Here is a 49,816-nt window from a genome sequence, read left to right on the forward strand (position 1 = left end):
CCGCACGGGTCGAGGCAATGGGCCTGCTGTTGATCCCCGAGGATGGGTTGGTCAAGCTTGAAGAGCCGCTGTTCGGCACACCTGTGGCCGACGATCTGGGAATCTTCGATTACTATGGGGATGAGGCCGTGCGCCTGACTTCGGTCAGTCTGCCGTCGAGCCAGCCGCCGAAGCAATTGGTTTATATCCCGGCGATGATCCTTCTCGGCCTTATCGCTTTCCTGCAACGCGGTCGTGCCGCAAGACAAGGAGTGCCCGCATGACACGTTCTGTTCTGTGTGCCGTTGATATCAGCAACGGCGAGATTGATGCGCCGGTCCTGAATAAAGCAGCTGCGCTGGCGGATATGGAAGGGGCGCAACTTGACGTCGTGACCGTGTTGCCTGATTTCGGGGAAAGCTGGGTGTCGGGTTTTTTTGAATCCGGTTTTCACGACAAGGCATTGGAGGAAGCGCAAGCCAAGCTGACTGCGCTGTGCGTATCGACCCTGAGTGCTGAGCGAAACAAAAAAATCCGCCATGTCGTAGCGACGGGAACAGCCTATCAGGAGATCCTGAAAACGGCCGAAAGCGCCGATTCCGACCTGATCGTGATCGGTGCTCACAAACCGGACTTCAAGGATTACCTGCTTGGTCCGAACGCCGCGCGCGTGGTGCGGCATTCCAACGTTTCCGTTTACGTGGTGCGCTGACCGCGAAATCATATCCAGTACGCAACTGTGTTGAAACGCCGACGGCAGTCCGCTGCCGTCGGATAGTTCAGGAAGCATCTGTGCAGCAGCTGTTTCAGTAGCCTGTCATTTCCAGATAACCAACGCCTTCGTGGCTGCCTGTGACTGTAACCGGGCCTTCCCAGTATTCGAAACGCGTACCCATCCACGCGTCTGGCGTCAGGGCAGTTACCGCGACGTCTATGCCTCGACTTGAAAGCAGGACGCGCCACTGCGTCGGGACTTCGCGCCCGGCGACCTGATTGGTCGCAAGCGGCTCAAGCCTGACGGATCCGTTGGGGATCGCCTCGGTACTGCCGTCTGAATTGATCCATGTGGCCGAAGTAAAATCGCCACGACCGCCGCGCAGGCGAAAGGCCATCAGTTTGTCTCCGTCCTCAAAGCTGAGAGAAAACCAATCCCAGCCGGTTTGATCCTCGGCCAAGGGTTGCGAAGACCATTCCCGGTCCAGCCAGCCCTTACCAGTGACGCGCATATCACCGTCCGGCAGATGCAGAACGCCCTCGACTGAGTAGAAGGGCTGCGAATAATAATAGCTGGCCTGCCCGTTGGCTGATTTGACCGAATGGCCGGCGTTGCCGTGAAACACCAACGGGCCTCGTGCCGTCAGCGCAAGATCATACCCGAACTCTGTGCCGTTTGCTGTCAGGGTCAGGGTGTCAAGATCCGGTCCGGCCATGCGCCATTCGTCGATCCAGGCCTCGAACGGTTGCGCCGTAACACCTGCCTGCCCGATCCCCCCACGCGACAGGCGTTCAGCAAAGTAATGGGCTTTGGGCGTGGTGGCCGCCGCATGGCCCATCCAGATTTGCGGGCTTTGCCAGCCATCAGCTTGAAACGGTTTCAGGGCGGACCGAAAAAGGGTCCATTGAATGCCATAGTCGCGCCCGTCTTCGCCTTTGACGTTGGCCGTTAGATACCACCACTCGATCCTATAGGCGGGATGAGGTCCATGATCTTTGGGAAAGTCGAATTCGAACCCCGCCTGTGGTATCTCGAATCCTTCGGCCGATCCTCCAAGACCAGCATAGCCCTGTGCCCAAAGCGGCGATGGGCACAGAAGCGCAAGAATGACCAAAAGGGCTTTAACGTTCATTGGCGAACACTCTCAGCAGATCGGCAGGGGGCAGACGCAACATACGCAGCGCGGGCAGGGTGGCGGCAATCAGGGCGGCCAGCAGGGTCAGCAGGAACAGCCAGAGCCAATCCCACGGGAAGACGAACATCGGTAGCCGCCAGCCAAAGGCCTGTACATTGATCACTGCCAAAAGAACCCAGGCAAGGATCAGACCCAGCGGCAGTGCCAGACAAGCGGTCAGAGCGGCAAGCAACACGCTGCGCAGCAGCTCCAGCTGTGCCAATTGGGTCCGGTTCATCCCCAGTGCCCAAACCGGGGCGATTTGCGGCAAACGTTGTGTCCACAAGGTCAGCAAGCTGGTAAGTATGGCAAAACCTGCAACGCCCAAGGTCAGGATATTCAACGCGGAAGTGACGACAAAGGTTTTCTCGAAGATTGCCAGCGATTGAGCCTTCATGGCGGCCTGCTGAACCACGGCCTGACGCGGCAGGGCGAAACGGTCCCGCAAGGTTTGCGCCATTTCACTCGCCTGCTCGGGGTTCAAACGGATGCCAAACCGTCGGGTCTCTGCCCCCGGCGCGATGCGGTCAAGCTGGGCCATCGAAACAATGGCTTGCCCGGTCGGGTTTCCATAATCCGAATACACCCCGGCTATGGTCAACGCGTGATCCGGGGATAGCGTCAGCGTATCTCCGGGCCAGAGGTTCGCGCGCCGTGCCAGTTGTTCGTTGATCAGAACCGCGTCTCCGGCCATGACGTCTTCCCAAACGGTCGCGGTTGCCGAAATCAAGGGCCAGTGCTGCCGAAAGGTCGGATCATCTACGACCCCGTACAAGAACAATGGTCCTGTCTCGAGCGACAGTTCCACGTTGCGAATTGGCAGGATGGCGTCGACCTGTGGTCGCAGCCACTCGGTGATCTCGCGCCCTTGTTCTTCGTCACGGACGGTCAGGTAGAGCTCCGAAGTCAGGCGTTGGTCGAGCCAGCCGACAAAGGTCAGCCGGAAACTTGAAACCATCGTGCCCACACCGATATTTGCTGCAAGCGCAAGCAACAGGGCCATCAGAGCAAGCGACAGCCCGGGCAATTGTGCACGCATGTCGGCCCAGACCCACTGCGCCACGGCACCGCATGCCCTGTGGGAAAAGACAGAAAGCGCGAAGGTCAGAAGCGATGGTAACAAAAGCGCAGCACCGGTCAGCAACCCGGCCAACAGAATGAAGCCGGCCACCAATCCACCGATGCCGAGATAGGCGATAGTACCTCCGGTGATCAGTGCCACGCCAAGTAATCCTGCCAGATGGCGTGCGCCCGCGTTGTCCTGCCAGGCTTGGACACCAGGCCCTGCCAGCAGAGGCATACGAGATAATCGCCACAGCGCATGGCCACTGGCGATCAGGGTGCCGAAGAGTGCCATGGCGATCCCGGCAAATACCCAATGCGGATGCATCGTCAATTCTCCGGTCACAGGGGCACCGTACAGGCCGCGCAGGGTCGCGGCGACATCGGGCAACAACGCTCCGGCCAGAAAGAAACCAAGCAGCAACCCCATGAATCCACCGATCAGGGCCAGAACCGTCAGCTCAGTCAGGATCAAAAAGACCAGCCGCCGCATGGAAACACCCAGCGCGCGCAATGTGCGGATCATGCCGCGGCGTTGGGCAAAGACCAGCCCGACAGTACCGTTCACGATGAACAGGCCGACGGCAAAGGATAACAGACCAAAGGCAGACAGGTTCAGGTGAAAACTGTCCGTCAATCGTGCGGTATCGACTTGCGAGGAGGGGCCGGAGCGCTCCAGTTCAGGTGCGATCTCGGTCAGGGGGGGGCGATCACGCGGTTGATTGGGCAGGACAATGAGGCGCGAAATCAAACCGGGTTGGTTCAGCAAGGTTTCCGCTACGCCGATATCTGTCAGAATAACATCAGGGGGCAGCGCCGTGGTGAATGAAACGGGAGGAAGGTTGCTTTGGTCGCGGAACAGAGGCGCGAGTTCTTCCGCGATCAGGAGGCGCCCCGGAGCGGTCAGCATGTCAGCGGGCTCGGGCGGCGCGACGCTTTGCTCTGCCTCGGTCATAGCTGGCAAGGCGGGGTAGGCGACCATGTCCACGCCCATCAGACGCAAAGTGCGGCCTGCGATCCGATAGGGGCCTTCCAGAACGGCCGCTACCTGCCAGCCTGAGCGACGCAGATCAACGTAACGAGTGACCGGGATCAAACCAGATGGATCGTGCAGTTCGTCGAACTGTCCAAGGGCGAGTTGCGCGTTGGCCCGGGCATAGCTTACACGTGCTTCGGCATTGATGGCCTGAACCGCGGACCAAAGACCCGTGGCCAACGCGATGCCTGTCAAAAGCGTCGCAAGTTGCAACCAGTGCACCCGCCAATGTGACATCAAAGCCTGAATGATGGCAGTTGTCATTGGATGCGACCACCGCATAGCTGGACGTTTCGATCCAAGCGGGCCGCTATCTGTTGGGAATGGGTGACCAACAGAAGTGCTGCGCCGGTATCGGCCACCAGTGCCAACATCAGATCCAGTACTTTTGCGCTGGCGGTTTCATCCAGATTGCCCGTGGGCTCATCCGCCAGCAGCAGTTTCGGGCGCGCAGCCATCGCACGACCAATCGCCACCCGTTGCTGTTGCCCGCCGGACAGGTTTTCGGGATATCGGTCCAAAAGATCCGACAGGCCCAGACGTTCGATCAGCTGTGCGGTCCACCCAGCATCTTCGGCACCGGCAAGGCGGGCATGAAACGAGAGGTTTTGCGCAACGGTCAGGGATGGGATCAGGTTGAACTGCTGAAACACCAGCGAGACCTGCCTGCGCCTCAACTCGGCCCGACCGGCATCGTCCAAAGGGGACAGAGGCGTACCGTTCAGAGTGATTTCACCGCTGTCGAAACAGTCGAGTGCAGCGGCAAGGTTTAACAGAGTGCTTTTGCCACTGCCGCTTTCTCCGGTCAGGGCCAGAGTTTGCCCGTGATCAAGGGTCAGCGACACGTCACGCAGAACCGGACGCCCGCCGGGATAGGTTTTCTGAACACGGTCGATGGTCAACAGCATGATCTGGCCTTTTTCTTCCAAGGATGTGCAACGGAATTCCAAACTGTCCAGTGCGGACCCGCACCCGGTTCCATTCGCCGCAGGTTGCCATCACGAGCGCCGGGGTTGTGCCCTTCACCTCAAAGGGTCATTCTGCCCGGACGGTCCACTATCGTAAATCAGGATGAAAAACATGACGTTGCTGCATCAGATCGTTTTGGGCAGTACTTTTCTGGCGCTCTGCTTCGTGGTCGAGATTCTTTTGTTAACCTGGTGTACTGTCACGATCATTAAACGAGATGAGAAATGGTCCGCCAAAGGAGTGTTTTTCGCAACGGCAGCACCGATCGCAGTGTCTTTGGCGTTTATCGTTGCCACGCATACGATTCAGGTCTGGATCTGGGCCATCGTATGGGTGTTGCTTGAGGTTCTGCCGGATTGGAACTCGGCCATCTATTTCTCGTTGGTGACGTTTACCACTCTGGGATACGGCGATATCGTTTTGGGCGAAGGTTTGCGTATCTTCGGATCCTTTGCCTCGGTTGCAGGTCTTTTGGCTTTTGGTCTGTCGACCGCTTATCTGGTGGCGATGATGACGCGCGTCTTTCAGGAGAAATTCTTTTCCTAAAGGATTGGCGCAAACAACCGCGCCAAGGGGGCGCCAAACCGGATATACGGTGGTTGCTGGGTCAAACTGCGCGTCAATTCATAGCTTGCCTCGAAATCCGCACGCAGCATGTGATCAACAGCCAGCGCTGCGCGAGAATCGAAAAACAGGGCCATTGCCTCAAAGTTCAGCCGGAAGGACCGGTTGTCCAGATTTGTCGTGCCGACCGCGGCCAGCGTGTCGTCAACCACCAACACCTTCTGATGCATGAAGCCGTCCGTATAACGGAACACACGCACGCCGCAGTCGCGGATTTCGTCGAAATAGGCAAAAGCAGCCAGCCAGGGTAGCCGATGGTCGATCACATCCGGGACAAGGATACGAACGTCCACCCCGCGCATCGCTGCATGTTGCAGGGCGGTCATGACGTCGATGTCTGGCACAAAATAGGGCGATGCGATCCACAATCTTTCTTTCGCCTCGGCGATTGCCGAAAAGAACATCATGGCGCCGGTTTCGGTTTCGTCTCCGGGTCCGGTGGCCACCAATAGGGCATTCATGTCTTGCTCGGCCACGCTACCTGCCCAGTCTAGGTCATCAATCAGGTCTTCATCACGGGCCCAATGCCAGTCTTCGGTGAAGATGAGCTGCAATTGCCGGACGATGTGGCCGGTCATTTTGATATGCGTGTCGCGCCAATGGCCGAAATGCGGGTCTTCTCCCAGGTATTCAACGCCCACGTTGTGACCGCCGATAAAACCTGTTTCACCGTCGATAACGACGGTTTTGCGGTGATTTCGGTAATTCAGCTGAAACCGGAAATTCGGGCCGCGTTGACGGCGAGGGTCGGCCACGTCAATTCCCGCATCGCGCATCGTGTCCAGGTAGGTGCTTGGCAACCCATAGCTGCCGACAGCATCGATCATGAAACGGACATGCACCCCACGTTTCGCGGTCTCGATCAGCTTGGTCTGAAGCTTGCGGCCCAGCGCGTCGTCTCGGACGATGTAGAACTGGATCAGGATATAGTTCTTGGCCTCGTCTATCGCCTCGAAAATGGCGTCAAACGTTGCCTGACCATCGATCAGGAGCTGTGCTCCATTGCCACTGGATACCGGAAGGTGGGCCAGAAACTCGAATGGTCGTGGATTGATCGGCATCGTGGACGGATCAGGTCGGGAATAGTCGGCAAAGGTCTTGATCCCTTCGACCACCCGTTCGCTTTGCTGGCGCGAGATGCGATAGCCGCGAAACCTGTGGTGCCCCAGAAACAGGTACATCGGCACCGCAAAGACTGGCGCCGATACCAAAAAGACCACCCAGCCAACGGCTCCTTGTGGGGTGCGCGCGGTTTGTGCAGCGCGCACCGAAAACACAAATGCAGTTGCATATAGCGAAAAAACAAAGATGGATACAAGCAATGTCCACATGGGCGGTAAGTCTTTCGGGCCGTTCAGTTTCCTCCAGTGTAGACCCGCGACCAGTCTTTCGCCATATCGACAATGACCCAGCCTTTGTCTGGCCCCTGATCCAGACCGTCAACCAACCGCCCAATCGGGCTTTCCCGATCATAGGCCCATTCCCGCTCGGCATCCGTATGGTGGATCAGAACCCCCAGACGTGGTCCGTCGCCTGAGGTTGTCCAGTCCAGCATTGCGAAATCTCCATCTGAATTTCCGCCGGCCAGAATGGGGCGTTTGCCGATTGTGCGTTCGATGTTGATGGGTTTGCCTTCCTTGTCGTCGATGAAGGCAATCCCGGGGGCCTTGACGACAGTCGGGACGCCATCGACATCTTCGAAGGTCGAATTTCCATAGGTGCCCAGAATCTGTTCCGGCGGGATGCCATAGGCCTGTTCCGCAAAGACCCGCATGAAGTGAATGCCGCCGCCCGAGACAATATAGGTCTTGAACCCTTCGTCCCGCAGATAGCGCAACAGCTCGACCATGGGCTGATAGGTCATCTGGTCATAAGGCAATCCGGTGTCCGGGTGACTGGCTTCGGCCAGCCATTGCGCGACTGCTGCCTGAAACGCCTCGACAGTGGTTCCGGAATGCGATGCGTTGACGACTTCGATCAAAGCATCGTGACCGCCTTGAAGAACGGTCGCAAGATCACCTTCGGCAGCGGCTTTCAAAGCAGGTGTGGACAGGATCGAAGGATCCTGTTCCGCCAGCTCAGAAAGCCTGTCCATGGCGAAAATGAACTGGAAATACACCGGCTGTTCAGCCCAGAGTGTTCCGTCATTGTCGAATACTGCGATCCGGGCTGCCGGGGTTACATAGCTTGCGTTTTCAGGGTCCGTCACCGCCTCGACAAATTCAACGATACGGTCCCGCGTTTCCGAGACCGCCCATGAGGGCAGCGGATCTGCGGATGCCGTGACGCTTGCAAATCCATTCAGTACGACTGCAACAGCCAATGCTAGGGGCGCTCTTGTCATGGCTTGTTTCCTTCGACGCATGTTTTGGTAAAAATACCGTTGTCAAAACAAGAAACCCGCAGCGCCGTTCAGGTGCTGCGGGTTCAGGTGTCGCGAATTTACTTGGAGCCGACCTGACTGAAGATCTTGTCCTTGGCGTCGCCAATCGTAAAGCTGCCCGGCTTCTGACGCGGAGGGAACTCTTCGAATGTTTCCAGGAACTTGCCCACATATTCTGCCGCAGGCAGCAGCAAATAAACACGGTCTATATACCAATCCCAATAGGTGTTGGAAGTGATATTGGCCCGCTCGTACGGATCGCGGCGAAGGTTGAAGAGCAACGGAATACGCAGTTCGGTCCAGGGCTCAGCCCAGGCTTGCAAAGTCTGCGGATAGCGGTGCTCAAGAAACACTGCTTTCCAGTCATCATACCGCAACGCAGTCAGGTCACCATCGTCAGAGAAGTAGAAAATCTCGTGACGCGGGCCTTCATCTGTTTCACCGGTCAAGTAAGGCAGGAAGTTGTATCCATCCAAATGCACTTTGTAGTCTCGTCCGCCGCCAACTTCGGCTACGGTGATCCCTTCAAGCAGCTGTTCCTTGATGTCTGGATTTCCCGCAACCGCCAAATAGGTCGGCAACCAGTCCATGTGATGCATGATCTCGTTGCTGACCGAGCCGGCGTCGATTTTGCCGGGCCAGCGTACCATTGACGGAACACGCCAACCGCCTTCGTAGTTGGTGTTCTTTTCACCACGGAACGGTGTCATTGCCGCATCCGGCCAGGTGTTCATGTGCGGGCCGTTGTCGGTGGAATAATGTACGATCGTGTTATCCGCGATCCCAAGTTCATCCAGCAGGGCAAGGAACTGGCCGATATGCATGTCATGCTCGATCATACCTGCTTGGTATTCATCCATATGCTTGCCGGCGATTTCGTCGGCTTTCGTGCGCATTTCGTCTTTGACATGAGTACGGAAGTGCATTCTGGTGCCCGACCACCAAACAAACCACGGAACACCTTCTTCCGTCTTGCGCGTAATGAAGTCGAGCGCGGCCGCAACCGTTTCGTCATCCACCGTTTCCATGCGCTTTTTGGTCAACGGGCCGGTGTCTTCGATCATCCCGTCAGCACTGGATTTTATGACCCCGCGCGGACCGAACCGTTCGCGGAATTCCGGGTTTTGGGGGTAGTCTTCGTTTTCAGGCTCTTCCTCGGCGTTCAGGTGGTAGAGATTTCCGAAAAATTCATCAAACCCATGATTGGTCGGCAACATCTCGTCCCGATCGCCCAAGTGGTTCTTACCAAACTGACCGGTTGCATAGCCTTGAGCTTTTAGTAGGCCGGCAATCGTTGGATCTTCAACCTGCATGCCCTCTTTTGCGCCTGGCAAACCAACTTTGGACAATCCGGTACGGAACACAGACTGGCCCATGATGAACGAGGACCGACCAGCCGTGCAGGATTGTTCACCGTAATAATCGGTAAAGATCATGCCTTCTTTGGCAACCCTGTCGATATTGGGTGTCTGATATCCCATCAGACCCATGGTATAAGCCGAGATGTTGGATTGACCGATATCGTCGCCCCATATCACAAGAATATTGGGCTTTTGATCCTGCGCCCAGGCGGGCACGGCAAGGGCAACAGTTACGGTCGCCACTGCGAACCGGCGCAGTGTTCTGCGCCAATTATCTGCAATCATTCGTGGAGATGACATGAAGTGCTCCTGATTAATCGAGTCTTAACGACCCTGAAACGTGAAGTTTACTTGAAGCCGCTAGCTTATACTTTGCAGCTGCAAGCAAGTTGTTGATTGCCCGAATAAAAAACAGATACTTGTTCGAGCAGCGAACGCAGCTATTTTATGCGATGAAACGTATCGAAAACTTATCATATGATCATTTTGAAAGATACAAATGTTTGATTCTGATGGGGATATGCGGATTCTGACCCAAACCGACTGGTTTGGCGCGCGCGATTCAAAGTTTCAGAATGATCTTATGACCGTCGCAATTCACAGAGCCTTCGATTCCGGAGAAACCCTTTACCACCACGGCGACCGGGCCAATGGTATTTTCGCGGTGCTTTCAGGCGCGCTTCAGATCACCGCACCTGCCGATGACGGACAGGAATTTGTCTTGCATCAGGATGGATCGGGTTTCTGGATCGGGGATCTTGCGCTTTTCGCCGAGGCGAAACGACTGGTGAGCGTCGTGACAACGCAAAAGACCCGCACGTTGTTTTTTCCGAGTTTCCGCGTGGAAAGATTGGTTCAGAAAAATCCGGAATACATTCGTGATTTCTATGCGTTGACCCATGAAAACATGAAGACGGCACTGCGCATCATGGCCAACCTTGCGGTTACGGGGTCTGAAAAGCGTCTGGTGCTGCGTCTGTTGCATCTTGACGAAGGCACTTTGAAATCAGATGGGTGGATTGTCGTGTCTCAGGAAGAACTTGCTGAAATGGTTGCGGTATCTCAGCCGACGTTGCACCGACATCTGCATCACCTGGCGGATCTGGGCCTCGTGGAATTGGGCTATGGCCGACTGAGGTTGATCGACAGGCGCAAACTGATCAGCAGCTGTCAAAGTTGAAACCTAGGGGTTGAGTGGCGGCAAGGATTCGCTCTTTCGTTCTTTTGAGCTGTTCAACGCATTTAGGTTTTGCATGGCAGCGTCCCAGTCTTCCGGGCCGTTTGTGGTGGTCGATGAATACCGCACTGCACCGATCTGCATCAGATTGCGTTCAAGATCCAGGGAACGCTCAGGGTGAGCGCTACGTGACTTCCAGAGATCCAATGCCTGATAAACCGCTGGCAAGTTCCGCGATTGCAAAGCTGCCCGCAGTGAATCGACGGCATACTTTTCCGAGGCAAGGTACTTGCGCTGCCGTTCAATTTTCCAGGTTTCATAGCGAGGGCGCAGAAATCGCCCAAAAGCCCAAAGCGCACATACAACAACGGTTAGATAAAGAGCGGACTTGAGGACGGCCCGCGCGTCAGGCAGCTGTCGTTTGGGGGGAGCCAGTGTAAGCTGGGTCGGGGTAAGTGATGCCGTTTCGATCTGACCGGTGTCCAGATTGAACCAGTCGATCGAAACCGCCGACAATTGTATGTCGCCGCCATCTTGGGCGATGTACACGGTTTCTTCGACACGTTGCCCGGACAGGACGCCTCGGTCTTCTGTTTCTGAAAACCGGGGCTCTTTGGGATAGGCACGAAGCAGTGGGCTTTGATCTTGCGGCGTCAGCGCTGGGATTGTCAGAGCTGTGGTGCCAGAGATCTGCGCGCTTATCACACGCGTGATGGAATCGCCGGCCTGCATATCGGTCGGACCGTCCAGCTTCTGATCAAGAGAGAAACCGGTTGCGATGATAAGCGGGTCAAGCCCTTGAGCGCCATCTGGGATTTCTGCATTGAGCTGTATGGGAGGAAGCGTCACAGAAACCTGGACCGGTTCATTGGACTGCGGATCGGCAAATGTCACGACAACCTCTTGCGCTTCGAACGCGACCGGTCCTGGTGCCAACGGATACAGGCGATAACTGCGCTGCACCCCCGACCACGTCTCTCCGTCCACCGTTTCGCTTACCGGACCCGAAGCCCTTTCAGGCAGGCGAACCAGGATGTTTTGCTGCTCCAGTGATGGAAAGGTGGGCGGTTGCGGCATGAAGGTCGGAACCAGAACCTTGATGCGAACAATTGCGGGTTGGCCTACGATGACGGCTTCGTTCGGGACGTCTACTGACACCCGAGGTTGATAAGCTGAGCTGTCCTGAGCAGACACGGTAAGCGGCAGAAACAGAATGAAGACAGCAAGGTATCTCATTCTGTTTGCTCCTGATTATCCAATAGGAAACGGTTTTTCAGAAAATCCTGCATATCGGTGTCGATCATACTGATCCACTGGTCGGCGGACAGTGACTGCGGCCCGTCTTTGGCGGCTTGAACCGTGGTGTCACTGCCGCGTGCTGCGTCGTTGTCAAACACCGTATCATCTGCACCGATGCCAGCCTCTTCCCCTGTATCGGACTGTTCGCGCGTCGTTTCGACATAGTCCAGGATGGCTTTGGATACATCGAGATTATGCTGGGCTTCAGGCCAGTTGGGACGACGTTCCAAAGCTGCCTCGAACGCCGATATGGCTGGGCGATATTCGCGGTTTCTTATTCGGGCCATACCTTCGGCAAACGCAGCTTCCGGCGTGTCCAGCTTGGAAAAAACGGACGATGCCTCGGCGTATTGACCGTTCCTGAGATAGGCATACCCCCTGTGATATGAGTCTTCGAACACCTCAGCCGCTTCACCAAACCGTTTTTGGTTCATCGCAATCTGGCCTTGTTGGTCGGGGGTGAAAAACCAGTCTCTCCATCCTTCTGCGCGCGCTCCGGATGTGGGCAACACAATCAAAGCCAGAATTGCCCATCGGACCACCCAGCCTTTTCGGAACCACAGCAGAGACAGCAGTGCAGCAGGCCAGGCCAGAATCCAGCCCTTATCCTGCCAGTCCAGGCGATCATCGTCATCCAGGGCGGCAGTATAGGCTGATTGAATACGGCGCGTCAGCTGAGTGACGTCCCGGTCGTCGTTCGAAAACGCCACCACCGATGCATTTTGGATGTTGTCCAACTGAGCAATTCGACCACCGACAGGCAGCATAGTGAGAAAGAAAATTTCAGTATTCGAGGAGCTTAACCCAGATACCTGAGATGGATCGAGGTCGTCGAGCACGAACAACACAGCGCCCGGGCTATCGCTGTCATTCAGAATGGACTGAGCCAACTCAAGCGCATCGGCTGCGGCATCGCCATCCTTCGGCATTACCGCGGGCGTCAACCCCTCAAGCAACGGACGGAGTATATTCGCGTCTTCTGTCAACGGGGCAACTCGGTGCGGCGTTCCTGCATATGCGATCAGGGCGGTTCGAGCACCGGCGCGTTCGTTGATCAGATCGGAAATCTTGAACCGTGCCCGATCCAGCCGGGATGGCGCAAGGTCCGAGCTTTCCATACTATCGGTGACTTTGAGAGCGATCACCAACGGGGCAGTGTCCGCGATCAGCGGGTTGGGTGTGCGTGACCACGTTGGACCTGAGGCCGCAAATATGACAAGCGTTGCAATGATCATCGCAGCATCAATGGGCTGCGTGCGCCGGGTGTCTTCTTTGCCCAGCAACAAGGCTTCTGCAAGATGCGGGGCGATCCCTGTCGGCAGTTTGGTTTCTGCCAGCGGTTTGGATCTGATCCTCCACCACAGCGCAAGGATGGGGATGAGAAGCAGCAGGTAATAGCCTCGGATAAAATGGAAATCAGCCAGATTCATTGTCAGACGACCCCGCGGTGCCGCTGGGTGAAATGGAACCCGGCCATGCTGACCATAATGACGATCGACGCAAATAGTAACGGAATATGAGCAAGGCTACGTTTGGGCCGATAGCTTTGTGTTTCCACAATTCTGGGGTTCAGTTCATCAATGCGTTCATAGGTCTGTTCGAGGGCCGAGGCATCGTCGGCAAAGAAATACTCTCCGCCCGTACGCGCGGCTATGTCCTTCAAAGCCTGCAAATCCACACGATCTTCACCCGTTGCATTCGGGTCTCCGACACCAATCGTATAGACAACTACGTTCTTTTCCGCAGCAATTGCCGAGGCATTGACCGGTGTCATGCGACTGGATGTATCGGCGCCATCGCTGAGTACGATCATCAGGCGTTGCTCAACCTCGCTGGACTCAAAGGTACGAATGCCAAGTCCGATGGCATCGCCCAAAGCTGTGTTCGGACCCGCCATGCCAACTTGAGTTTGGTCCAGGAACCCATTCAAACTGTTTAGATCTTCCGTGAAGGGCGCTTGAATGAACGCGCGTGTTCCGAAGATGATCAACGCCATCCTGTCGCCATCTCTTTCAGAGATGAACTGTTTCAGAACTTCTTTGACCGCCTCCAGCCTTTGCATCGGTTTACCGGACCCGGACTCGAAGTCCCGCTGATCCATCGAGCCAGAGATATCCAGCGCCAAAACCACATCTCGGGCAGATTTCTCTATAACGATGGGGTCGCCCAATCGTTCTGGACGGGCCAGCGCCAGAACCAGCAGAAGCCAAATCAATACCACGTTGGCGGTTTGAAGCCAGGCACGGCTGCGGATCATTGACCCGGATTTCGGCTCGGCGCCTGCTGCTTGTGCAACGCGGCGGAAAAACGGAATGCGAATAGACGCGGTTGTTTCCCGCCGGGGTGGAGCAATGGCGTAGACCAGCACCGGCAGCGGCAGCAGCAAAAACACCCACGGTGCAGAAAAGGAAACCATCACGTTCCCCGATGCAGTTTGTGGGATTTGACCCAATTCCGAGCAAGTTGCGTCAAGGCGCGGTTTGGCGGAAGGTCCTTGTACGGCGCTTCGATCAGTGATTGCCCAATGTCAGATAAAAAGTTTGTATCATCAGATGTTTGCGAAAGGAAATTCAACCAATCATCCCCATGAATTCCTGCGACTTGCCTGCGCGGATATGCGACCAACGCGGTGCGGCGAAGGATTTCGGCAACTTTTGCCGACGTGATATCCGGGTTTGCCAGCTCTGCCAGCGCATGGTGTCGATACGCGTTTGCCCGTCTTCGTCGGACGAAAACAACACTGACTAGTACAACAAAGCCAAGCAGAATAACAGCCAGCGCCAACCACCCCCATGTCTGCGGAAGCATCGAAATAGTCGCAGGTTCTGGTGTCGGCTCGAGCATATTCAGCAGATCAACCAGAGATTTCCCTGTCGTGTCGATGCTCATTTCTGCCCCCCGCGATGCCCGAACAGATACAGCAACTGATCCAGAGCAGGTTCCGCCGTTGTCAAAGGAACAACCGGAAAACCGTATCGCCGGGACCAAGTATGCAGTTGGTTCAACCTTTCTTCCATGGATTTGCGAATTTTCCCGGACAATTCGGGGTCGGCGCTGTCGATTTCGATCTGGTCTTTCCCGTCCGAGACAGTGAGTTTCAGATTGGGCGCCAGTACCTTGGCTGTTCTGTCAGCAATATTGAACACGATCAGATCGTTTGAGAACGCAATACGGCGCAGCAAGGATTCCGATCTTTCGTCAAGCCCGTCACAGTCGGAAAACAGGCAAACCAGCCCGTTGGTTTGGGACATACGCGCGGCTTCGGACAACATGTTATTCAAAGCCACGGTTGGTTGCGGGTCCAAGGCAGCGTGCAAGGCCGAATTGGCAGCCCCGATTGATGACAAAAACCGCATAAGCGCCGCAGCGCGGCGCTGTGGCTTGTGTTCTGCAACGCTCGTGTCGCTGAAGATCAGGCCTCCAACACGATCGCCCTGATCGAGAACGCGATGCGCAGTGATTGCGGCAGCTTCGGCAGCGATGACCGACTTCATGTAAACTTCTGTTCCAAAAAACATCGAAACGCGCTGGTCGACCAGCAGCAGGGCAGGGCGGTCTCGTTCCTCGGTATAGACCCTAACATGGGGCTCCCCGGTTCGCGCCGTGACTTTCCAGTCAATTGTGCGGATATCGTCGCCCGGTTGGTAGTTTCGCAATTCTTCGAAGTTCAGGCCGCGTCCGCGCAGGCGTGATGTGTGTGTTCCATTCAGGATCGACCGGGCGGGCTGACGTGGCAAAAAGCTCAGAGCACGAGAATGCGGTTCCAGACGCAAGAGGTGATCCGCACTGACGTGAATGCGGGGATCACCGGGATATGTTGTGGATTGATGCACCCGGCCAACCCGAACCGTCAGGGCAGCGCGACGAGACGCAGGATTTCCGCGATCACGTCATCTGCCGTTTTGGCGTTCCCCTGCGCCTCGAAGCTCAGCGTGATGCGGTGACGGAACACGTCATGTGCTATGGCTCGAATATCCGCAGGGTCCACATAATCGCGCTGGTTCATCCACGCATGCGCTCGACCGCATTTGTCCAATGCCAATGAGGCACGCGGGCTGGCGCCGATTTCGATCCAGCTGGCCAGTTCTTCGCTGAGCGCCGCAGGCGTCCGGGTCGCCTGAACCAGATCGGCCATATAGCGGTCCATTGCATCCGAAACATGGATCTGCCCAATTTCCGAACGCGCTGCAAAAACGGCGTCCTGCGGAATCGCCGGTGGTGGCTCGCTTGACGCGCCTTTCCCGGCCGCGATCTCCTCGCCCCGTACCAGTCGGATCACTTCAACCTCATCCTCGACCGGCGGATAGGTGATCTGAACATGCATCAGGAAACGGTCCATCTGCGCTTCGGGCAGGGGATAGGTGCCTTCTTGTTCAATGGGGTTCTGGGTTGCCATCACTATGAACAATGGTTCCATTTTGTGGGTGGTTCCAGATACCGTAACCTGCCGTTCTTCCATCGCTTCCAGCAAAGCGGCCTGCACCTTTGCCGGTGCCCTGTTGATCTCGTCAGCAAGGACGATGTTGGCAAAGATCGGACCGGGTTCAAAGCGAAAGGTGCCGCCCTCATCACTCTGTTGAAACACCTCGGTTCCCGTCACGTCTGAAGGCAGCAGATCAGGCGTGAACTGGATCCTGCTGAAATCCGCATCCAGATTGCGTGCCATCGCCTTGACTGCACGTGTTTTGGCCAATCCGGGCAGACCTTCGATCAGAAGGTTTCCGTTGGCCAGCATCCCGATCAGCAGTCGGTCGATGACCTCGGTTTGCCCGATGATGGACTGGCCCATGCGGGCCTTGAGATCAAGTATCTGATTAAGTGCATTCATGGGTGGTGGTCCAATCGGCGCCAAACTGGAAGAATTGAAGTGATAACGGAACAGGGGTTAAGCCGGTCAGGAATATCCCGAAATGTCGGAATGTTAGCAGGCTTTGACGGACCGATCTACTGTGAATGCCTGGCGGTGAGGTGGCGCAAATCGTTCCTCAGTTCCTGTCGTATGGGCCCGATGTTTGGCGCGTCTCGCAAACTGTCCAGCCAGTGGGGTTGAGGCGCCTGTCCTGCGGCCCTGCTCCAGGTCAGATCCCGCAGGATTTTCTGTGCACCGACGTCAAGTGTGTTAGGAACTTCGAAATCATTCAGGGTGGCCCAAACGCCGCTCCACAAGCGTCCCACGGACCAGGGATTGTATCCACCGCCACCCAGAACCAGAAAACGAGGCGAAAGAGACTTCAGCGCCGCGACCGTTCGCCAATGCGCGTTGTTGGACAGGGTCAAACGCGAAAGCGGGTCTTCGGCCACGGCGTCGGCTCCGCATTGCAGGACAATCGCTTGCGGTTTGAACGCTTCGGTCGCTGGCAGGATCAATTGATCCAGAATGGCGGCAAATTCGTCGTCGTTCAGATGTCTTGGAACGGGCAGGTTGAAGGCCGCGCCACCGGCGTCTTCCTCAAGTTGGCCCGTGAACGGCCATCGCCGCGCCTCATGGACCGAGATCATCCGGACTCTGTCCGACCCGTGAAACGCAAGTTCAACCCCGTCGCAATGATGGGCGTCGATGTCGACATAGACCACGCGCTCTATGCCAGTGTTCAAAAGGGACTGTATCGCCAGAACCGGATCATTCAGATAGCAAAACCCGTTCGCCCGGTCCGCAAGGCCGTGGTGTGTACCGCCCGCAGGGTTGAAAACGATCCCGCCGTCCCGGATCAGTTCGGCGGCCAACATGGAACCACCGGCAGCGGTTGCAGGTCGGCGGTACATCTCGGCGAAGACTGGGTTCGACAGAGTCCCCAAACCGTATCTTTTCCGTGTTTCGTCCGTGACATGCTGGTCCGCTTCCGCCTTTTGCAGGGCGGCGATATAGTCCGGCGTATGAAACGTTTCCAATACACCGGGTTTTGCGCAGGGGCTGACGCGGTAGTTCTCGGACGTCAACCAACCCAGTTCGCGACACAGATCGATGACGGTTGAAACCCGCGGGATGGCCAGCGAGTGCTTTGAACCGTAGGTCGAGTTGCGGTAGATATCCGATCCGATGAAAAGGGGGCGCTTCATGACCTAGCTTGTTGTGGCCTGACTGTTATCCTCGCCCAACCTGCCATCCAGAGACATCAGAATGGCGACCGGCCGAAGTGCCGGGATGTGGCTGAAAACGATCAGGATGCATACTGTCAGAGGCACACTCAGAAACGCACCGATCAGGCCCCAGACCGTTGTCCAGAAGGTCAGGGCCAGAATGACAAGAAAGGTCGACATGTTCAGGGATCGACCAAGCATGGCCGGATCAAGGAAATTGCCGATCAGGAATTGGATCGTTCCACATCCCAGCACGATGACCAGGAAGGGGATGATCGTTTCGAATTGAACAAGTGCGATCATGGCCGGAAAAAACACGGCTATGATCGAACCGATCGAGGGGATGAAGTTCAGGGCAAAGGTCAGTACGGCCCAGGTTTCCGCGTATTCCAGACCAAGCGAGCGGAAAACCGTGTAGCTGATGGTTGCCGTTATCAGGCTGATCAGGGTTTTGACGCCGACATAACGCTGCAAGCTGACCGAAATCGCATCGAGCATGGTGGAAAACTCGGCTGCGGCGACGGGATCTCCGGCCGCCAGTTGGATCTTTTTCCGAAACGCCAGTCGTTCGGCCATCAGAAAGGCGACATACAGGCTGATCAGGAAAAACTGGTTCAACAATGAGGTGGCGCTGCCCAGCAATACGCGTGCGACATAGGACATGTCGATACTGACCAGATTGTCACGAATGAAGGTGGTCACGTCGTTGCCGACCAGTCCCGTTACACGCTCGACCGCACCATCAAACTGATTTTCATAGGTGCTGACGGAGCGTGCAAATTGCGTTGCCTGACTGCCCAGCACGTACATGATCATGAACAAACCCGCCAGTACGACGGTCACACCGGCGACATTGGCCAGCCAGACCGGAGCGCGGGTCACGGCTACGACGCGATCGCTCAGCGCTATGATCAGAACATTGACCAGTAGCGCCATGGCAAGCGGGATCAGGAAGTTCGCACCGGCATAGAGGCCCAGCACGATCAGTGTCGCGATGATGCATGTATCCCGGACAACGGACAGTCGAAGCCCAGGTCTAACCGTGATGTCTTCTTGATCCGGGGTCATTCGGTATCCTGTTTCTTGCAAAAGCAGCGCCCATTTTCCATCCTGCGTGACCCAATCCTGCACGCGAGGCCAGGTTTATGCAATGCGTTCAGGCGTTTGTTGGCCCTCAATTGCCAAATAGATATTGATGACGGGTTCTGTGTTCCATTTCGGCAGGTTAGGGTTGCAGCATGACCACTGCCGCGAATCCCCTGTTTAGCCGACCTGTTCGGGCGCTTTGGCTGTCGATCCGCCGGTTCAGCAGAAAGAACGGCTTTGTCATGAGCAGCCATGTCGCCATGTCGCTGATGATGGCGCTGTTTCCTTTTGTGCTGTTCACCGTGGCGCTGGCAGGGGCGTTGTCGCAAGGCTATGTCACGGATGAGTTGATTGACCTGATTTTCGGAGCGTGGCCCAAGGATGTCGCCGATCCCATCGTGGCCGAACTGCGGGCCGTTCTGGCCGGATCCGGCTCGGGTGTTATCACCTTGGGTGGTCTGCTGGCGATTTATTTTGCCTCCAACGGCGTGGCCGCCGTACGGGCAGCCATGAACCAAGCCTACCACGACGAGGACAGTTGGCCATTCTGGAAAACCCGGCTGCTCTGCCTGGTGCTGGTCATTCTGGGCGGGGCGGCCATTTTGATCATCGCCGCGGTCGAGGTGGTTTTGCCAGTCTATACGAAACTGGTGGCCGAACACACAGAAGGTACCGTGGCCAACTGGTTTTCAGTGGATCGCCTGCGCTGGACGTTTACCGTGGCGGTTCCAGCGGGCACGGTCCTTCTGGCACATCTTGTGCTGCCAACCCGCAGGCACAGCCTGATGCAAATTCTGCCCGGCGTCCTGCTGACTTTGGCCTTGTGGGCGGCCGGTGGATGGGCTTTTTCAATTTATATCAGCCAGTTCGCCACCTACAGCGCCACCTATGCTGGATTGGCGGGGGCTATGGCGGCGTTGATTTTCCTGTATCTCTATTCCGCGATCCTGATTTTGGGGGCCGAATACAATGGTGCATTGATTGATCTGCAAAAAGCCTCTGAAGGAGATATGGCATGAGATTTGCCCTGATACTGGCCTGCCTTGCAATCGCTGGCGAAATTCAGGCGCAGACGCCAGAGTATGTAGGCTCAGATCAGTGTACCGATTGTCATCAGCAAGAAGCCGAAGCCTGGGCTGAGTCACACCATGCGCTGGCGTGGACAGATACCACTGACGGCGCTCTTGCGGCCGATTTTGACGGAACCCGGTTCGATCATGACGGTATGGCCGTCCAGTTCAAACGTGAGGCAGGCAAGTTCTCGGCCAGTGTAACGGAAAAGGACGGTGTAACGACGGAGTATGACGTTCATTCCGTCGTTGGAATCGAACCCTTGCAGCAATACCTTTTTGAGACTGAACCGGGCCGGTTGCAAAGTTTTGACGTGGTTTGGGATACCGAGCAAAAGCGCTGGTATCACCTGTATCCTGATCAGGACCTGCCGCCTGATGACGGGTTGCATTGGACGGGCCCCTACAAGAGCTGGAACGCGCGCTGCGCCGAGTGTCACGCCACGGGATTTGAAAAAAACTACGATCCTCAAACCAGAACCTACACCTCTCAACAGGTCGAGATCGGGGTCGGGTGCGAGGCCTGCCATGGGCCGGGGTCTGCACATATCGATTGGGTCCAAGAACAGGGGTCTTCAGATGGCCTGGGCGACGCCGGCTTTCTGATGAGTTGGGGCAAAGGGCGGGCCGAAGAAGAAATACAGCAATGCGCCGGATGCCATTCCCGGCGCGAGGCGCATGGCAATGGAAACCCGGTTCCGGGAACCCCGTATCATGATGTGTATAATCTGGCTGTGCTGCGCCCCGGTTCGTATCATCCTGACGGGCAGATACTGGATGAGGTTTACGTCTATGGATCGTTCCTGCAATCCAAGATGTACGCGCAGGGCGTGGGATGCATGAACTGTCACGAACCGCACAGCGCAGAGTTGAAGGCCGAAGGAAATGGAGTTTGCACGCAGTGCCATTCATCCGCCGGAAACCCGGAGTTCCCGACCCTTGACCTCAAGGAGTACGACACCCCCGAGCATCACAAACATCCGGCAGACAGCGAAGGGGCGCAGTGCAAAAGCTGCCATATGATCGAGCGAACCTACATGGGTGTCGACGGTCGACGCGATCACAGCTTTCGCATACCGCGACCGGATCTGGGGCTGGGCGTTGATGCCTGCACAGACTGCCATCAGGACGAAGATCAAGCTTGGGCTGCCGACCAGATAAAGGATTGGTTCCCAGGCTCGCCAAATCGGAGCGCGCATTACGGGACGGTTTTCAAGGCTGCGACCGAAGGGCAGCTCGACACGCCCGAGGGTTTGCTTTCCGTTGCGATGGATGCGTCGCAGCCGGGGATTGTGAGAGCGACCGCCGCATATCTTATGCAGCCGTTTGGCTCGCCTGAGATGGCCGCTGTCACGGCGCCGCTTTTGCAAGAAGATGACCCGCTGATACGAGCGAATGCAGTGGCGCTACAGCGTCAGGCCAGCGCGACAGATCAGGTGCAAAGACTTGAGCCCTTATTGTCTGACCCTCTGCGAAACGTGCGCATCGCTGCCGCCAAAGAGTTCCTGAGTATTCCTCCGCAGGCTTTGACACCTCAGCAACGGGTTTTGACCGGGAAGGGCATGTCAGAATGGCAGGAGTCGATCTCGAATAGGCTGGATGCCCCGGAAACCCACCTTGTACTGGGGGGCATGGCGTTGACGCTTCGCAACGCTCCTGCGGCGGAACAGGCCTTTCGCGAAGTTGTGACGCTGGACCCGCAGCGGGCCGAGGCGTGGCCCATGCTCGTGCAATTGGTGCAGATCAATCGCGGTCCGGAAGCTGCGCGTGCCGCCTTGCAAGAGGCATTGGACAAGTTGCCCGATGATCCGGCACTGCGGCAATTGTCGCAACAACTCAGCCCCTGAACCGGCATATACGTGCCCGATTTGCTCCATCTTCACGGCAAGATTCCTCGCTAACAACATTTCAGGTGTGCTGTTCAGAGGTGATGGATGTCTATTGAAGTGTCAAAGCAGAGAAAAACGGATGTACGATCTATTTCGTTGGCGCAACGTATTGAAGAGTTGCGCAGCCGCGAACCTGTATACCTGACCCATGGTGACACATTGATGTTGCAGGGCATGGCGGCCACGTCGTTGCGCGAACAACGCCTGAGCGGAAATCGCATTCGGTTGGATGATTAAGAATCGCCGCGAAACCCTGTTGCAACAACGAATTTTTCCGAACTGTCCGAGCGTGACGCAGGCGGTTTGACGTTGGCAACTTTCTGAAACTTCTGCTTCAGCAGTTTTTGCAGATCGCCTTCGGCACCACCGGCGAGAACCTTGGCTACGAAGGTTCCGCCTTCTTCCAGAACGTCAAACGCGAAATAAGCTGCCGCTTCACACAGCGCCATGATTCGCAGGTGATCGGTCTGTTTGTGACCAGATGATGCCGCAGCCATGTCCGACATCACTACGTCTGCCTTGCCGTCCAGCCAGTCTTTGACCTTCTGGTCGGCGTCATCTTCCATGAAGTCCAGAACATGGATTTCGGCGCCGGCGACCGGTTCGACCTCTTGCAGGTCAATGCCCAGCACCGATCCGACCCGTTTGCCTGATTTCTCGCCCAGCGCGTTCACCCGCTTGACGGCAACCTGACACCAGCCACCAGGCGCGCAACCCAAATCCACCACGCGCGCGCCGGGCACCAGAAAGCGGAATTTGTCGTCCAGTTCCAGAATTTTATATGCGGCTCGCCCACGATATCCATCGGCCTGAGCGCGTTTTACATAAGGATCGTTCAACTGCCGTTCGAGCCAACGGGTCGAGCTGAGCTTTCGCCCACGTGCAGTTTTGACCTTCACCTTCAGGTCGCGCTGCCCGCGGCCCGAGTTGTTTTTTCCACTTGGTGTCTTCGCCATCAGAACGGTCCGTCTTCCAATACACCGTCCGCGCTCATCTGCGCATACAGCAAACCCTCGCGCAGCCCCCGGTCCGCCACCGAAAGGCGGTCAGTGGGCCAGCAACGGAGCAAAGCCTGCAATATGGCCGAACCGGACATGATCAGGGCTTGCCGGTCTTCACCAATTCGAGGGTCCCGGCGCCGCCCATGAGGGCCGAGTTCTAAATACCCGCGTATGACTTTGTCAATCTGATCGCTGGTCATGCGAAGCCCGTCCACTTTGGTCCGGTCATATCGCTTGAGGCCCAGATGAGAGGCCGCAACAGTAGTGACCGTGCCGCTGGTGCCGACGATCTGAAACCCTACGCGCGCCTGTTCGTCCTTATAGGGTGCAAAATCGGCAAGGTTTTCCTCGAAAAACCAACTCATCAACGCAAAACGGGCGGCGTCATTCTCGACATCATTGAACTGGTCCCGCAGCGTGGCAACTCCCAGCGGCACACTGATCCAATCAACGACCTTGGCCGCCGGAAAGGGGCTGTCGGCAGGGTGAAACCCGTGGTGCAGCCGCATGATTGCTGCTGGCCGGTCGCGACGCGGAACGGACGAGATGTCTATCCAGACCAATTCGGTCGAGCCACCTCCTATATCGACGACCAGCAACTGCTCGGTCTTGGTTGAAACCAGCGGGGCACAGGAAATCACTGCCAGACGGGCTTCTTCCTCGGGCTGAATTATTTCAAGCGTAAGGCCGGTTTCGCGCTTCACCTGCCGGATGAATTCGCGCGAGTTCTTGGCGCGGCGGCACGCCTCGGTCGCGATCAGACGCATCCGTCTGACCTTGTTGCGTTTCAGCTTTTGCTGGCAGATTCGCAAAGCCTGAACGGTACGCGACATGGACGCCCGCGACAGCCGCCCGGTGCGTTCCAGACCCGCGCCCAATTGCACGGATTTGGAGAAGCTGTCTACCACATGGAACCCACTGCCCTTGGGCTGGGCGATCAACATGCGGCAACTATTTGTACCCAAATCCAGTGCCGCATAAAGAGCATCCGGATCGGGTCTTGCCGGCGCGGGGCTTTCGACCGCTTTCGGGAACGCGCCCGCACCTTTGGGACGCTTGGGCGCCATCGTTACGCCCTCCGATTTTCGAGTTACCCCGACCCTAGGCGGGGGATTGCCGACGTGCAAGTGATTTCAATTTTGAAATTAACGTGCGTGTCACATGCCGTTCATACTCAGGTGCGATGGGCATTCATGGAACCCTCAGCAGGATTCTTTTCGAGCTTACAGCCAGATATGGAGATTAACATGAAAGACGATCACACCCTTTCCTTTGATGAATACGATGAAATCATAAGCCCGCGACCTGAAGAATGTGACTTTGACCGTGTTGTCGAGCGCGCGTTGTCGCGTCGCGGATTCATGGGTGGCGTCCTGGCGATGGGCAGTTTCGCTGCCGTTGGCGGCTCGATTCTGCCGACTACTGCGCGCGCTGCGGCAGATCGTTTCTCGTTCGAGGCGATTCCGGTTTCGACGGCCGACGAAGTGATTGTTCCTTCGGGTTATAAAGCCGATGTCATAGTGCGCTGGGGTGATCCGCTGTGGTCGGATGTGCCTGAATTCAATCATGCCACCCGAGGCACGGCAGCCAGTCAGGAACGCGCATTTGGTGACAACACGGATGGCCAGGATGTGTTTTACCACGACGGTCATGTTCTGCTGGTGGTGAACAACGAGTATACCAACCGCGACATTCTTTGGGGCAACAATCCGGACGCCAAGGCAGCATCCGATGACGACGTTGCCAAAGGCATGATGGCCCATGGCGTTACCATTGTGGAAATTGCCAACAGAGATGGAAAATGGGGTATCGTAAAGGACAGCCCGTATAACCGCCGTGTTACACCGCAGACCGAGATGACCATCACCGGTCCGGCCGCGGGTCACGACCTTATGAAGACCGCCGCCGATCCGTCCGGCATGACGTGCAAGGGAACATGGAACAATTGCGGAAATGGCATGACACCGTGGGGCACGTATCTGGCCTGTGAAGAGAACTTCAATGGTTACTTCTCGGCTGAGGATGAAAACCACGAAACCAGCCCTGAACTGAAACGCTATGGAGTATCGGCAAGCGATTGGGGCTATGGCTGGGCCAAGATCGACGACCGTTTCGACGTGTCCAAAAACCCCAATGAACCAAACCGTGCCGGATATGTCGTCGAGATTGACCCGACCGACCCGACATCGACACCGCGCAAGCTGACAGCGCTTGGGCGCTTCAAGCACGAGAACGCGGAAACCGTAGTCAACAACGATGGTCGCGTCGTGGTCTACATGGGCGATGATGAACGCGGAGAATTCCTGTACCGCTTCGTTTCCGATGGCGTTTACGCAGCCGGGGTGGACACGAATGCGCTGCTTGAGAATGGAACGCTTTCGGTCGCCAAGTTCAACGATGACGGCACCGGTGAGTGGATCGATCTGACACCTGAAACCAGCGGGCTTGCATCGCAGGCCGAGGTTTGCATCCACACGCGTCAAGCCGCTTCGGCCGTTGGTGGCACGACAATGGACCGCCCGGAATGGGTGGCATCAAACCCGAATGCACCCGAAGTCTATTGCTGTCTGACCAACAACAAGAACCGTGGTGTCAAACCGAATGCAGGGGGCGACGATACCTCGGCCAACGGCCCGAACCCGCGGGACAAGAACAATTACGGTCAGATCGTGCGTTGGCGACCGGACGGTGGTGATCATACCGCTGCCGGCTTCGGCTGGGATCTGTACGTGCTGGCAGGCAATCCCACCGTGCATGAAAATGCCTATGCCGGATCCGAGAACGTGAACGCCGACAACATGTTCAATTCACCCGACGGATTGAAATTCGACACCAATGGTCTGCTCTGGATTCAAACCGACGGAAACTATGGCAACGAAGGGGACTTCGCTGGTCAGGGCAATAACCAGATGCTGGCAGGTGACCCTGTCACGGGCGAAATTCGCCGTTTTCTGGTTGGCCCGAATGAGTGCGAGGTCACCGGTCTCAGCTGGTCTCCAGATCGTCGCACAATGTTTGTCGGCATTCAGCACCCGGGCGAAGACGGCAACAGCCACTGGCCTGAAGGCGGTGACTCGGTGCCGCGTTCGGCCATTATCGCCATTATTCGCGAGGATGGGGGTCTAGTCGGTTAAGGCCATTTGACCCATCAATTCATGCCTCGGACGGTTTCTTCTGTCCGGGGTTTTTCTTTTTTATGCAGCGCTTTCATAGTGACGATGAGAATTATGATATGCGCGTTTTCCGGAAAACTGGGTAAAAGCCGCGTACCCTACAGTAGGCGCAAAACGTCGTTTGGAAAGCGCCGTGTGTCGAAAATCGACCGACCCAAGCCTACATTGAAGTTTAGAACCGGCCCATCGGGTTAGGAGGAATCACAGCAATGCCTGACGTCACCATCGTGTATTGGCGCGACATTCCCGCTCAGGTCATCGTCGGCAAAGGCCGTCGTGGCGCAAAGCGGCAGTTGGAAGAACGGTTTGAACAAGCCATCGACCGTGCCGCGATGAAGGTGAATGCCAAGGACAGTGATGCCTATCTGGCCGAATGGCGCAAAGCCGAACCTTTCGCGGTCGAAGGCGATCCTGCCGAGATTGCCGAAGCCGAAGCTGTGCGTCTGGAAACGGAATACGATCAGGACCGCGTCAAAGCGCTGATCGCCAATGACGGTTGGGCATGAGCCCCAGACTTTATGGGAGGCCGAAATGGCTTTGCTGAACTTCAAGAAACGTGATGTGGTCGAAAACGGCCCAGTAAATCCGACCGTCGAAGCCTTTTTGCAGGGCTATTCGATCGAGGTGATGCCGCGCACCGCCGAAAAGGTCGAGGATTTCCGCCCGCTGCTGCCCGAGGGAACACGCGTGTACATCGCCCATATCGAGGGCACTCCGATCGAGGATATGGTCAAGACCGCCAAGCGGATCGCAGCCGAGGGCTATCCGGTGATGCCGCACTTTCCGGCGCGGATAATCAAAGACGCGGCCACCCTGGAAAACTGGATCGCCATGTACCAGGGCGAAGCAGGTGTCGAACAGGCGTTGTTGCTGGCCGGTGGTGTTGCCAATCCGCACGGCGATTTCGACAGTTCGATGCAGTTGCTGGAAACCGGTCTGTTCGACAAGGCGGGATTCAAGCGCCTGCACGTGGCCGGTCACCCCGAAGGTAACAAGGACATTGACCCGGACGGCTCGACCAGAAACGTCGATGACGCGTTGCGCTGGAAACAGAAGTTCAACGAGACCACGGACGCCGAAATGGCGCTGGCCACCCAGTTCGCATTTGACGCCAAGCCGATCATCGCCTGGGCCGACAGCCTGAAAGAATCCGGAATTGATCTGCCGATCCATATCGGTATCGCCGGTCCGGCCAAGCTGCAGACTCTGATCAAGTTCGCCATCGCGTGCGGTGTTGGCCCGTCTCTGAAGGTGCTGCAAAAGCGTGCCATGGACGTGTCCAAGCTGTTGTTGCCCTACGAGCCGACCGATGTTGTGGCCGAGCTGGCCAACCACAAAGCGGCCAACCCGGATTTCAACATCACCAACGTACACTTCTTCCCACTTGGCGGCATCAAGACCAACGCCAACTGGGCCATCAATAACGGCGGTGCCTCTGCACAGCCTGTAAACTCCTAAGGAACGGACATGACGCGTACAGTCGTAGAATCAAAAACAAAAACAGCCGTCCTGGGCTTTGACGAACCGTTCTGCGTGATCGGTGAGCGGATCAACCCGACTGGCCGCAAGAAACTGGCCGCCGAGCTGGAAGCGGGCGATTTCTCGACCGTCGAGAAAGACGCGCTGGCGCAGGTAGCTGCGGGAGCAACCGTTCTGGATATCAATGCGGGCGTTGTCTATAACTCGAACCCCAATCCGAACGAGACCGAGCCGCCGCTGATGCGCAAGATTGTCGAACTGGTTCAGGGGCTGGTCGAAGTACCGCTGTGCATCGACTCGTCGGTTCCAGGTGCGCTGGAAGCGGGTCTGGCGGCGGCCGAGGGCCGTCCGCTGCTGAACTCGGTCACCGGCGAAGAAGAGCGTCTGGAGCTGGTTCTGCCGCTGGTCAAGAAATACAACGTCCCGGTTGTTGCGATCTCGAACGATGACACCGGTATCTCGGAAGATCCCGATGTGCGTTTCGAAGTGGCCAAGAAGATTGTCGAGCGCGCGGCTGATTTCGGCATTCCCGCGCATGACATCGTGGTCGACCCGCTGGTCATGCCCATCGGTGCGATGGCAACTGCTGGTCTGCAGGTGTTCGCGCTGGTCCGTCGCTTGCGCGAAGAGCTGGGCGTAAACACCACCTGTGGTGCGTCCAACGTGTCGTTCGGCCTGCCGAACCGCCACGGCATCAATAACGCTTTCCTTCCAATGGCGATGGGCGCTGGTATGACCTCGGCAATCATGAACCCTGTTGCCTTGCCTGTAGGGCCCAAGAGGATCGCTGAGAAAAAGGCCGAGATTGAAGCCAAGGGTGTCATTCTGCCTGCGGACATGGATGATGAAACCTTCTGTCAGTTGTTCGGCCTGGGTTCGACCAAGCCGCGCGCGGGTAAGGAAATGGAGGCCATTCGCGCCGCCAACCTGCTGACCAATAATGACCCCCATGGCGGTGAGTGGATCAAGTTCAACAAAGCGCCGGACGAGGCGGGTGCCGCAGGCCCCGCAGGTGGTCGTCGCGGCGGTGGCCGTCGCCGCCGCGCCTGATTTGGGGGGGCGGAACAGACTGCAAAGGCCGGGCCCTGTGCCCGGCCTTTTGCATTTGACCCTGATCAATGCCGATTTGCCACAAGGTTTCAGAATACCCTGATCCAGGATGCAACGATCAGGTGCCAGCATGAGGAAACATCATCCCCCAAAGCTCTCAGATGCAGATCTGAACAAAAGGCTGAATAAAAGGAACTATTTCGATCAGCGGGTCGAATTGCAGACAAGGTTGGCCAGAATTCAGCAAGCCTTTCTGTTTCACGGGATCAAGGGCGTGTTGGTGTTCGAAGGCTGGGACGCTGCCGGAAAAGGGGGAACCATTCGCCGGATCAGTCAGGCTTTGGACCCGCGCAGCTTCAAGGTCTGGCCCATCGGCGCGCCCCGAAACTACTACCTCAACCGGCATTATCTGCTGCGGTTCTGGGAACGCCTGCCGCCGTCCGGTGCGATTTCCGCTTTCGACCGCAGCTGGTATGGTCGGGTTCTGGTGGAGCGAATTGAAAAACTGACCCCGGAAACGCGCTGGCGGGCCGCGTATAAGGAAATCAATGATTTCGAACGAATGCTGGTCGATGACGGGACGAGGATTGTAAAACTGTTCTTCCACATTTCACAAGAAGAGCAGATGCGCCGTTTTACCGAGCGTCTGACAAACCCGATGAAACGTTGGAAGCTGACTTACGAAGATTTCAGAAATCGTGAAAAATGGGATGTCGCGGAAGTGGCCGTTGACGAAATGCTGGCACGGACGTCGACAGAAATAGCCCCTTGGCACGTGATCCCATCCAACAACAAGAAATATGCGCGGATCGCAGCCATGAAGGCCATTGTTGAAGCGTTTTCACAAGGGGTTGATCTGAACCCCCAGCATCTCGATCGCCGAACTTTGGAGGCGGCGGGCGCCGCCTTGGATGTCGACCAGTCCCTGATCGACAGCCTGCGGGCGCGAACCGAGTAAAACCCTTGATGAAGGTGGAGGACGATCTGACTTGATCGTTCGGATGCTCTGATGTTATCTCAGTTGGCGCGGCGGGTATGATGTAATGGTAGCCTGTCAGCTTCCCAAGCTGAACGCGCGGGTTCGATTCCCGCTACCCGCTCCAGCAACAATCTGTAAGACGTTGTTAATTAGTAAAAAAACAGACGCTTTGCGGCCTCATCGCCGCCTTCGTGGATCTCAGTATCTATATGATAGCGCGTATTTCGATGGTCCTGTTCAACGGAATGACAAAGCCGGCGTTACCTGTTGAGGCCAAGCAGAGACTCTCTGCCTACGATGTGGGTTGGCAGTTCGACGGATGTGCCAGGTGAGTTGGATTCGATCATCTGTATCAACGCCAAAGCAGCCTTGCGTCCCATTTCACGATGAGGGACATGAACAGTTGTCAGTGCAGGGGCGACGATGCGCGCAAGCTCGATATCATCAAATCCGGTGATGGAGACATCTTCGGGCACCCGAAGTCCCATCTGCTGAGCTTGCCGTACCGCGCCGACTGCCAGAACGTCGTTGCCGCACAAAACCGCGGATGGCGGGCGGTCGCTCGACATGAGGTGCTTGAATGCCTCGGCACCATTTTCAATCTCGTAGGAGGTTTCGGTCACGACCAGATCGTTTTGCGACAGGCCATGTTGGGACATCGCGTCTTTTATACCTTGGATACGCAAGCGCGCACGATCATTTCCCTTGCTGATGCCGGAAATCGTCGCCAGACGCGTGTGGCCCAATTCGATGATCCTGCTCGCCAAAGCCTCCATTGCCCGTCTGTTGTCAAATCCAATCGAAGGTATGGGTTTGTCCGGCAGGAAGGACCACGCAACCAGGGCCGGCACTTTCTGCCGTTCGAGATAGTCGTAGATTTGCTGGTCACGGTCGTGCCCGATCAGCAAAAGCCCGTCGGCACCCCGGGCAACCAGTGTTCGGATCTGATCTTCTTCTGCGGCCGGCTGGTAGGCTGAGCTGGAGACCAGCAAGGTGTAGCCCTGTTTGTGGATTTCCTCTTGAAACGCCTGCAAACCTCTTGCGAAGATTGCGTTTTCCATTGTCGGGATGATAGCGCCAATAGTGAAAGAACGCCGAGCGGCCATCACACGCGCTGCAAAGTTCGGCGTGTAGCCCAGGGAATCTACGGCAGATAAAACACGCTTTCGCGTTGCCTCGACAACCTGTTGCGGGGTGTTCAGGCACCGCGACACGGTGGCAGTTGAAACGCCTGCTGCCTTGGCAACGTCATCCAGCGTCGGTGCGGACAGATGTTTTGACATTCTCGAACTCTCAATTTCGGTTCGCCTAAGTTAGTCGCATTTTTCCAAGGATGAAAGCGTTTATGTAAGCGCTTGCATTTTAGATGTAAGCGCTTACAAAGACAATTGAGCCGATTCTGAAGGGGGTCCCGGAAATGTATCTCGCTGCATCAGTCATTGTTTTTGCGATCTATTTCGCAAATGTCGCTTTGGGTGCTTTTGCGAACAGTGCGTTTCTTGGTGACGTTGGAGAGATGTTGGTTCTGTTCGCGGCCTCGATCTTGTTCGTTGTCGCAATTCTGAAAAAGGAAGCTGACCGGAACGCAAAAGACGGCAGCTGAACTTTTGCTTGGGAGGGCAATTGATGAAAACCGACAAGACCGAACTTGCATCGGCCGAGCGCCGCAATTTTCTAAAACTGAGCGCCAGTGGCGCATTCACGGCCGCATTAATCGCCGGGGCAGGGGGCGTTTTGTGGTCTTCTGAGGCTGCCGCGCAGACCGCGAAGGAAGAGAGCGAGCGAGAGAAGGCCGCAGACCACGTGATGACGGTGGCCACGGCCTATGTGCTTGGCGCGTCGCGCAGCTATCCGATCATGCAGCTGGATCTGAAGGAGAACATTCAGAACGCCACAAACGGAAAGGTCTATGTCAAACTGGCCCCCGGCGGTCAGCTTGGTGCGGGTGGCGCACTGGTCCAGAAGGTGCAGGGCGGAACCATTCAAGCAGCGCAGCATTCGCTGTCAAACTTTGCGCCATTCGCGTCGACAGTCGACCTGATCAACATGCCGTACCTGTGCGGCTCGAACCAGCGTTTTACCAACCTTGTCCATTCTGACACGTGGAAAAATGAGGTTCACCCCAAGGTCGAGGCCGCAGGATTCAAGGCTCTGTTCTATGTAAACATCGACCCGCGCGTCGTTGCGGTTCGTCAGGGCGGCAATGCAGTGCTCACCCCCGGTGATATGAGCGGGATCAAGTTCCGCGTGCCGGGATCGAAGATGCTGCAACAGTACTATCGCATGGTCGGTGCCAACCCGACGCCCGTAGCCTGGGGCGAGACCCCGTCGGCCATCAAGCAGGGCGTTGCGGACGCGCTCGATCCATCGGTTGGCGCGCTCTATGTCTTTGGTTTCAAGGATATCCTCAGCCATGTGACCTTCACGCAGGCGGTCCCGGACAGCCAAGTTTATTCCTGTAACCTGGAATGGTTCAACTCGATGCCCGCCGATGTACAGGAAGGCATCATGTGGGGGTCGGAAATGACCAGCCATCAGAACCTGTCCAAGGTTCCGTCGGCTCGGGCTTATGCGATGGCCGAGCTGAACAAGGCAGGGGTGCAGTTCCACTCGCTGAGTGACGATCAACTGGCGGAATGGCAGGATGCAGGCGGGTATCAGAACGCCGACTGGGACCCGTTCAAGACGGAATTGGCCGGATCGATGGACAACTTCGAGAAACTTGTCGAAGCGGCCGGCACTCAGGGCAAATACTACGTCCACGACGCCTAAAGCCAAACCGGTGGACGCCTGACGGGCGTCCACGACCTTTTCTTGCAGTCAGCCCGACAACAACCCGCCACGACAGGCGCGGGCGTGGCTGTCCTTTCGCCGGAGGATCAGATGTCCATTCTTCAAAACATAGACCGGAACGCAGAGCGCTGGTTGCTGCTGGTGTTCTACGTGATGCTGGTTATCACCATGGCCATCGAGGTGCTGCGGCGCGAGATTTTTGCCTATTCGTCGATCTGGGGCGAGGAAATCGTTCGGTATTCCTTCATCTACCTCGCCTGGATTGGTGCCGCGGCTGCGGTGAAAGAACGGGCCCATATCCGGATCGATGTGATCATGCACTACATCGGGCCGCGCCCCAAAGCGCTGCTCTATATATTCGGCGATCTCGTGATGTTCGGCGTGGCCATCATCGCGCTGTACTGGTCGTATGAGGCGGTTCATGTTTCGGCCAAATTCGGTTCGGTCACGGATGGGCTTCGGGTATCGAAAGTCTGGTTCCTTATGGCCGTGCCCACTGGGTTTGCCCTGATGATATGGCGGCTGATCCAATCCTTCCTGCGTGACCTGAAATCTCTTCGTGACGGCACCCCCGTCTTCGAAGGCGACAAGCTGTTTGACTGAGGAGAACACGGATGCTTTGGAACTCCCTCAATCAAACCGTTGAACTGGGCTGGGATTTTTACCTGCCAGTCATCCTGTTCGTTGGTCTGATCGCCTTGGCCGTGCCGGTTTGGGCCGCCATTGGAACAGCCGCGATCGTGATGCTGGTCATGTCCGGGGACCTGCCGCTCAGCCTGGTCGGAGAAAGCCTGTTCACAGGTATCGACGCATTTGCCCTTACGGCTGTGCCATTGTTCATCCTGACCGGGGACGTTTTGGTGCGGACCGGTCTGTCGCGCAAATTCCTTGATGTTGCCGAGGCGCTGACGTGCTTCGCCAAAGGCGGGTTCGGTTCGGCAACGGTTCTGGTCTGCGGTATGTTTGCCGCGATTTCAGGGTCGGATGCTGCCGGGGCGGCGGCGGTTGGTCGGATGACAATCAACCGATTGGTGGAAAGCGGGTATCCGCGCCCCTACGCCTGTGCTCTGGTCGCGGCGGGGGCCTGTACCGGCATCCTGATCCCACCATCGATCGCCTATATCATCATCGGGCTTGTGCTGGGTATATCTGCCTCGACCCTCTTTCTGGCGGCATTGATCCCGGGTCTGGCCATCTTGGTGTCTATCTTGATCACCAACATCATCATGAACCGCCTCTATGCCTACGAGGGCGGCGGCGTGATGACGATGGGTGAATGGCTGTCCAATCTGGGCAAGGCGCTAAAGTCGGGCTGGTACGCATTCATCGTGCCGGGGATCATCTTCTACGGCATTTTTTCGGGTCGCCTGACGCCGACCGAGGCGGGCGCAACGGCCGTTGTTGTCACCATAGTCATGGGCTTCATCCTGCGCACGCTGTCACTGGCAGACTTTCCTTCGATGCTGGTCAGTTCGGCCAAGGTAAACGGGGTAATCCTGCCCATCATCGCCTTTTCGGCCCCACTGGCCGAGGCTCTGGCGATTATGGGTGTTCCTCAAGGGTTCGTGGCATCTGTGACATCAATGACCGACGATCCGTATCTTCTGATCCTGTTGATGATCGGTATCCTGATCGCAGCGGGCTGTGTGATGGAGACAACGCCAAACATCGTGATCCTGGCACCGATCCTGAAACCGCTGGCCGACAATATCGGCATGAATGAAATCCAGTTCTGCATCATGATGATCACCGCGCTGGGAGTGGGCTTTATCACGCCGCCATTGGGTCTGAACCTGTTCGTCGTATCTGGCATTACCGGTGAGTCCATTCTGAAGATTGCCGCGCGGGCCGTTCCTTTCGTATTGACCATGCTCATCGTGGTGATCCTGATCGCCTACGTGCCTGCTGTGTCGACTACCTTGCTTCCTGAAATCTACCAATAGGACCTGCTGAACATGCCTCGTGAATATTTGAAAAAGGCGACTTTAACCGCTCAATCACATGCCTCGGAGGTGCATGATACGGTCAAGACCATCCTTGCCGATATCGAGGCCGGTGGCGATGCCAAGGCGCTGGAATATGCCGTCAAGTTCGACAAGTTCGAAGGAAATGTCCTGATGACGCAGGACGAGATTGATGCAGCCATCGCGCTGGTGCCCGAAAAGCTGAAGGCCGATATCCGGTTTGCCCATGACAATGTTCGGCGCTTTGCGGAAACGCAGAAGGCAACCGTGTCGGACGTACAGATGGAGATCGTTCCCGGTTTCGTTGCGGGGCAAAAGGCGATCCCGGTGGATGCGGCAGGATGCTACGTTCCCGGTGGGCGATACAGCCATATCGCCAGCGCTATTATGACAGTGACAACGGCCAAGGTCGCTGGGTGCCGTCATATCACCGCCTGTTCTCCTCCGCGACCGGGCGAGGGTGTTGCGCCTGCTATTGTCTATGCCGCGCATATTTGCGGAGCCGACAGCATTCTGGCCATGGGCGGTGTACAGGGCGTGGCCGCCATGACCTATGGCCTTTTCGGACTGCCGCGCGCCAATATCCTCGTGGGGCCGGGCAACCAGTTCGTGGCCGAGGCCAAACGCATTCTCTACGGCAAGGTTGGTATCGACATGATCGCGGGCCCGACCGACAGCCTGATCCTGGCCGACAGTTCCGCGGACGCCCATGTGGTGGCAACCGATTTGGTCAGTCAGGCCGAACACGGGTACAACTCGCCCGTCTGGCTGGTGACGGACGATCGCGACCTTGCACAGAAAGTGATGGAGTTGGTTCCGGTTTTGATCAACGATCTGCCAGAGCTGAACCGGGAAAATGCCTCGGCCGCGTGGCGCGACTATGCCGAAGTCATTGTCTGTTCCGACCGTGAAGAGATGGCCGCCTGTTCCGATGAATATGCACCAGAGCACCTGACGGTTCAGGCCGAGGATCTGGATTGGTGGCTGGATCGCTTGACGTGTTATGGCTCGCTGTTTTTGGGCGAAGAGACAACAGTTTCATACGGAGACAAGGCAACCGGGACGAACCATGTTCTGCCAACGTCAGGTGCGGCCAGCTATACCGGTGGTTTGAGCGTTCACAAATACATGAAGATCGTCACGTGGCAGCGGGCCACGCGTGAAGGATCGAAATCCATCGCCGAAGCCACCGCACGGATTTCCCGACTGGAAGGTATGGAAGGTCATGCCCGTGCGGCGGATGTGCGTCTGGCCAAGTATTTCCCGGATGAAACGTTCGACCTGACCGCCGATGGATGACCCGCGCGCATTGTTTGACCTGACGGGCCGGGTGGCTTGTATTACCGGCGCCAGTTCGGGGCTGGGGCGGCAGGTGGCGCGGACGCTTGCCGCAGCCGGCGCGAATGTTGTCGGCGTGGCCCGGCGCGGCGACGCCCTGGCGCAGATGCAGGCCGAGATCGGCGACAGCGCAGAAGCGGTGATCGCCGATGTTTCGGATCGTGACGGAATGGGCGAGCTGGTGCAGACGATCAACTCGAAGTTTGGAGCAACGGACATCATTGTACATGCGGCTGGGGTCAACACACGCGAGGCTGCCGACGATGTTACTCCTGAAGGATGGGATACCACGTTTTCCCTGAACCTCAGCGCGCCGTTTTTCCTCAGTCAGGCCATGGTGCCCGAGATGAAAAAGAAGGGGTGGGGGCGTATCGTCAATTTTGCCTCGCTGCAAACAACGCGCGCGTTTCCGGGCGGAATTGCATATGGGGCCACCAAGGCCGGGATCGGACAACTGACCCGGGCGATGGCCGAGGCATGGTCGCCCTTCGGCATTACCGCCAATGCGATTGGTCCGGGTTTCTTTCCCACCGAACTAACGCAGGCCGTATTCGACGACCCCGAACGCGCAGAGCGGAACGCCGCACAAACCTGCATTGGGCGCAATGGACAGATGCAGGACATCAATGGGCCGATTCTGTTTTTGTGCTCAAAAGCGTCCGACTATGTCACTGGGCAGGTTCTTATGGTTGATGGAGGGTTCACGGCCAAATGAAGGCGCTGGTTTATCAAGGTGTGGAACAGATGGTGTTCGGTGATGTGCCGGATGCCCAACCGGGGGCTTCGGAACACCTTATCCGGGTCGAGGCGGTCGGCATCTGCGGGTCGGACATGCACGCCTATCTGGGCCATGATGCGCGTCGTCCGGCGCCCCTGATCCTTGGGCACGAGGCAGCTGGTGTGATTGTTGACGGGAAACGCGCCGGTGATCGTGTGACAATCAACCCGCTGGTCAGCTGCGGTCAATGCGCGGCCTGCCTTGCTGGTCGTGAAAACCTGTGCCCGGATCGCCAGATCATCTCGATGCCGCCGCGTGAAGGGGCGTTTGCTCAATATGTCACCATGCCTGCCAGCAATCTTGTCGAAGTACCGCAAGGTATTTCGTTTGCCAAAGCTGCGCTGGCTGAACCTTTGGCGGTAAGCTGGCATACTGCCCGGCTAGGGATCGCGGCTCTGCATCCAGCGATGGACCGTCGCGCATTGGTGATCGGCGGTGGGGCCATCGGCCTTGCGGCGGCCTTGGCCTTGCGAGCAATGGGCGTCGACGATGTTACCATCGCGGAACCAAATGAGCTGCGTCGGAACTACTTGGCGAAAATCGAAAGCTTCGCGCTGGAGGGTTCAGCCAAAGGGACTTACCCGTTGGTCATAGACGCTGTGGGATATGCCTTGACGCGGTCAGTTGCCTCGGCCCTGGCCGAGCCGGGGGGCGTGATCGCGCATGTGGGTTTGGGTGAAGATACCGGTGGTCTGGACATTCGTCGGATGACCTTACAGGAAATCACATTCATCGGGACTTACACATACACCGCCAAAGACTTTCGCCAGACGGCTCAGGCTATCTTTGACGGGCGGCTGGGGGCTCTGGATTGGATTGAAGAACGCGCTCTGGCCGACGGCGCGCAAGCGTTTTGCGATATCCGATCTGGCGCTGTGGCCGCACCCAAGATTATCCTGAGGCCCTGGGTATAGAACTGACAGAACTGGAGACCTTCATGTACACGAAAATACTGGTCCCGTTAGCTTTGGATCACGGCATATCGCAACACACGCTGGAAATCGCGCGGGCCTTGTCAGGTAAGGGCGCGGAAATAATTGCGCTGCACGTCTACGAGATGCCTCAGGGATCGGTCAGCGCCTATCTGGACAAATCCGTTGTCGCTGAAGGCTTCGAACGGGCCCGTTTGCAATTGCTGCAAAAAGTCGAAGGGCTTGATGGGGTGACGTCCGAGATTGTCAAAGGCCATACCGCGCGCTCTATCATCGACTACGCCAGAAGCAACAATGTCGACTGTATCGTAATCGGCTCGCACAAGCCGGACCTGAGCGACTACTTCCTGGGATCGACCGCCTCGCGCGTCGTCCGCCACGCCCCCTGTGCCGTGCACGTGCACCGAAGGGCCTGAATTCCTCAATCGCGCGTCTAGCGCCCCAAACAGGACCAAAAGCAGGATCATGAACATAGACAAAAAGATCGCCGACGATCTGGTGGCGAACGATATCTCGTTTGTCACCACTGTCCCGTGCAAGCAATTGGCAGGTGTCATCGCGGAAATCGATGAGCGTGATGGCATCTATCACATCCCGTCCAACAAGGAAGACGAAGGGATGGGCCTGTGCGCCGGGGCGTGGATGGGCGGCAAGCGACCCGCGATCATCATGCAGAACACCGCGATCGGGGTCACGATCAACACGCTGGCGACGCTGATCCAGTATTACCGGATGCCGCTGCCGATGCTGATCTCGTACCGGGGCGAGCTGCGCGAACCCATTGCCTGCCAGGTCGAGATGGCCGTTCACACCAAGGCGCTGTTGGCTCAGTTGAACATCCCGACCTACCACTTCCACCATCAGGCAGATGTCGAGGAGCTCGACGCGATCCTGAAATACACATTCATGTGCAACAAGCCGGTCGCCATCCTGACCGACGCCAATTTCTGGGGAGGCTATGGCGACCAATGATCCGTTCTGAAATTCTGAAGGAAATCGCTCCGATCCTGCGGTCTCAACTGGTGGTCTGCAATATCGGCATCCCCAGCCAGGAACTGCATGCCATCGACGACCAGCCAACCAACTTTTACATGCTTGGCACCATGGGGCTGGCGTCTTCGATCGGTCTTGGGCTGGCGCTGTCGCAGCCGAAACCGGTGATCGTGATCGACGGGGATGGCTCGATTCTGACCAATTTGGGCACCCTGCCGACCATCGCAAACAACGTGGCTGACAACTATATCCTGCTGATTGTTGACAATGGCTCTTACGGCTCCACCGGGGATCAACCGACCTATGCGGGGCAGAAGACCTCGCTGGCCAAGATGGCCGAGGCCGCCGGGTGTGAGCGCGTGATCGAATGCGCCGCCGAAGACACCGGACGTGTGTTGCAAGAGGCGCTGGATGCCAAACAGATGACCATCATCGTCAGCAAGTGCGAAAGCGGCAATGCCAAGATGCCGCCGATCACGATGGATCCGGTCGTCATCCGCGACCGATTCATGAAGGCCGTTCAGGCCTGATGGGCGCAAGCGCCATCCACAGCGCCGAGGACGCCCGCCGCCTGGCGCGGCGGCGTCTTCCGTGGATGGTGTTCGACTATATTGATGGTGCGGCCGGGGTCGAGGTGGGTGCCGGTCGCAATCGGTCCGCTTTGGATGCAATGACCTTGCACCCGCGTATCTTGCGAGACGTTAGCGAAAGATCTCTTGCAAGTTCCTTGTTCGACCGGCCCGCGAGACGCCCGTTCGGTATCGCTCCGATGGGCATGTGCAATTTGTCCGCGCCGGGTGCCGACTTGATGCTGGCCCGCATCGCCGCACGCCATGAAGTGCCGCTCGGGGTTTCGACTGTCGCCTCGACCGCGATGGAGGATCTGATCGTCGAAGCTGAAGGCCATGCCTGGTTCCAGCTGTACTTCAGCGGCGATGGCAGCGGCACGTTCAAGCTTGTCGATCGCGCCAAGGCAGCGGGGTACGAGACACTGGTTTTGACCGTGGATGTGCCCGAGGTTGGCCGACGCCCGCGCGAACTGCGCCATGGGTTCAAGATGCCCTTCAAAATGGGTCCCAAGCAGGTGATGGATTTTGCCTTGCACCCTCGGTGGTCCTTGCCGGTCCTGCTGAAAGGCAAGCCGGAAATGGCGAATTTCCTCATGGATGGCTACGATTTCGACCGGACCGAAAGTCGCGCCAAGGCCACGTGGGAGACATTGGCCCGCATGCGCGATCAATGGGCCGGGAAGCTGGTGGTCAAAGGCGTATTGGATGCAGGCGACGCGCAAAGGCTCAAGTCAGCAGGCGTGGACGCCATTCAGGTCTCAAGCCATGGTGCACGCCAGTTGGAAAGTGCGCCCGCGCCGATCACGGCTCTGCCCGAGATCCGCAAGGCCGTCGGTCCGGATTTTCCGCTTTTCTACGACAGTGGGCTACGTTCTGGTGAAGACGTTCTCAAGGCACTTTCGAATGGGGCGGACTTCACCTTTTTGGGCCGCATCCTTCAGTTTGCAATTGCGGCCGAAGGCGAAGAGGGCCTCGAGCAGCTATGGTCGGTACTCAGCGAAGAAATGAGCATCGCCATGGCCCAACTAGGCGTCACGTCGCTGGACGAGGTCCGACGCAACGCCTGATATGGGTGAGGACAATGACCCGAGGTTTCCCACGGGTCACTGAACTGTCGGTTTAACTGCGGCGCCTGCGACGCCGTCCGCCACCTGCTTCGGTCTCGCCGCCGGTGTTGAAGCTTGGGTTGGGCAATGTGACAACTTGGGCCAGTTCCGGGAACGGATCCGTCTTGTGCGGGATCGCATTGGCGGCCACGAAGTGATCCTGAAACTTCGGCTCAATGGCGGTTTCGATCTTGGTGATCTCGCGCACGACGCGTTCGATCTCGGCGCGCGATCCGATATTGCACAGTGCAATCCGCGCGCCGGTACCTGCGGCGTTGCCCGCGCTCGAGACTTTCTCCAGCGGCGCATCTGGTATCATTCCCAGCACCATGGCGTGTTTGGTCGAGATATGCGCGCCGAACGCACCGGCCAGAACCACGCGATCCACCTTTTCGACGCCCATTTCGTCCATCAGCAGGCGTGCACCTGCGTACAAGGCAGATTTCGCAAGCTGGATAGCACGGATGTCACCCTGCGTGACCGTGATGCGGGGGCCACCATCGGCGCTGGCATCGTGGATCAGGTAGGCGTGTGTGCGACCTTCAGGCACGCAACGGTCAGTGCCGGTCTGTTCCGCTGATCCGATCAGGCCGCCTTCGTCCAGCAGGCCTGCGATACGCATCTCGGCCACTGCCTCGATGATTCCGGATCCGCAGATGCCCGTGATCCCGGTTGTGGCGATCTCCTGATCAAAGCCTTTTTCGTCCGACCACTTCTCGGACCCGATGACGCGGAACCTGGGTTCCTTGGTGACAGGGTCGATCTCGATTCTCTCGATTGCGCCGGGCGCAGCGCGCTGGCCAGAACTGATCTGAGCACCTTCGAAGGCAGGCCCGGTGGGCGAGGAACAGGCGAGCACGCGGCTGGTATTGCCCAGCAGGATTTCGGCGTTGGTGCCGACGTCGACGATCAGAACCAGATCTTCGGACTTGCCGGGTTCTTCGGACAGGGCAACCGCCGCGCAATCTGCGCCCACATGGCCCGCAATACAGGGCAGGATGTAGACCTGCGCGCGTGGATTCATGGTTGTCAGATCCATCTCGCGCGCGGGCAGCGACATGCTTTCCGACGTTGCCAGCGCAAACGGCGCCTGACCCAGTTCCACCGGGTCCAGCCCCAGCAGCAAGTGATGCATGACCGGGTTGCAGACGAACACCGTTTCCACGATCAGAGAGGTGTCAATGCCTGCCTCTTCGGCAATCAATGTGGCCAGGTCGTTGATCGCCTCGCGCACTGCCTTGGTCATTTCCCGATCGCCGCCGGGGTTCATCATGGAATAAGAAACGCGGCTCATCAGGTCTTCACCAAAGCGGATCTGTGGATTCATGAGGCCAGAGGAAGCCTTGACCTCGCCGGTTTCCAGATCGGTCAGATGCGCGGCGATTGTGGTCGAGCCAAGGTCGATGGCCAGACCATACAGCCCGCCTTCATGCAGGCCGGGCCAGATTTCGACGATACGCGCCACGCTGTCCTTGTGACTTTTGTGAACCGCCACGGTGACTTCCCATTTACCCTTGCGCAGAACCGGTTGAAGTTTGGACATCAACGTCAGGTCCGCCGTGACGGCTTCGATGTCCCACTGCTCGCGTAATGCCCGCTCCAGCCGTTCCAGATCGCCGGTGGGCGAGTGCATGTCGGGCTCTTCCACCACAACGAAATAAAGGCGTGTGGCCGGGTCCATCGTGATGGCGCGTGCGGCGGCCGCCTTGCGAACGACCTGACGATGCACCTGGCTTTCCGGCGGTACGTCGATCACCACGTCGCCCTGAACAGAGGCCTGGCAGCCCAGACGGCGGCCCGGTTTCAAACCGCGCTTGTCGTCATAACGCTGTTCAACCGCGTTCCATGCGCTCAGCGCGCCCTCGGACACCGTGACGCCGTGCTTGGGAAATTCGCCATAGCTGGGTGTGATCTGGCACTTTGAACAGATGCCGCGGCCCCCACAGACCGAATCCAGATCCACCCCCAATTGACGGGCTGCCGTCAGAATAGGGGTGCCGACGGGGAAGTGCCCACGTTTTCCGGACGGGGTGAAGACGACAAGAGGGTCGGTGGTCATCAGTGACATACCTTTTTCATATTCGCGCGTGTTCCGGGCAAGATATGGGTTTGAGCGCAAAGGGAAAGGGCTATCAGCGGCACGATCTGCACAACGAGCGTCGTTTTCTTCGACTGCTTCGGCAACCAGAGCCACAGAGTTGCCCCCAAGGGCTTTCCCTTTGGTTCAATCCATGTAATAGGGTCACCGCCAAACGGGCTTTTGCATGGGGTATTCAAATGCAGATTCGTGAGGCACTCACCTTTGACGACGTTCTCCTGGTTCCGGGCGCATCTTCTGTGCTTCCGGCAACGGCAGATACCACTACGCGTGTGACGCGCGAAATCACCATGAACATCCCATTGCTGAGTTCGGCCATGGACACCGTGACCGAGGCGCGCATGGCCATTGCCATGGCACAGGCGGGGGGTATCGGTGTCGTTCACAAGAACCTTTCGGTGGATGAACAGGCGCGCGAAGTCCGCCGGGTCAAACGGTTTGAATCCGGTATTGTCTATAATCCCGTGACGTTGCGGGTGGACCAGACATTGGCCGACGCCAACGCGCTGGTGCAGCGCTATAACTTCACCGGTTTTCCGGTCGTGGACGAGCAGGGCCGCGTGGTGGGTATTCTGACCAACCGAGACATGCGCTTTGCAAATTCGGACGATACGCCGGTGCACGCGATGATGACTTCGGAAAATCTGGCGATGCTGCAGGAACCTGCCGATCTGGAAGAAGCCAAAAGCCTGATGCGGGCTCGTCGGATCGAAAAGCTGCTGGTTGTGGATGGTGGCGGTAAGCTGACTGGTCTTCTGACGCTGAAGGATACAGAGCAGGCCGTTTTGAACCCAACCGCGTGCAAGGACCGTCTGGGTCGCTTGCGGGTTGCTGCCGCGACGTCGGTCGGCGATGCCGGTTTCGAACGGTCCGAGCAATTGGTGGATTCGGGTGTCGACATCATCGTCGTTGATACCGCTCATGGTCATTCTCAGGGCGTGCTGGACGCTGTGAGGCGGGTTAAAACCCTGTCGAACGAGGTTCAGATCATTGCCGGAAACGTGGCGACCGGCGAGGCAACCAAAGCGTTGATCGATGCGGGCGCCGACGCGATCAAGGTGGGTATTGGTCCGGGCTCGATCTGTACCACTCGGATGGTGGCAGGCGTTGGTGTTCCTCAGCTGACGGCGATTGGCGATTGTGCGGCAGCAGCGGGCGATGTTCCGGTCATTGCTGATGGTGGCATCAAGTTCTCGGGTGACTTTGCAAAGGCGATTGCAGCCGGGGCATCCTGTGCCATGGTCGGGTCGATGATTGCAGGCACCGATGAAAGCCCGGGTGAGGTGATCCTGTATCAGGGTCGTTCGTTCAAATCCTATCGCGGGATGGGTAGCCTGGGCGCAATGGCGCGCGGATCCGCGGATCGCTATTTCCAGAAGGACGCGGCCAATGACAAACTGGTGCCCGAAGGCATCGAAGGGCAGGTGCCCTACAAAGGCTCTGCCAGTGCCGTGATTCACCAGCTTGTTGGCGGCTTGCGTGCTGCGATGGGTTACACGGGCTGCGCAACTGTTGAAGAGATGCGCAAGAACTGCAACTTCGTGAAGATCACGGGCGCGGGTCTGAAAGAAAGCCACGTGCATGATGTACAGATTACACGTGAGAGCCCGAACTACCGGGTAATGTAAATCATTGAAAAAGATACACGGCACCCACGACCGGGTGCTGTGCTGCCAATTGGATCGGCCCATCTAGGCCTGTTTCTGCCGAGGTATTTCGCGATGACGCCCGCTGCCCGAGTTCAGGCCTCGATTGAAATTCTGGATGACATCCTGTCTGGCGCACCGGTGGAAAAAGCTCTGACAGGCTGGGCGCGGCGCAGTCGCTTTGCCGGATCCAAGGATCGAGCGGCCATTCGCGATCACGTATTCGACGCGTTGCGACGCCAGCGCTCGTACGCAGCGTTGGGAGGGTCCGATACCGGACGCGGTTTGATGATCGGTGCGACGCGTACGTCAGGCGGTGATCTGGCCGAGTTGTTCACCGGCAATCGTCACGCTCCGATGCCGGTTCAGGAAACGGAAACGGCGCGGGATTTCGCGTCCGAAGCCGAGAAATATGACATTCCGGAGTGGCTTTGGCCTCGGTTTGCTGCCTCTCTGAACGACGCTTTGGTTCCATGTGCAATGTCTTTGCAGAACCGGGCACCCGTTCATTTGCGGGTCAACTTCCATAAAACCGATCTGAACGATGCCATCGAAGCCTTGAAGTCCGAGGGTATTGTCGCCCATCCGGTTCAGATTTGCCGCACTGCCCTTGAAGTGACAGAAGGGGCCCGGCGCATTGCCCAAAGCCAGGCTTATGCCCGGGGCCTGATCGAGCTTCAGGACGCCGCAAGCCAGGCTGTTGTGGCCTCGCTGGATCTGCGGCCGGGAATGCGTGTTCTAGATTATTGCGCGGGTGGCGGTGGCAAGGCGCTGGCTCTGGCAGCATACGAGGGCGTTGAGGTGTTCGCGCATGATGTGAATCCTGGCCGAATGAAAGACATCCCGACCCGGGCAGAGCGAGCAGGAGCAAAGATAACCACCCTGAACACCGCTGCACTTTCGGGTCTTGATCCGTTTAATGTGGTTTTGGTGGATGCTCCGTGCTCTGGCAGCGGATCCTGGCGACGGGCACCAGCCGGGAAATGGGCGTTGACCGAGGAACGGCTGCGGGAACTCACGATCATTCAGGCTCGTGTTTTATCTGACATAGCGCCTTTGGTGCGACCGGGCGGCCTGTTGGCTTACGCAACTTGTTCGGTTCTGATGGACGAAAACGGTTCCATCATAGCCGATTTTCTGGAACGCCACTCCGGGTGGAGAGAAACCTACCGGAAGGCGTGGCACGTAACACACGAATCTGACGGGTTCTTTACGTCGCACTTGACGCGCTAAGCTAGCGAGAAATAACAACCTTGGGTAGATAACCGCATTTCGAACACCGTTAAGCGGGTATTAACTAATTTTGGCCGTTATAGCCGATAACTTTGCGCCCGAGCCGTTTATGTCTGACACAGCAGAATTTTTCAGTGACCCTTCCCTTGTCCAAACGCCCTCTGCCTCTCGTCTTTGGTCGTTGGTGGGGTTGGCATTATTGATCAGTTTCGCACCTGTGGTCGGGCTGCTGCCACCGGATTGGACCATGGGCATGATGGTCGCGGGAATGTCCGTTCTGTTCGTAACGTTGTGCGTCGTGATCAAGGGTCAGGTTGCTGCCAGGCAAGCGCAACAAGCCACTGCCGTAATGGCCGCCTTTGCGGAACAGGAAGAATCACCTTTCCTGATCGCCAATGCCTATGGCGACATTCTGGCGTCCAACACACCAGCACGAAACCAGTTTGGGGCGGCAAAAGGAGCCAGCCTTGCATGCTGCCTCGGATCAACTTTCCCAAACCCTCAGGTGGTTTTGTTGAGGTTGCAATCTCAGGCCCGATCACTCGGGCGGGCTAAGGAAGACTACTCGATCAGGGGAAACACGAACAGTGTAACTGTGCTTCAATTGGCCCCCGACATTTTTTGCTGGCGGTTTCACCAGTCAGACCATGGAAGCTGGCAGTCGATCAATTTGCCGGTTCTGACAATAGGATGCGCGAATGATGTGGTGTGTCCAAATCCGGCGGCAAAAAGGTTGCTTGGGTCCCGTCCCGGTGGTGTTCGCGACATCTTCTGTGATGCTGACCCACAGATCGGAGCTTCGAACATAATCAAGTCACTGGACGGGATGATTCAGGTTGCTGTGACTGAACTTTCCCGTACCAGCAAAGAGCGAAGCCTTGGTTTGGTGCCGCTCATCCAGACTCCGGCACCCGGGGCCAGTACGTCTTTTGCAGACCTTCCGGTTCCGGTCCTTACTCTTTCTCCCGAGGGGGCCATTCTGAATGCCAACAGGTTGGCGAATAAGCTGCTGGGAAACGAAAACCTCGAAGACACCAATATCACTTATATCATGCGGGGCCTGGGGCGCCCCATTCTGGACTGGCTTGCGCGCACAGCCTCGGAAGAAGAAGCCCAACGTTCTGAGTTTCTTCAGTTGACCAGAAAAGACAAAGAGATCTTTGTGCAGGTCACGTTGAGCCGTGTTGTTGTTGATGGCAAGATTTCTCTGATTGCGGTTCTGAATGATGCGACCGAGTTGAAAACTCTGGAAGCTCAATTCGTTCAAGGGCAGAAAATGCAAGCTGTGGGCCAGCTGGCTGGCGGGGTTGCACATGATTTCAACAACCTGCTGACGGCCATTTCCGGGCACTGCGATCTGCTATTGTTGCGCCACGATCAGAATGACCCGGACTACGGGGATCTGGTGCAGATCAATCAGAACGCCAACCGGGCCGCTGCGTTGGTCAGCCAGCTTCTCGCATTCTCGCGCAAACAGACCCTCAGGCCCGAAGTTCTGGATTTGCGGGACACGATCTCGGACCTCATTCACTTGTTGAACCGGTTGGTTGGCGAGAAAGTTCAACTGACTCTCAGCCATGATCCAGTATTAAAGCCGGTTCGGGCGGACAAACGGCAGTTGGAACAGGTGCTGATGAACCTGGTCGTCAACGCGCGCGACGCCATGCCGGACGGGGGCGAAATACGTATCGAGACCGAGGTGTTGAACCTGACGCAACCGCTCAGTCGCGACAGGGCAACCGTAAAGCCTGGGGAGTACGTTACGGTCAGGGTCGTGGACAGCGGTGTAGGGATACCTTGCGACAAACTGCAAAAGGTTTTCGAACCCTTCTACACGACAAAGCGCACGGGTGAGGGCACGGGACTCGGGCTTTCGACGGCCTACGGCATCGTCAAGCAGACAGGCGGTTTCATCTTTGTAGACAGCGCGGTGGATCGAGGCACCGAATTCACGGTATTCCTGCCGGTTTGTGCCACGGTGGCAGAAGCCGAGCAGGACTCTCCGGCTCAACCCGAAGCACAAAGTGCGCGCCAAGGAGAAGGCGTGGTACTTCTGGTTGAAGACGAAGCTCCGGTCCGCGCCTTCGCGACCCGGGCCTTGCGGCTTAAAGGCTATACCGTGCTGGAGGCGGATTCGGCCGAGGAAGCATTGCGCCTTCTGGAGGATTCGACTTTGAACGTTGATGTATTTGTAACGGATGTGGTCATGCCCGGCATGGATGGGCCGACCTGGGTGCGCAAAGCTCGGGAAAGACGCCCGGATGCCCGTGTGGTCTTCGTATCGGGTTATACCGAAGGCGCGTTTGGGGATTCAGGGCCCGAAATCGCCAATTCGACCTTCCTGCCCAAGCCGTTTTCACTCAACCAGTTGACCGAGGCGGTTTTTCAGCAGCTGAATTGATCTTCTTACAAGGCTGCGTCGTGGAGCGCGAATTCCTCTGCGTGCCTTCTTCGAAATCTCTGCAGAGTCTCAGGTGTCAGTGTCAGGTCACCCGATGGTGATACATTCTCATGTGGCAGGTCGATTTGTACATTCAGACGCGCTTGCAAGAAGTCGAGAATTTTGCCCTGATGCTCGTATTTGAAGATATGAGTGGCGCCTCGACCATTTCTGCGGGTACGGAAAAACTGGCTTTGGCTGCCAACATCGGCAAAATCTGGGCGCGGATTTGTCATATAGGCCTGCACGAACGCGTCAAAATTCATGTCTCCGGTTGAATGGGCGTGGCCGGTCAGGTCTGCGCGACTGCGAAATCGATACCAGCTACCCAACCAGTCTACGGGTTCGCGAACTACAGCCATGATTTCCATCTCGGTATCGTACATCTTCAGAAAAATATTCTGGAAGAACCGATCATATCTGCGCACCGGAGCGTGCTTTAGCTCTGGCGGGTGCGTGACGACGAGGTCAGCGCGATCCCGCAACGCCTTGTGATACGCCGTGCTGCCGGTTTTAGGAACAGCAAGGAAGGCGAGGCGTTCCTCAAAGAAAACAAGCATTTAATTGCTCCAACTGTCACACGGCCATGCGCGCAGATTGTCGTAAACGACTCCTTAACACAATTGCAGAAGACTAAATCTTGTAAGTTTTTATTGAAATGTTCTCTTTTTGGTCCCATAAGGAACAAGAGGCGAACAAAGCAGCGATTGCCGCCCGATCAAGGGTGTGACAAAAGGGAAGGCGACAGGATAATGGCGGATCTTCTGACAATGAGCGACAAGAAAAACGCAGACAAGCAAAAGGCGCTCGACAGTGCGCTGGCCCAGATCGAACGGCAGTTCGGCAAAGGCTCGATCATGAAGCTGGGCGAAGGTGCCACGCAGGATATCGAAGCGAGCTCGACCGGCTCGCTCGGGTTGGATATTGCGTTGGGAATCGGCGGCCTGCCGATGGGGCGGATTGTCGAGATTTACGGCCCGGAGAGCTCGGGCAAGACGACTCTGACGCTGCATTGTATCGCGGAACAACAAAAACGCGGCGGCGTCTGTGCCTTTGTTGATGCCGAACACGCGCTGGATCCGCAATATGCCCGCAAGCTGGGCGTTGATCTGGACGAACTTCTGATCTCGCAGCCCGATACCGGTGAGCAAGCGCTGGAAATCACCGATACGCTTGTGCGTTCTGGTGCGGTCAACATGGTCGTGGTCGATTCGGTTGCGGCGCTGACACCGAAATCCGAACTGGAAGGCGACATGGGGGACAGCAGTGTTGGCGTACAGGCCCGTCTGATGAGCCAGGCGATGCGGAAGCTGACGGGTTCGATCAGCCGCTCAAACTGCATGGTCATTTTCATCAACCAGATCAGGATGAAAATCGGCGTGATGTTTGGCAGCCCCGAGACAACGACTGGCGGTAATGCACTGAAATTCTACAGTTCGGTCCGTCTAGACATCCGCCGCATCGGCGCGATCAAGGACCGGGATGAAGTCGTCGGCAACCAGACCCGCGTCAAGGTTGTGAAGAACAAGGTTGCGCCACCCTTCAAGCAGGTGGAATTCGACATCATGTATGGTGAAGGCATCAGCAAGATGGGCGAACTTCTGGATCTGGGTGTCAAAGCCGGTGTGGTCGAAAAGTCTGGATCGTGGTTCAGCTACGGTGACGAGAGGATCGGGCAGGGTCGTGAGAACGCTAAACAATACCTGCGTGACAACAGCCGCATAGCGTTGGACATCGAAGACAAGATTCGTGCGGCTCATGGGCTGGACTTTGACATGCCGCCGAGTGCCGCCGAGGATGATGACATCCTCGAAGCCTAACAGCCGCTGACCGGAGGCTGGGTTGTTTCCGGTTTTGCATTGAGAAGACGATAAAAGAGGCGGCCCGTCGGGCCAAGGCCCTATAGGTAAATCTTGAAAGAGGCTGAGAGTTCAGCCTCTTTTTCTTTTTTGCTCCGTTTGAGACGATGAAAAATTGACACCAACTAACAGGCATTGGATTTTGGTGCAGCGAAAGACCTCACAACGCGAGAGCGGCCGACATGGAGGTAGTTGGAAAAAGGCATTACCTTCAAAATTGAGTATTGAAGCCAGCAAAGATCTGCCATTTTGCCTGCCCTGGCCCTTTGCTCGCAACTGAGTACTGCGGTTCGACAAAGACGTTGTAGGTGATGTCCTTTTTTTTGAACACTTGCCCCATACCCAAGCCGATTGGCACATTATAGCTGTCCGATTCAAAATCGTAGGTCATTATTGGCGCTGACCTTAGGCTCCAGACTCATTAAATTACAGCCAGAACAGGACGGTAGCTGCGAGTGCGATTGCGGATAGGAAGACCTTCGG

Annotated in this window: 47 protein-coding genes and 1 tRNA gene (1 of these 48 only partly in view); 28 read left to right on the top strand and 20 right to left on the bottom strand. The window is 57.0% G+C overall.

Annotated features, from left to right (window positions below; all coding sequences use genetic code 11):
* Together AC2FFA_RS19215 and AC2FFA_RS19220 are read left to right on the top strand one after the other, a co-directional pair.
* Positions 1-263 carry the 3' end of a TRAP transporter permease gene (locus AC2FFA_RS19215; RefSeq protein WP_117868873.1) on the top strand. 2,347 nt of this gene lie to the left of the window's left edge, so 263 of the gene's 2,610 nt are visible here — the last part of the coding sequence; the start codon falls outside the window, past its left edge; its stop codon occupies positions 261-263.
* Positions 260-691: a universal stress protein gene (locus AC2FFA_RS19220; RefSeq protein ID WP_117868874.1), complete on the top strand. Its 432-nt coding sequence runs from the start codon at positions 260-262 to the stop codon at positions 689-691. Before AC2FFA_RS19215 ends, AC2FFA_RS19220 begins: the two co-directional genes overlap by 4 nt.
* A gap of 94 nt (positions 692-785) precedes the next feature.
* Here AC2FFA_RS19220 and AC2FFA_RS19225 read toward each other — a convergent pair whose 3' ends face one another.
* Genes AC2FFA_RS19225 through AC2FFA_RS19235 form a run of 3 tightly spaced genes read right to left on the bottom strand, consistent with a single transcriptional unit; the run spans position 786 to position 4,874 of the window.
* Positions 786-1,826 (bottom strand): lipocalin-like domain-containing protein, encoded by a 1,041-nt coding sequence (locus tag AC2FFA_RS19225; RefSeq protein ID WP_496852820.1) that lies wholly within the window; start codon positions 1,824-1,826, stop codon positions 786-788.
* Entirely contained in the window at positions 1,816-4,230 is a 2,415-nt protein-coding gene (locus tag AC2FFA_RS19230) for an ABC transporter permease (protein ID WP_496852822.1), read from the bottom strand. The genes AC2FFA_RS19225 and AC2FFA_RS19230 overlap by 11 nt, the downstream gene beginning before the upstream one ends.
* Entirely contained in the window at positions 4,227-4,874 is a 648-nt protein-coding gene (locus tag AC2FFA_RS19235; RefSeq protein ID WP_496676055.1) for an ABC transporter ATP-binding protein, read from the bottom strand. The genes AC2FFA_RS19230 and AC2FFA_RS19235 overlap by 4 nt, the downstream gene beginning before the upstream one ends.
* A gap of 172 nt (positions 4,875-5,046) precedes the next feature.
* Here AC2FFA_RS19235 and AC2FFA_RS19240 point away from each other — a divergent pair, with 172 nt between their 5' ends.
* Complete coding sequence (locus AC2FFA_RS19240; protein WP_117868877.1) at positions 5,047-5,481, top strand: ion channel; 435 nt, start codon at positions 5,047-5,049, stop codon at positions 5,479-5,481.
* On the opposite strand, the gene cls is transcribed toward AC2FFA_RS19240, so the two are convergent.
* The 3 genes from cls to AC2FFA_RS19255 all read right to left on the bottom strand — a co-directional run bounded on the left by cls (position 5,478) and on the right by AC2FFA_RS19255 (position 9,603).
* Positions 5,478-6,890 (bottom strand): cardiolipin synthase, encoded by a 1,413-nt coding sequence (gene cls, locus AC2FFA_RS19245; protein WP_496852824.1) that lies wholly within the window; start codon positions 6,888-6,890, stop codon positions 5,478-5,480. The two genes, AC2FFA_RS19240 and cls, sit on opposite strands and share 4 nt — an antisense overlap.
* Before the next feature lie 23 nt (positions 6,891-6,913).
* Positions 6,914-7,903: an HAD family hydrolase gene (locus AC2FFA_RS19250; RefSeq protein WP_496852825.1), complete on the bottom strand. Its 990-nt coding sequence runs from the start codon at positions 7,901-7,903 to the stop codon at positions 6,914-6,916.
* Between the two features lie 98 nt (positions 7,904-8,001).
* Positions 8,002-9,603, bottom strand: a complete 1,602-nt coding sequence (locus AC2FFA_RS19255; protein ID WP_117868880.1) for an arylsulfatase — start codon at positions 9,601-9,603, stop codon at positions 8,002-8,004.
* A 199-nt stretch (positions 9,604-9,802) separates the two neighbouring features.
* On the opposite strand from AC2FFA_RS19255, the gene AC2FFA_RS19260 reads away from it, so the two are divergent.
* Positions 9,803-10,483, top strand: coding sequence for a Crp/Fnr family transcriptional regulator (locus tag AC2FFA_RS19260; RefSeq protein ID WP_117868881.1), 681 nt, complete (start codon positions 9,803-9,805; stop codon positions 10,481-10,483).
* A gap of 3 nt (positions 10,484-10,486) precedes the next feature.
* Here AC2FFA_RS19260 and AC2FFA_RS19265 read toward each other — a convergent pair whose 3' ends face one another.
* The 8 genes from AC2FFA_RS19265 to AC2FFA_RS19300 form a co-directional block, all read right to left on the bottom strand.
* The gene (locus AC2FFA_RS19265; RefSeq protein ID WP_496852826.1) at positions 10,487-11,716 is read right to left on the bottom strand and encodes a hypothetical protein; all 1,230 of its coding nucleotides are present in this window, start codon (positions 11,714-11,716) and stop codon (positions 10,487-10,489) included.
* The gene (locus AC2FFA_RS19270; protein WP_496852827.1) at positions 11,713-13,209 is read right to left on the bottom strand and encodes a VWA domain-containing protein; all 1,497 of its coding nucleotides are present in this window, start codon (positions 13,207-13,209) and stop codon (positions 11,713-11,715) included. The genes AC2FFA_RS19265 and AC2FFA_RS19270 overlap by 4 nt, the downstream gene beginning before the upstream one ends.
* Positions 13,210-13,211: 2 nt before the next feature.
* Positions 13,212-14,195, bottom strand: a complete 984-nt coding sequence (locus AC2FFA_RS19275) for a VWA domain-containing protein (RefSeq protein ID WP_496852828.1) — start codon at positions 14,193-14,195, stop codon at positions 13,212-13,214.
* Positions 14,195-14,668 carry a DUF4381 domain-containing protein gene (locus tag AC2FFA_RS19280; RefSeq protein WP_496852829.1) on the bottom strand — a complete coding sequence of 158 codons (474 nt, stop codon included), beginning with the start codon at positions 14,666-14,668 and terminating at the stop codon, positions 14,195-14,197. Before AC2FFA_RS19280 ends, AC2FFA_RS19275 begins: the two co-directional genes overlap by 1 nt.
* Complete coding sequence (locus AC2FFA_RS19285; protein WP_496852831.1) at positions 14,665-15,612, bottom strand: DUF58 domain-containing protein; 948 nt, start codon at positions 15,610-15,612, stop codon at positions 14,665-14,667. Before AC2FFA_RS19285 ends, AC2FFA_RS19280 begins: the two co-directional genes overlap by 4 nt.
* A gap of 17 nt (positions 15,613-15,629) precedes the next feature.
* A complete protein-coding gene (locus tag AC2FFA_RS19290; protein WP_496852832.1) occupies positions 15,630-16,607 on the bottom strand; it encodes an AAA family ATPase in 978 nt (325 codons plus the stop codon).
* 116 nt (positions 16,608-16,723) lie between these two features.
* Positions 16,724-17,836, bottom strand: a complete 1,113-nt coding sequence (locus AC2FFA_RS19295; RefSeq protein WP_496852834.1) for an acetoin utilization protein AcuC — start codon at positions 17,834-17,836, stop codon at positions 16,724-16,726.
* A gap of 3 nt (positions 17,837-17,839) precedes the next feature.
* The gene (locus AC2FFA_RS19300) at positions 17,840-18,925 is read right to left on the bottom strand and encodes an AI-2E family transporter (RefSeq protein ID WP_496852836.1); all 1,086 of its coding nucleotides are present in this window, start codon (positions 18,923-18,925) and stop codon (positions 17,840-17,842) included.
* Positions 18,926-19,095: 170 nt separating this feature from the next.
* Here AC2FFA_RS19300 and AC2FFA_RS19305 point away from each other — a divergent pair, with 170 nt between their 5' ends.
* From AC2FFA_RS19305 to AC2FFA_RS19315, 3 genes are all read left to right on the top strand, one after another.
* Complete coding sequence (locus AC2FFA_RS19305; RefSeq protein ID WP_496852837.1) at positions 19,096-19,962, top strand: YihY/virulence factor BrkB family protein; 867 nt, start codon at positions 19,096-19,098, stop codon at positions 19,960-19,962.
* The gene (locus AC2FFA_RS19310) at positions 19,959-21,860 is read left to right on the top strand and encodes a cytochrome c3 family protein (protein ID WP_496852838.1); all 1,902 of its coding nucleotides are present in this window, start codon (positions 19,959-19,961) and stop codon (positions 21,858-21,860) included. The genes AC2FFA_RS19305 and AC2FFA_RS19310 overlap by 4 nt, the downstream gene beginning before the upstream one ends.
* An 87-nt stretch (positions 21,861-21,947) precedes the next feature.
* Positions 21,948-22,139 (top strand): hypothetical protein, encoded by a 192-nt coding sequence (locus tag AC2FFA_RS19315; RefSeq protein ID WP_496719682.1) that lies wholly within the window; start codon positions 21,948-21,950, stop codon positions 22,137-22,139.
* Here the strand turns inward: AC2FFA_RS19315 and AC2FFA_RS19320 are convergent.
* Together AC2FFA_RS19320 and AC2FFA_RS19325 are read right to left on the bottom strand one after the other, a co-directional pair.
* On the bottom strand, positions 22,136-22,858 hold the full coding sequence (locus tag AC2FFA_RS19320; protein WP_117868892.1) for an RlmE family RNA methyltransferase: 723 nt from the start codon (positions 22,856-22,858) through the stop codon (positions 22,136-22,138). The genes AC2FFA_RS19315 and AC2FFA_RS19320 overlap by 4 nt on opposite strands.
* Positions 22,858-23,970: a Ppx/GppA phosphatase family protein gene (locus AC2FFA_RS19325; RefSeq protein ID WP_117868893.1), complete on the bottom strand. Its 1,113-nt coding sequence runs from the start codon at positions 23,968-23,970 to the stop codon at positions 22,858-22,860. Before AC2FFA_RS19325 ends, AC2FFA_RS19320 begins: the two co-directional genes overlap by 1 nt.
* A 180-nt stretch (positions 23,971-24,150) precedes the next feature.
* Between AC2FFA_RS19325 and AC2FFA_RS19330 the strand changes: the two genes are divergently transcribed.
* The 6 genes from AC2FFA_RS19330 (at position 24,151) to AC2FFA_RS19355 (ending at position 29,708) form a co-directional block, all read left to right on the top strand.
* Positions 24,151-26,037 (top strand): PhoX family protein, encoded by a 1,887-nt coding sequence (locus tag AC2FFA_RS19330; RefSeq protein WP_496852841.1) that lies wholly within the window; start codon positions 24,151-24,153, stop codon positions 26,035-26,037.
* A 248-nt stretch (positions 26,038-26,285) separates the two neighbouring features.
* Complete coding sequence (locus AC2FFA_RS19335) at positions 26,286-26,582, top strand: virulence factor (RefSeq protein WP_117868895.1); 297 nt, start codon at positions 26,286-26,288, stop codon at positions 26,580-26,582.
* Positions 26,583-26,607: 25 nt separating this feature from the next.
* Positions 26,608-27,534, top strand: a complete 927-nt coding sequence (locus tag AC2FFA_RS19340) for a methylenetetrahydrofolate reductase (RefSeq protein WP_496852843.1) — start codon at positions 26,608-26,610, stop codon at positions 27,532-27,534.
* A gap of 9 nt (positions 27,535-27,543) precedes the next feature.
* Positions 27,544-28,605 (top strand): methyltetrahydrofolate cobalamin methyltransferase, encoded by a 1,062-nt coding sequence (locus tag AC2FFA_RS19345; RefSeq protein ID WP_117868897.1) that lies wholly within the window; start codon positions 27,544-27,546, stop codon positions 28,603-28,605.
* Positions 28,606-28,735: 130 nt separating this feature from the next.
* Complete coding sequence (locus AC2FFA_RS19350; protein ID WP_496852844.1) at positions 28,736-29,563, top strand: polyphosphate kinase 2 family protein; 828 nt, start codon at positions 28,736-28,738, stop codon at positions 29,561-29,563.
* Between the two features lie 71 nt (positions 29,564-29,634).
* Positions 29,635-29,708 (top strand) — tRNA-Gly (locus AC2FFA_RS19355).
* Positions 29,709-29,844: 136 nt separating this feature from the next.
* Here AC2FFA_RS19355 and AC2FFA_RS19360 read toward each other — a convergent pair.
* Positions 29,845-30,867: a LacI family DNA-binding transcriptional regulator gene (locus tag AC2FFA_RS19360; protein ID WP_496852846.1), complete on the bottom strand. Its 1,023-nt coding sequence runs from the start codon at positions 30,865-30,867 to the stop codon at positions 29,845-29,847.
* A 134-nt stretch (positions 30,868-31,001) separates the two neighbouring features.
* On the opposite strand from AC2FFA_RS19360, the gene AC2FFA_RS19365 reads away from it, so the two are divergent.
* The 11 genes from AC2FFA_RS19365 (at position 31,002) to AC2FFA_RS19415 (ending at position 40,018) form a co-directional block, all read left to right on the top strand.
* Positions 31,002-31,187, top strand: coding sequence for a hypothetical protein (locus AC2FFA_RS19365; RefSeq protein ID WP_117868900.1), 186 nt, complete (start codon positions 31,002-31,004; stop codon positions 31,185-31,187).
* A 23-nt stretch (positions 31,188-31,210) separates the two neighbouring features.
* A complete protein-coding gene (locus tag AC2FFA_RS19370; RefSeq protein ID WP_496852847.1) occupies positions 31,211-32,356 on the top strand; it encodes a TRAP transporter substrate-binding protein in 1,146 nt (381 codons plus the stop codon).
* 111 nt (positions 32,357-32,467) lie between these two features.
* A complete protein-coding gene (locus AC2FFA_RS19375) occupies positions 32,468-32,980 on the top strand; it encodes a TRAP transporter small permease (protein WP_496852848.1) in 513 nt (170 codons plus the stop codon).
* An 11-nt stretch (positions 32,981-32,991) separates the two neighbouring features.
* Positions 32,992-34,320, top strand: a complete 1,329-nt coding sequence (locus AC2FFA_RS19380) for a TRAP transporter large permease (RefSeq protein WP_117868903.1) — start codon at positions 32,992-32,994, stop codon at positions 34,318-34,320.
* A gap of 12 nt (positions 34,321-34,332) precedes the next feature.
* A complete protein-coding gene (hisD, locus tag AC2FFA_RS19385) occupies positions 34,333-35,640 on the top strand; it encodes a histidinol dehydrogenase (RefSeq protein ID WP_117868904.1) in 1,308 nt (435 codons plus the stop codon).
* A complete protein-coding gene (locus AC2FFA_RS19390; RefSeq protein WP_496852849.1) occupies positions 35,633-36,394 on the top strand; it encodes an SDR family NAD(P)-dependent oxidoreductase in 762 nt (253 codons plus the stop codon). The genes hisD and AC2FFA_RS19390 overlap by 8 nt, the downstream gene beginning before the upstream one ends.
* Positions 36,391-37,371 (top strand): zinc-dependent alcohol dehydrogenase, encoded by a 981-nt coding sequence (locus AC2FFA_RS19395; RefSeq protein ID WP_496852850.1) that lies wholly within the window; start codon positions 36,391-36,393, stop codon positions 37,369-37,371. Before AC2FFA_RS19390 ends, AC2FFA_RS19395 begins: the two co-directional genes overlap by 4 nt.
* Positions 37,372-37,394: 23 nt before the next feature.
* Positions 37,395-37,805 carry a universal stress protein gene (locus AC2FFA_RS19400; protein WP_299893551.1) on the top strand — a complete coding sequence of 137 codons (411 nt, stop codon included), beginning with the start codon at positions 37,395-37,397 and terminating at the stop codon, positions 37,803-37,805.
* 49 nt (positions 37,806-37,854) lie between these two features.
* The gene (gene comD / locus AC2FFA_RS19405) at positions 37,855-38,361 is read left to right on the top strand and encodes a sulfopyruvate decarboxylase subunit alpha (protein WP_496852852.1); all 507 of its coding nucleotides are present in this window, start codon (positions 37,855-37,857) and stop codon (positions 38,359-38,361) included.
* Positions 38,358-38,912 (top strand): sulfopyruvate decarboxylase subunit beta, encoded by a 555-nt coding sequence (comE, locus tag AC2FFA_RS19410; RefSeq protein ID WP_496680616.1) that lies wholly within the window; start codon positions 38,358-38,360, stop codon positions 38,910-38,912. Before comD ends, comE begins: the two co-directional genes overlap by 4 nt.
* Positions 38,912-40,018, top strand: a complete 1,107-nt coding sequence (locus tag AC2FFA_RS19415) for an alpha-hydroxy acid oxidase (RefSeq protein ID WP_496852853.1) — start codon at positions 38,912-38,914, stop codon at positions 40,016-40,018. The genes comE and AC2FFA_RS19415 overlap by 1 nt, the downstream gene beginning before the upstream one ends.
* 52 nt (positions 40,019-40,070) lie before the next feature.
* Here the strand turns inward: AC2FFA_RS19415 and AC2FFA_RS19420 are convergent, their stop codons facing one another.
* Positions 40,071-42,116, bottom strand: coding sequence for an ASKHA domain-containing protein (locus tag AC2FFA_RS19420; protein WP_496852862.1), 2,046 nt, complete (start codon positions 42,114-42,116; stop codon positions 40,071-40,073).
* A 218-nt stretch (positions 42,117-42,334) separates the two neighbouring features.
* Here AC2FFA_RS19420 and guaB point away from each other — a divergent pair, with 218 nt between their 5' ends.
* The 3 genes from guaB (at position 42,335) to AC2FFA_RS19435 (ending at position 47,435) form a co-directional block, all read left to right on the top strand.
* Positions 42,335-43,783 (top strand): IMP dehydrogenase, encoded by a 1,449-nt coding sequence (gene guaB, locus AC2FFA_RS19425; RefSeq protein WP_117868911.1) that lies wholly within the window; start codon positions 42,335-42,337, stop codon positions 43,781-43,783.
* Between the two features lie 93 nt (positions 43,784-43,876).
* Positions 43,877-45,034: an RsmB/NOP family class I SAM-dependent RNA methyltransferase gene (locus tag AC2FFA_RS19430; RefSeq protein ID WP_496852854.1), complete on the top strand. Its 1,158-nt coding sequence runs from the start codon at positions 43,877-43,879 to the stop codon at positions 45,032-45,034.
* 109 nt (positions 45,035-45,143) lie between these two features.
* Positions 45,144-47,435 carry an ATP-binding protein gene (locus AC2FFA_RS19435; protein ID WP_496852855.1) on the top strand — a complete coding sequence of 764 codons (2,292 nt, stop codon included), beginning with the start codon at positions 45,144-45,146 and terminating at the stop codon, positions 47,433-47,435.
* 5 nt (positions 47,436-47,440) lie between these two features.
* Here AC2FFA_RS19435 and AC2FFA_RS19440 read toward each other — a convergent pair whose 3' ends face one another.
* Entirely contained in the window at positions 47,441-48,034 is a 594-nt protein-coding gene (locus tag AC2FFA_RS19440) for a gamma-glutamyl kinase (protein ID WP_496852856.1), read from the bottom strand.
* Between the two features lie 192 nt (positions 48,035-48,226).
* Between AC2FFA_RS19440 and recA the strand changes: the two genes are divergently transcribed.
* Entirely contained in the window at positions 48,227-49,294 is a 1,068-nt protein-coding gene (gene recA / locus AC2FFA_RS19445; RefSeq protein WP_117868914.1) for a recombinase RecA, read from the top strand.
* A 250-nt stretch (positions 49,295-49,544) separates the two neighbouring features.
* Here the strand turns inward: recA and AC2FFA_RS19450 are convergent, their stop codons facing one another.
* Positions 49,545-49,724, bottom strand: a complete 180-nt coding sequence (locus tag AC2FFA_RS19450) for a hypothetical protein (protein WP_496852857.1) — start codon at positions 49,722-49,724, stop codon at positions 49,545-49,547.
* Positions 49,725-49,816: the final 92 nt, after the last annotated feature.

The sequence above is a fragment of the Ruegeria sp. YTSB088 genome (assembly GCF_059609825.1).

What these genes read in the sequence shown, in the direction of transcription:
- AC2FFA_RS19440 (WP_496852856.1), bottom strand. Translation starts at nt 48,034, where the DNA reads ATGCTTGTTTTCTTTGAGGAACGCCTCGCCTTCCTTGCTGTTCCTAAA.
- AC2FFA_RS19380 (WP_117868903.1), top strand. Translation starts at nt 32,992, where the DNA reads ATGCTTTGGAACTCCCTCAATCAAACCGTTGAACTGGGCTGGGATTTT.
- AC2FFA_RS19360 (WP_496852846.1), bottom strand. Translation starts at nt 30,867, where the DNA reads ATGTCAAAACATCTGTCCGCACCGACGCTGGATGACGTTGCCAAGGCA.
- AC2FFA_RS19365 (WP_117868900.1), top strand. Translation starts at nt 31,002, where the DNA reads ATGTATCTCGCTGCATCAGTCATTGTTTTTGCGATCTATTTCGCAAAT.
- AC2FFA_RS19305 (WP_496852837.1), top strand. Translation starts at nt 19,096, where the DNA reads ATGACCACTGCCGCGAATCCCCTGTTTAGCCGACCTGTTCGGGCGCTT.
- AC2FFA_RS19295 (WP_496852834.1), bottom strand. Translation starts at nt 17,836, where the DNA reads ATGAAGCGCCCCCTTTTCATCGGATCGGATATCTACCGCAACTCGACC.
- AC2FFA_RS19340 (WP_496852843.1), top strand. Translation starts at nt 26,608, where the DNA reads ATGGCTTTGCTGAACTTCAAGAAACGTGATGTGGTCGAAAACGGCCCA.
- AC2FFA_RS19275 (WP_496852828.1), bottom strand. Translation starts at nt 14,195, where the DNA reads ATGGTTTCCTTTTCTGCACCGTGGGTGTTTTTGCTGCTGCCGCTGCCG.
- AC2FFA_RS19290 (WP_496852832.1), bottom strand. Translation starts at nt 16,607, where the DNA reads ATGAATGCACTTAATCAGATACTTGATCTCAAGGCCCGCATGGGCCAG.
- AC2FFA_RS19250 (WP_496852825.1), bottom strand. Translation starts at nt 7,903, where the DNA reads ATGACAAGAGCGCCCCTAGCATTGGCTGTTGCAGTCGTACTGAATGGA.
- comD (WP_496852852.1), top strand. Translation starts at nt 37,855, where the DNA reads ATGAACATAGACAAAAAGATCGCCGACGATCTGGTGGCGAACGATATC.
- AC2FFA_RS19240 (WP_117868877.1), top strand. Translation starts at nt 5,047, where the DNA reads ATGACGTTGCTGCATCAGATCGTTTTGGGCAGTACTTTTCTGGCGCTC.
- AC2FFA_RS19220 (WP_117868874.1), top strand. Translation starts at nt 260, where the DNA reads ATGACACGTTCTGTTCTGTGTGCCGTTGATATCAGCAACGGCGAGATT.
- AC2FFA_RS19325 (WP_117868893.1), bottom strand. Translation starts at nt 23,970, where the DNA reads ATGGCGCCCAAGCGTCCCAAAGGTGCGGGCGCGTTCCCGAAAGCGGTC.
- AC2FFA_RS19260 (WP_117868881.1), top strand. Translation starts at nt 9,803, where the DNA reads ATGTTTGATTCTGATGGGGATATGCGGATTCTGACCCAAACCGACTGG.
- AC2FFA_RS19420 (WP_496852862.1), bottom strand. Translation starts at nt 42,116, where the DNA reads ATGACCACCGACCCTCTTGTCGTCTTCACCCCGTCCGGAAAACGTGGG.
- guaB (WP_117868911.1), top strand. Translation starts at nt 42,335, where the DNA reads ATGCAGATTCGTGAGGCACTCACCTTTGACGACGTTCTCCTGGTTCCG.
- AC2FFA_RS19400 (WP_299893551.1), top strand. Translation starts at nt 37,395, where the DNA reads ATGTACACGAAAATACTGGTCCCGTTAGCTTTGGATCACGGCATATCG.
- AC2FFA_RS19335 (WP_117868895.1), top strand. Translation starts at nt 26,286, where the DNA reads ATGCCTGACGTCACCATCGTGTATTGGCGCGACATTCCCGCTCAGGTC.
- AC2FFA_RS19230 (WP_496852822.1), bottom strand. Translation starts at nt 4,230, where the DNA reads ATGACAACTGCCATCATTCAGGCTTTGATGTCACATTGGCGGGTGCAC.
- AC2FFA_RS19225 (WP_496852820.1), bottom strand. Translation starts at nt 1,826, where the DNA reads ATGAACGTTAAAGCCCTTTTGGTCATTCTTGCGCTTCTGTGCCCATCG.
- AC2FFA_RS19270 (WP_496852827.1), bottom strand. Translation starts at nt 13,209, where the DNA reads ATGAATCTGGCTGATTTCCATTTTATCCGAGGCTATTACCTGCTGCTT.
- AC2FFA_RS19415 (WP_496852853.1), top strand. Translation starts at nt 38,912, where the DNA reads ATGGGCGCAAGCGCCATCCACAGCGCCGAGGACGCCCGCCGCCTGGCG.
- AC2FFA_RS19350 (WP_496852844.1), top strand. Translation starts at nt 28,736, where the DNA reads ATGAGGAAACATCATCCCCCAAAGCTCTCAGATGCAGATCTGAACAAA.
- AC2FFA_RS19280 (WP_496852829.1), bottom strand. Translation starts at nt 14,668, where the DNA reads ATGAGCATCGACACGACAGGGAAATCTCTGGTTGATCTGCTGAATATG.
- AC2FFA_RS19315 (WP_496719682.1), top strand. Translation starts at nt 21,948, where the DNA reads ATGTCTATTGAAGTGTCAAAGCAGAGAAAAACGGATGTACGATCTATT.
- AC2FFA_RS19320 (WP_117868892.1), bottom strand. Translation starts at nt 22,858, where the DNA reads ATGGCGAAGACACCAAGTGGAAAAAACAACTCGGGCCGCGGGCAGCGC.
- AC2FFA_RS19235 (WP_496676055.1), bottom strand. Translation starts at nt 4,874, where the DNA reads ATGCTGTTGACCATCGACCGTGTTCAGAAAACCTATCCCGGCGGGCGT.
- AC2FFA_RS19395 (WP_496852850.1), top strand. Translation starts at nt 36,391, where the DNA reads ATGAAGGCGCTGGTTTATCAAGGTGTGGAACAGATGGTGTTCGGTGAT.
- AC2FFA_RS19310 (WP_496852838.1), top strand. Translation starts at nt 19,959, where the DNA reads ATGAGATTTGCCCTGATACTGGCCTGCCTTGCAATCGCTGGCGAAATT.
- AC2FFA_RS19450 (WP_496852857.1), bottom strand. Translation starts at nt 49,724, where the DNA reads ATGACCTACGATTTTGAATCGGACAGCTATAATGTGCCAATCGGCTTG.
- AC2FFA_RS19375 (WP_496852848.1), top strand. Translation starts at nt 32,468, where the DNA reads ATGTCCATTCTTCAAAACATAGACCGGAACGCAGAGCGCTGGTTGCTG.
- hisD (WP_117868904.1), top strand. Translation starts at nt 34,333, where the DNA reads ATGCCTCGTGAATATTTGAAAAAGGCGACTTTAACCGCTCAATCACAT.
- AC2FFA_RS19300 (WP_496852836.1), bottom strand. Translation starts at nt 18,925, where the DNA reads ATGACCCCGGATCAAGAAGACATCACGGTTAGACCTGGGCTTCGACTG.
- AC2FFA_RS19435 (WP_496852855.1), top strand. Translation starts at nt 45,144, where the DNA reads ATGTCTGACACAGCAGAATTTTTCAGTGACCCTTCCCTTGTCCAAACG.
- AC2FFA_RS19345 (WP_117868897.1), top strand. Translation starts at nt 27,544, where the DNA reads ATGACGCGTACAGTCGTAGAATCAAAAACAAAAACAGCCGTCCTGGGC.
- cls (WP_496852824.1), bottom strand. Translation starts at nt 6,890, where the DNA reads ATGTGGACATTGCTTGTATCCATCTTTGTTTTTTCGCTATATGCAACT.
- AC2FFA_RS19430 (WP_496852854.1), top strand. Translation starts at nt 43,877, where the DNA reads ATGACGCCCGCTGCCCGAGTTCAGGCCTCGATTGAAATTCTGGATGAC.
- AC2FFA_RS19370 (WP_496852847.1), top strand. Translation starts at nt 31,211, where the DNA reads ATGAAAACCGACAAGACCGAACTTGCATCGGCCGAGCGCCGCAATTTT.
- AC2FFA_RS19390 (WP_496852849.1), top strand. Translation starts at nt 35,633, where the DNA reads ATGGATGACCCGCGCGCATTGTTTGACCTGACGGGCCGGGTGGCTTGT.
- AC2FFA_RS19330 (WP_496852841.1), top strand. Translation starts at nt 24,151, where the DNA reads ATGAAAGACGATCACACCCTTTCCTTTGATGAATACGATGAAATCATA.
- comE (WP_496680616.1), top strand. Translation starts at nt 38,358, where the DNA reads ATGATCCGTTCTGAAATTCTGAAGGAAATCGCTCCGATCCTGCGGTCT.
- AC2FFA_RS19255 (WP_117868880.1), bottom strand. Translation starts at nt 9,603, where the DNA reads ATGTCATCTCCACGAATGATTGCAGATAATTGGCGCAGAACACTGCGC.
- recA (WP_117868914.1), top strand. Translation starts at nt 48,227, where the DNA reads ATGGCGGATCTTCTGACAATGAGCGACAAGAAAAACGCAGACAAGCAA.
- AC2FFA_RS19265 (WP_496852826.1), bottom strand. Translation starts at nt 11,716, where the DNA reads ATGAGATACCTTGCTGTCTTCATTCTGTTTCTGCCGCTTACCGTGTCT.